The sequence below is a fragment of the Halorubrum salipaludis genome, from assembly GCF_002286985.1.
Lineage (GTDB): Archaea > Halobacteriota > Halobacteria > Halobacteriales > Haloferacaceae > Halorubrum > Halorubrum salipaludis.
This window is the reverse complement of sequence record NZ_NSKC01000012.1, coordinates 57,672-113,151: the sequence shown is the minus strand read 5'-3', so window position 1 is coordinate 113,151 and position 55,480 is coordinate 57,672. Positions and strand designations below refer to the sequence as shown.

General features: G+C 56.9%; 54 protein-coding genes and 2 pseudogenes (1 of these 56 running past the window's edge). 33 read left to right on the top strand and 23 right to left on the bottom strand.

The window, feature by feature from the left end:
• Window positions 1-294 precede the first annotated feature (294 nt).
• Window positions 295-510 (top strand): exodeoxyribonuclease VII small subunit, encoded by a 216-nt coding sequence (locus CK500_RS15830; RefSeq protein WP_094533750.1) that lies wholly within the window; start codon window positions 295-297, stop codon window positions 508-510.
• A gap of 154 nt (window positions 511-664) precedes the next feature.
• On the top strand, window positions 665-1,693 hold the full coding sequence (locus CK500_RS15825; RefSeq protein ID WP_095638150.1) for a Cdc6/Cdc18 family protein: 1,029 nt from the start codon (window positions 665-667) through the stop codon (window positions 1,691-1,693).
• A 266-nt stretch (window positions 1,694-1,959) separates the two neighbouring features.
• Here the strand turns inward: CK500_RS15825 and CK500_RS15820 are convergent, their stop codons facing one another.
• On the bottom strand, window positions 1,960-2,352 hold the full coding sequence (locus tag CK500_RS15820; protein ID WP_095638149.1) for a helix-turn-helix domain-containing protein: 393 nt from the start codon (window positions 2,350-2,352) through the stop codon (window positions 1,960-1,962).
• Between the two features lie 223 nt (window positions 2,353-2,575).
• Window positions 2,576-3,466, bottom strand: coding sequence for a hypothetical protein (locus tag CK500_RS17030; RefSeq protein ID WP_144049587.1), 891 nt, complete (start codon window positions 3,464-3,466; stop codon window positions 2,576-2,578).
• A 614-nt stretch (window positions 3,467-4,080) separates the two neighbouring features.
• On the opposite strand from CK500_RS17030, the gene CK500_RS15815 reads away from it, so the two are divergent.
• From CK500_RS15815 to CK500_RS15805, 3 genes are read left to right on the top strand one after another with little or no spacing between them, the layout of a single operon-like run.
• Window positions 4,081-5,019: a P-loop NTPase family protein gene (locus CK500_RS15815; RefSeq protein ID WP_095638148.1), complete on the top strand. Its 939-nt coding sequence runs from the start codon at window positions 4,081-4,083 to the stop codon at window positions 5,017-5,019.
• A gap of 2 nt (window positions 5,020-5,021) precedes the next feature.
• The gene (locus CK500_RS15810) at window positions 5,022-5,339 is read left to right on the top strand and encodes a hypothetical protein (RefSeq protein ID WP_095638147.1); all 318 of its coding nucleotides are present in this window, start codon (window positions 5,022-5,024) and stop codon (window positions 5,337-5,339) included.
• Entirely contained in the window at window positions 5,336-5,992 is a 657-nt protein-coding gene (locus CK500_RS15805) for a ribonuclease H-like domain-containing protein (protein WP_095638146.1), read from the top strand. The genes CK500_RS15810 and CK500_RS15805 overlap by 4 nt, the downstream gene beginning before the upstream one ends.
• Window positions 5,993-6,240: 248 nt before the next feature.
• On the opposite strand, the gene CK500_RS15800 is transcribed toward CK500_RS15805, so the two are convergent.
• The 3 genes from CK500_RS15800 to CK500_RS15785 all read right to left on the bottom strand — a co-directional run bounded on the left by CK500_RS15800 (window position 6,241) and on the right by CK500_RS15785 (window position 10,399).
• Window positions 6,241-7,542 carry a GTPase gene (locus CK500_RS15800; protein ID WP_095638145.1) on the bottom strand — a complete coding sequence of 434 codons (1,302 nt, stop codon included), beginning with the start codon at window positions 7,540-7,542 and terminating at the stop codon, window positions 6,241-6,243.
• Window positions 7,543-7,592: 50 nt separating this feature from the next.
• Window positions 7,593-8,858: a GTPase gene (locus tag CK500_RS15795; protein WP_095638144.1), complete on the bottom strand. Its 1,266-nt coding sequence runs from the start codon at window positions 8,856-8,858 to the stop codon at window positions 7,593-7,595.
• A 992-nt stretch (window positions 8,859-9,850) separates the two neighbouring features.
• A complete protein-coding gene (locus tag CK500_RS15785) occupies window positions 9,851-10,399 on the bottom strand; it encodes a winged helix-turn-helix domain-containing protein (RefSeq protein WP_095638157.1) in 549 nt (182 codons plus the stop codon).
• A gap of 379 nt (window positions 10,400-10,778) precedes the next feature.
• Between CK500_RS15785 and CK500_RS15780 the strand changes: the two genes are divergently transcribed.
• Together CK500_RS15780 and CK500_RS15775 are read left to right on the top strand one after the other, a co-directional pair.
• On the top strand, window positions 10,779-12,944 hold the full coding sequence (locus CK500_RS15780; protein WP_095638143.1) for a type B DNA-directed DNA polymerase: 2,166 nt from the start codon (window positions 10,779-10,781) through the stop codon (window positions 12,942-12,944).
• Between the two features lie 769 nt (window positions 12,945-13,713).
• Complete coding sequence (locus tag CK500_RS15775; RefSeq protein WP_095638142.1) at window positions 13,714-15,060, top strand: orc1/cdc6 family replication initiation protein; 1,347 nt, start codon at window positions 13,714-13,716, stop codon at window positions 15,058-15,060.
• A gap of 286 nt (window positions 15,061-15,346) precedes the next feature.
• Here CK500_RS15775 and CK500_RS15770 read toward each other — a convergent pair whose 3' ends face one another.
• Window positions 15,347-15,670, bottom strand: coding sequence for a hypothetical protein (locus CK500_RS15770; protein WP_095638141.1), 324 nt, complete (start codon window positions 15,668-15,670; stop codon window positions 15,347-15,349).
• A 135-nt stretch (window positions 15,671-15,805) separates the two neighbouring features.
• Here CK500_RS15770 and CK500_RS15765 point away from each other — a divergent pair, with 135 nt between their 5' ends.
• The 7 genes from CK500_RS15765 to CK500_RS15735 all read left to right on the top strand — a co-directional run bounded on the left by CK500_RS15765 (window position 15,806) and on the right by CK500_RS15735 (window position 21,581).
• Complete coding sequence (locus tag CK500_RS15765; RefSeq protein ID WP_095638140.1) at window positions 15,806-16,726, top strand: MarR family transcriptional regulator; 921 nt, start codon at window positions 15,806-15,808, stop codon at window positions 16,724-16,726.
• Window positions 16,727-16,847: 121 nt separating this feature from the next.
• Window positions 16,848-17,534: a nucleotidyltransferase domain-containing protein gene (locus CK500_RS15760; RefSeq protein WP_094530473.1), complete on the top strand. Its 687-nt coding sequence runs from the start codon at window positions 16,848-16,850 to the stop codon at window positions 17,532-17,534.
• Between the two features lie 70 nt (window positions 17,535-17,604).
• Window positions 17,605-18,231 (top strand): winged helix-turn-helix domain-containing protein, encoded by a 627-nt coding sequence (locus CK500_RS15755; RefSeq protein WP_094530475.1) that lies wholly within the window; start codon window positions 17,605-17,607, stop codon window positions 18,229-18,231.
• Window positions 18,232-18,298: 67 nt separating this feature from the next.
• Window positions 18,299-19,663: a restriction endonuclease gene (locus tag CK500_RS15750; protein WP_095638139.1), complete on the top strand. Its 1,365-nt coding sequence runs from the start codon at window positions 18,299-18,301 to the stop codon at window positions 19,661-19,663.
• A gap of 123 nt (window positions 19,664-19,786) precedes the next feature.
• The gene (locus CK500_RS15745) at window positions 19,787-20,071 is read left to right on the top strand and encodes an AbrB/MazE/SpoVT family DNA-binding domain-containing protein (protein WP_080510128.1); all 285 of its coding nucleotides are present in this window, start codon (window positions 19,787-19,789) and stop codon (window positions 20,069-20,071) included.
• A gap of 239 nt (window positions 20,072-20,310) precedes the next feature.
• A complete protein-coding gene (locus CK500_RS15740) occupies window positions 20,311-21,144 on the top strand; it encodes a ParA family protein (protein ID WP_094530479.1) in 834 nt (277 codons plus the stop codon).
• Entirely contained in the window at window positions 21,144-21,581 is a 438-nt protein-coding gene (locus CK500_RS15735) for a hypothetical protein (RefSeq protein ID WP_233139248.1), read from the top strand. The genes CK500_RS15740 and CK500_RS15735 overlap by 1 nt, the downstream gene beginning before the upstream one ends.
• Before the next feature lie 100 nt (window positions 21,582-21,681).
• Here CK500_RS15735 and CK500_RS15730 read toward each other — a convergent pair whose 3' ends face one another.
• The 3 genes from CK500_RS15730 to CK500_RS15720 form a co-directional block, all read right to left on the bottom strand.
• Complete coding sequence (locus tag CK500_RS15730; protein WP_233139247.1) at window positions 21,682-22,380, bottom strand: transcriptional regulator; 699 nt, start codon at window positions 22,378-22,380, stop codon at window positions 21,682-21,684.
• Between the two features lie 106 nt (window positions 22,381-22,486).
• Window positions 22,487-24,097, bottom strand: coding sequence for a hypothetical protein (locus tag CK500_RS15725; RefSeq protein ID WP_095638138.1), 1,611 nt, complete (start codon window positions 24,095-24,097; stop codon window positions 22,487-22,489).
• Complete coding sequence (locus tag CK500_RS15720; protein WP_095638137.1) at window positions 24,094-24,870, bottom strand: ABC transporter ATP-binding protein; 777 nt, start codon at window positions 24,868-24,870, stop codon at window positions 24,094-24,096. The genes CK500_RS15725 and CK500_RS15720 overlap by 4 nt, the downstream gene beginning before the upstream one ends.
• Before the next feature lie 368 nt (window positions 24,871-25,238).
• On the opposite strand from CK500_RS15720, the gene CK500_RS15715 reads away from it, so the two are divergent.
• The gene (locus CK500_RS15715) at window positions 25,239-26,654 is read left to right on the top strand and encodes an ATP-binding protein (protein WP_094530486.1); all 1,416 of its coding nucleotides are present in this window, start codon (window positions 25,239-25,241) and stop codon (window positions 26,652-26,654) included.
• 120 nt (window positions 26,655-26,774) lie between these two features.
• Here the strand turns inward: CK500_RS15715 and CK500_RS15710 are convergent, their stop codons facing one another.
• A complete protein-coding gene (locus tag CK500_RS15710; RefSeq protein WP_095638136.1) occupies window positions 26,775-27,914 on the bottom strand; it encodes a Fic family protein in 1,140 nt (379 codons plus the stop codon).
• A gap of 290 nt (window positions 27,915-28,204) precedes the next feature.
• On the opposite strand from CK500_RS15710, the gene CK500_RS15705 reads away from it, so the two are divergent.
• Both CK500_RS15705 and CK500_RS15700 read left to right on the top strand, forming a co-directional pair.
• Entirely contained in the window at window positions 28,205-28,576 is a 372-nt protein-coding gene (locus CK500_RS15705; RefSeq protein ID WP_094530790.1) for a MarR family transcriptional regulator, read from the top strand.
• A pseudogene (locus CK500_RS15700) lies at window positions 28,573-28,917 on the top strand (type II toxin-antitoxin system PemK/MazF family toxin); the annotation flags it as partial. The gene CK500_RS15705 and the pseudogene CK500_RS15700, both read left to right, overlap by 4 nt.
• Window positions 28,918-28,962: 45 nt before the next feature.
• On the opposite strand, the gene CK500_RS15695 reads toward CK500_RS15700, so the two are convergent.
• Window positions 28,963-29,394, bottom strand: coding sequence for an SRPBCC family protein (locus tag CK500_RS15695; RefSeq protein ID WP_094530794.1), 432 nt, complete (start codon window positions 29,392-29,394; stop codon window positions 28,963-28,965).
• 154 nt (window positions 29,395-29,548) lie between these two features.
• On the opposite strand from CK500_RS15695, the gene CK500_RS15690 reads away from it, so the two are divergent.
• Window positions 29,549-30,631 (top strand): DUF2249 domain-containing protein, encoded by a 1,083-nt coding sequence (locus CK500_RS15690; protein WP_095638134.1) that lies wholly within the window; start codon window positions 29,549-29,551, stop codon window positions 30,629-30,631.
• Window positions 30,632-30,724: 93 nt separating this feature from the next.
• Here CK500_RS15690 and CK500_RS15685 read toward each other — a convergent pair whose 3' ends face one another.
• From CK500_RS15685 to CK500_RS15670, 4 genes are all read right to left on the bottom strand, one after another.
• Window positions 30,725-31,348 carry a hypothetical protein gene (locus CK500_RS15685; protein WP_095638133.1) on the bottom strand — a complete coding sequence of 208 codons (624 nt, stop codon included), beginning with the start codon at window positions 31,346-31,348 and terminating at the stop codon, window positions 30,725-30,727.
• 84 nt (window positions 31,349-31,432) lie between these two features.
• A complete protein-coding gene (locus CK500_RS15680; RefSeq protein ID WP_095638132.1) occupies window positions 31,433-32,611 on the bottom strand; it encodes a hypothetical protein in 1,179 nt (392 codons plus the stop codon).
• A 49-nt stretch (window positions 32,612-32,660) separates the two neighbouring features.
• Complete coding sequence (locus CK500_RS15675) at window positions 32,661-34,019, bottom strand: heme-copper oxidase family protein (protein WP_095638131.1); 1,359 nt, start codon at window positions 34,017-34,019, stop codon at window positions 32,661-32,663.
• Window positions 34,020-34,264: 245 nt separating this feature from the next.
• Window positions 34,265-35,581 carry a heme o synthase gene (locus CK500_RS15670; protein ID WP_233139245.1) on the bottom strand — a complete coding sequence of 439 codons (1,317 nt, stop codon included), beginning with the start codon at window positions 35,579-35,581 and terminating at the stop codon, window positions 34,265-34,267.
• A gap of 130 nt (window positions 35,582-35,711) precedes the next feature.
• Here CK500_RS15670 and CK500_RS15665 point away from each other — a divergent pair, with 130 nt between their 5' ends.
• From CK500_RS15665 to CK500_RS15635, 7 genes are all read left to right on the top strand, one after another.
• Complete coding sequence (locus CK500_RS15665) at window positions 35,712-36,194, top strand: metal-dependent transcriptional regulator (protein WP_095638129.1); 483 nt, start codon at window positions 35,712-35,714, stop codon at window positions 36,192-36,194.
• A 71-nt stretch (window positions 36,195-36,265) separates the two neighbouring features.
• Window positions 36,266-36,499, top strand: a complete 234-nt coding sequence (locus CK500_RS15660; RefSeq protein WP_095638128.1) for a DUF2249 domain-containing protein — start codon at window positions 36,266-36,268, stop codon at window positions 36,497-36,499.
• A 125-nt stretch (window positions 36,500-36,624) separates the two neighbouring features.
• Window positions 36,625-37,104, top strand: coding sequence for a redoxin domain-containing protein (locus CK500_RS15655; RefSeq protein ID WP_095638127.1), 480 nt, complete (start codon window positions 36,625-36,627; stop codon window positions 37,102-37,104).
• A 655-nt stretch (window positions 37,105-37,759) separates the two neighbouring features.
• Window positions 37,760-38,830 (top strand): copper-containing nitrite reductase, encoded by a 1,071-nt coding sequence (nirK, locus tag CK500_RS15650; RefSeq protein WP_186313446.1) that lies wholly within the window; start codon window positions 37,760-37,762, stop codon window positions 38,828-38,830.
• 210 nt (window positions 38,831-39,040) lie between these two features.
• The gene (locus tag CK500_RS15645) at window positions 39,041-40,879 is read left to right on the top strand and encodes a multicopper oxidase family protein (RefSeq protein ID WP_095638126.1); all 1,839 of its coding nucleotides are present in this window, start codon (window positions 39,041-39,043) and stop codon (window positions 40,877-40,879) included.
• Window positions 40,880-41,064: 185 nt separating this feature from the next.
• Window positions 41,065-41,445 carry a cupin domain-containing protein gene (locus CK500_RS15640; protein WP_095638125.1) on the top strand — a complete coding sequence of 127 codons (381 nt, stop codon included), beginning with the start codon at window positions 41,065-41,067 and terminating at the stop codon, window positions 41,443-41,445.
• Window positions 41,442-41,747 (top strand): cupin domain-containing protein, encoded by a 306-nt coding sequence (locus tag CK500_RS15635; RefSeq protein ID WP_095638124.1) that lies wholly within the window; start codon window positions 41,442-41,444, stop codon window positions 41,745-41,747. Before CK500_RS15640 ends, CK500_RS15635 begins: the two co-directional genes overlap by 4 nt.
• 305 nt (window positions 41,748-42,052) lie before the next feature.
• Here the strand turns inward: CK500_RS15635 and CK500_RS17495 are convergent, their stop codons facing one another.
• Window positions 42,053-42,205, bottom strand: a complete 153-nt coding sequence (locus CK500_RS17495) for a DUF7837 family putative zinc-binding protein (RefSeq protein WP_186313447.1) — start codon at window positions 42,203-42,205, stop codon at window positions 42,053-42,055.
• 604 nt (window positions 42,206-42,809) lie between these two features.
• Here CK500_RS17495 and CK500_RS17025 point away from each other — a divergent pair.
• On the top strand, window positions 42,810-42,950 hold the full coding sequence (locus CK500_RS17025) for a DUF2080 family transposase-associated protein (protein ID WP_144049586.1): 141 nt from the start codon (window positions 42,810-42,812) through the stop codon (window positions 42,948-42,950).
• Between the two features lie 9 nt (window positions 42,951-42,959).
• The gene (locus CK500_RS15630; RefSeq protein WP_095638123.1) at window positions 42,960-44,189 is read left to right on the top strand and encodes an RNA-guided endonuclease InsQ/TnpB family protein; all 1,230 of its coding nucleotides are present in this window, start codon (window positions 42,960-42,962) and stop codon (window positions 44,187-44,189) included.
• A gap of 70 nt (window positions 44,190-44,259) precedes the next feature.
• Here CK500_RS15630 and CK500_RS15625 read toward each other — a convergent pair whose 3' ends face one another.
• A complete protein-coding gene (locus CK500_RS15625) occupies window positions 44,260-45,477 on the bottom strand; it encodes a hypothetical protein (RefSeq protein ID WP_144049585.1) in 1,218 nt (405 codons plus the stop codon).
• Between the two features lie 545 nt (window positions 45,478-46,022).
• Here CK500_RS15625 and CK500_RS15615 point away from each other — a divergent pair.
• Both CK500_RS15615 and CK500_RS15610 read left to right on the top strand, forming a co-directional pair.
• Window positions 46,023-46,694 (top strand): helix-turn-helix domain-containing protein, encoded by a 672-nt coding sequence (locus CK500_RS15615; RefSeq protein WP_095638120.1) that lies wholly within the window; start codon window positions 46,023-46,025, stop codon window positions 46,692-46,694.
• Window positions 46,695-46,789: 95 nt separating this feature from the next.
• Window positions 46,790-47,176 carry a CGCGG family putative rSAM-modified RiPP protein gene (locus CK500_RS15610; protein ID WP_233139242.1) on the top strand — a complete coding sequence of 129 codons (387 nt, stop codon included), beginning with the start codon at window positions 46,790-46,792 and terminating at the stop codon, window positions 47,174-47,176.
• Between the two features lie 45 nt (window positions 47,177-47,221).
• Here the strand turns inward: CK500_RS15610 and CK500_RS15605 are convergent, their stop codons facing one another.
• Window positions 47,222-47,587 carry a group I truncated hemoglobin gene (locus CK500_RS15605; RefSeq protein ID WP_186313448.1) on the bottom strand — a complete coding sequence of 122 codons (366 nt, stop codon included), beginning with the start codon at window positions 47,585-47,587 and terminating at the stop codon, window positions 47,222-47,224.
• Between the two features lie 165 nt (window positions 47,588-47,752).
• Here CK500_RS15605 and CK500_RS15600 point away from each other — a divergent pair, with 165 nt between their 5' ends.
• Window positions 47,753-48,937: a tellurite resistance/C4-dicarboxylate transporter family protein gene (locus CK500_RS15600; protein WP_095638118.1), complete on the top strand. Its 1,185-nt coding sequence runs from the start codon at window positions 47,753-47,755 to the stop codon at window positions 48,935-48,937.
• Here the strand turns inward: CK500_RS15600 and CK500_RS17020 are convergent.
• From CK500_RS17020 to CK500_RS15585, 3 genes are all read right to left on the bottom strand, one after another.
• Window positions 48,894-49,238 carry a plastocyanin/azurin family copper-binding protein gene (locus CK500_RS17020; RefSeq protein ID WP_233139251.1) on the bottom strand — a complete coding sequence of 115 codons (345 nt, stop codon included), beginning with the start codon at window positions 49,236-49,238 and terminating at the stop codon, window positions 48,894-48,896. The genes CK500_RS15600 and CK500_RS17020 overlap by 44 nt on opposite strands.
• Before the next feature lie 106 nt (window positions 49,239-49,344).
• The gene (locus CK500_RS15590) at window positions 49,345-49,626 is read right to left on the bottom strand and encodes a helix-turn-helix transcriptional regulator (RefSeq protein WP_095638116.1); all 282 of its coding nucleotides are present in this window, start codon (window positions 49,624-49,626) and stop codon (window positions 49,345-49,347) included.
• 155 nt (window positions 49,627-49,781) lie between these two features.
• Entirely contained in the window at window positions 49,782-50,015 is a 234-nt protein-coding gene (locus tag CK500_RS15585) for a hypothetical protein (protein ID WP_095638115.1), read from the bottom strand.
• Window positions 50,016-50,194: 179 nt separating this feature from the next.
• Between CK500_RS15585 and CK500_RS15580 the strand changes: the two genes are divergently transcribed.
• The gene (locus CK500_RS15580; RefSeq protein ID WP_095638154.1) at window positions 50,195-50,947 is read left to right on the top strand and encodes a glucose 1-dehydrogenase; all 753 of its coding nucleotides are present in this window, start codon (window positions 50,195-50,197) and stop codon (window positions 50,945-50,947) included.
• Window positions 50,948-51,404: 457 nt separating this feature from the next.
• Window positions 51,405-52,571: an MFS transporter gene (locus CK500_RS15570; protein ID WP_095638114.1), complete on the top strand. Its 1,167-nt coding sequence runs from the start codon at window positions 51,405-51,407 to the stop codon at window positions 52,569-52,571.
• A 39-nt stretch (window positions 52,572-52,610) separates the two neighbouring features.
• Here CK500_RS15570 and CK500_RS15565 read toward each other — a convergent pair.
• A pseudogene (locus CK500_RS15565) lies at window positions 52,611-53,349 on the bottom strand (uroporphyrinogen-III synthase).
• A 91-nt stretch (window positions 53,350-53,440) separates the two neighbouring features.
• On the opposite strand from CK500_RS15565, the gene CK500_RS15560 reads away from it, so the two are divergent.
• Window positions 53,441-54,415: a deoxyhypusine synthase gene (locus CK500_RS15560; protein ID WP_095638113.1), complete on the top strand. Its 975-nt coding sequence runs from the start codon at window positions 53,441-53,443 to the stop codon at window positions 54,413-54,415.
• 739 nt (window positions 54,416-55,154) lie between these two features.
• Here the strand turns inward: CK500_RS15560 and gdhB are convergent.
• A protein-coding gene (gene gdhB, locus CK500_RS15550) for a glutamate dehydrogenase GdhB (protein ID WP_095638111.1) crosses the window boundary here: on the bottom strand, window positions 55,155-55,480 show its 3' portion. It continues 976 nt past the right edge of the window; the window shows 326 of its 1,302 coding nt (coding positions 977-1,302); its start codon lies off the right edge, out of view; the stop codon is at window positions 55,155-55,157.

The window sequence follows — 55,480 nt, the reverse complement described above, 5'->3', positions numbered from 1 at the left end:
GATGTGGAAAGGGCTTCAAAAGCTCCGCATGTGGGCAGAAGGCTACGAACTCGGTGCTGAATGAGCGCCGGGCCGCTCATTCAGCCAAACTCACCGTGGATTCAGACCTTCCTCAAGTCTTCCAGCCTGTCTCCCAACTCGAATCCTGTGAGCTTACCTCAGAAGTGCTGTTTTCCTGACTAATCCGATTATCCTAGTCTTAATTTGGTTAATTTTTCTCGGTGAGCTTGAGTTATGGGTAAGAGACAGGCCTAAAGACGGGGGTATGCGCTCGTGTCTGTATAACTATCGACCATGAGTGAGGCTGAGGTCGACATCGCCGAGACAATCGATCGACTTGAAGAGATTGCCGAGACACTCGAAGATGGAGAGGTTGATCTCACCACCGCGAAAGAGCTCCGCGAGGAGGCAGACGAACATCTCGAGAAGCTTCATGACGCGCTGGACGTCGGCGACGGTGATATCATCGAGATCGACGGTGAGGACGCCGAACTAGAGCGCGCCGAGTGAGTTTTCGGACGTTTCCGGAAACAGAGCGTTTCCACAATCAAAATCGGGAGACGTCGACACTATAGAAGAAGGATCCAACCGCAATAAGTAGCTTTCCGGAATTGCCCCGGTGAGGTTTTTATAACCAGACCGGAAATTACTCTGGCAGAAACAAATGATCCGTGATGCTCGCGTCCTCCGCGCCGGGTTCGTCCCTCGAGAAGTCGAGCATCGCGACGCCGAAGTCAACCACCTCTCGAGCGTTCTTGAACCGATCACGAACGGCGAGCCGGCTGACACGGCCATCGTCACCGGCCCGAGCGGCGTTGGTAAAACCTGTGTCTCGAAGTTCGTTACCGAACGGCTCCGCGAGGAAGTGCTCGACGTCGAGGCCACCTACGTGAATTGCTGGCGAAACTACAGCCGCTTCCGAACGCTGTACCAGATCCTCGACGACATCGGCGCGACGATAGACATCCACCGCCAGTCGACACCTCACGACGAGCTCATTGATCGCCTCCAACAGTACGACGGTCCTCGAACCGTCGTCATCCTCGACGAGGTCGACCAACTCGAAGACCCGAGCCTCATCTACGACCTCCACAGTATGGAGCAGTTCGCAGTGATCTGTATCGCGAACAAAGAAGAAGAGCTCTTCAGCCGCGTCGACGATCGCCTTGTGAGCCGGCTTCGCTCCAGCGAACACGTCCGGATGGACAAGTACCACAACGAGCAACTCTACGACATTCTGAGCGCTCGAACGAAATGGGGGCTTGAAAACGGCGTCATTACCGACGAGCAGCTTTATCAGATCGCTGATGCCGCCGCTGGTGATGCCCGTCTGGCTATCGGGATGCTTCGCAGCGCAGCCAGCACAGCTGACCGCGAAAATCACGAAGAGATCACCAACGACATCCTCCGAGACGCTGCTGAAGATGCTCGGGCCCAAATCAAGCAGAAGAGTCTCGACTCGCTCACACCACACCAGCGGGTCGTCTACGATATTGTTCGCGACCACGGCCCGCTCGGACCCAGCGAGATCCACGACCGCTATACTGAGGCGGTCGACGATCCGCGGACGAAGCGCACGGTCCGGACCTACCTTTCGAAGATGGCACAGTACAACCTCCTCGAAGCAGAAGGCACGAGTCGAGATCGTGAGTACTCACTCGTCGATTCAGCAGCTGCGTCGCCGATGTCGTGACTCAGAGGCTTGGAGTAGGTATCTCGTGGCTTTGTACAAGTCCCCTTCTTCAGATATATTCCCTTCGTTATGGATGCCGCCATTGGATTCGCTGTTCAGACACGCTCGACGGAGTGATGATCTTCTGACGGTACGAAACGTCGACAGAAGTATGTGTACTGATTGTTGGCTATATCCCTGAATTGAACGCAGTCGGGTCAGAATCTGCTACTTACGGAGGATATCAACAGAGGCTCCGGATTCTATTTTGTTTTGATCGAGAGCTACTAGGGGTGTCGATATACACCAGCTTGAACTTTTGTCAATTTGTTCTTCTCAACCAGTTGAGAAAGTGCCCGACTGATGCTTGATTTTGGTCGCTCAGTCATACTGGCAATTTCAGAGGTTGTGAGTGTGTTCTCATCGCTACGTCGGAAGGCTTCAAGAATATCAATTTCTACCCTACTTGCTACGCTTCGAAGCAGATCGTGTTCAAACGCCATCCTAGCAAGTGCCTCAATATCGATATACGCTTTATTTACACCTCCACTACTGCTGTACGATTTGACACTCAGTACCCCCACAGATTGCAGTGCGTTTTTTTCCTGAGCAGTAAATGATCCTTCACCAATTTCCAGTTCGGTCTTGTCTGATATTGTGTACTCCTTGGGCTGGCTCATCGTATCAAATCATAATACCTGCTTGAGAAAAAGATTAACGGGTGTGTTAATCTAGTTTCCGTACTTGTATGAGTAATTCCCGGTCATGTTAGCAACGCTTTTCATTTGGACCGAGTTATGTACACGTGAGGATGCGGGGGAGGCGGTTAGCGTAACGCGCCGCCTCTCCCGGTTAGGATAGTGAGGTAGTGGCTCACGATCCGACGACATCCGGTCTTCATCTCTACAGTCCCTCCAGTAGATAGGATCGCACAGTGGCATCGTCGATCTGGCTTACGTGATCGCGGTACGGGTCCCGGTTTGTTGGCGACGGATTCATCGGAATTCCTTTTCCCAAAATCCAAGCGAGTACTCGGGAGCGGACGCCCTCTTCGCGAATCGGACGAATCGAGTCAAGCTGGTAGGGAACCTCTGCCTGAGGTGCAGGATCTACCCATGATGGGTCAAAATCGAGAACCTGGGGTGGGAGCTCAGATCGACCATTCTCCAACAGACGGGTAATATGACCAGCAATGTAGTCTGCCGTATTCGTTGCGGGATATGTCCGATCAGCCCCCTCCATGAACGTTAACAAAACAGGACAGATGGACTGCTGAAAACTGGTGTCGAATGCTGAAGGCATCTGTCGCTTTAGCTGGTGAAAATAATTGCTGTGGGCATCTTCACGACCATCATGAAGGAACGCCGTTTTGCCACATCCATGGGCAAGGTCTCCCACCTGGAGTGGGTTAGTGATTGATTTTTTTGCAGCTGTAACTGCGCATGTCGCGAGTCCAGTAGCCTTGTCGGAGCCCTCCCAGAGGATGGCACTCCAAGAGACCGGTAGCGATCGAAGATCCTCGATAAGTCCTTGGACCCGCCTAGCACGCTCCTCTGTAGAGACATCTCCGTAACGGAGTAGTGACGATGATTTGTGCTTGAACGGCTGGAGGTCATTTTCAATAAGTGCGCGGAGAAGAGAGATATCGTCCTCTCGAGCAGTACGAACGGCGACTACAATGGTATATCGCGTTCCTTCTACCGTCGTGGTCGATTCATCAAGACCGATCAAATTCGGAGCGCGCTGCTTCTCACCGTCGCGGACCAGACTGATGTCACGCAGCGGCACACTCATCTGTATATTTCTTGGGAGGCGGTGTCTTGTACGTTCGGATGTTCGGTCCCGGTATGCTCTGTTGAATCGGCAGACGGTGTCGGGGTTGGGCCACTCGTCTCGGAGATTCACAAGAACGTCCAGATGCTCCGAAAGAAACGCAACAGGGCCACAAAGTCGGACGGCTCAAGTGACAAGAGAGTGGAGAACGTCGGTCAGTCGCGTACCAGTCCGAAGGCTTCAACGTGGATTACAGGCTCTGTTGAGATCCTCAGCAAGTGATATATTATGACCCAGTCGCGGTCAGTACATGGTACATCGAGTAGCACTGAATTAGTGAGCGTGAGATAAAATATTCTGAATAATCATATTCTGAATAATCATATCTAGAGATATCATCGACGAGGTGCGCCACAATGAGGATAACTGGATTAACCAACAAGTTGCCGGGACATACCGAAATGTTGGTTAATTCGGCGGTCAAAGATAGCAGCCACCTCGGAAAGAGTCTTGGAAACAGTCTACCACTCCCCAAGATCCGGTGACAGAGTTCGAATTGACGTCTGGTACATTCTTTTCTGGAAGTCCGGAAGCGCCGCGCCGTCGCTTATTGAGAGCGTGACTAGTTATCGAGTATGGGAGATCACCCACCATCGAACCGAATGACGGCCGACAAGCCGACACGGGGCGCAGACCGCAATCGAACCTTGGCTGATCAAGTCGACCCAGCCACAGAAGAGATGCTCCTACCGTCACTCGACGACGGCATCACGCTGCTCGACGTTGACCGCGGCCGTGGCGTCCCAATCCTCCAGTCGCTCGTGCTTGACCATCTCCTGGTACACGATGGGCCCGCCTTCTGGGTTGATGCGAACGGCCACGCGACGACGACGACGCTGGCTCAGATCACACCGAGCCAGCGGTTGCTCGACCGGATCCACGTCGCACGCGGATTCACCGCGTATCAGCACTACGGCGCTGTCGACAATCTCCCGACGGCAGTAAACCATGCCATCCAGAAATCGACCGCCGTCACCAGCACATCCGGTCGACAGTCATCGACTCATAGCGAAAACTCGTCTCCACACACCCCATCGCTCATCGTTGCGCCGGCCGTCGACGCCCAGTACCGCAGCGACGAGACGCTCAGCGAGCAACACGCAGAAACACTGCAAGCGAGAACCCTCGCTCGGCTAGCGACGTACGCCGACAGCTACGACGTCCCGGTACTCGTTACTCGGAGTACGATCGATGAGTTCACAGCATCGGTCGCGACGGCCACCAAGCACCATCTTGAGTGTGAGCAAACCCGGATGGGGCCGCGACTCGTCGGTGACGAGTTCGAGACACTCGTCTATCCCGTCGACGACGGTTCGTACTACCAGACCACGTTCGCCTACTGGCGACAGCTACTCGCTGCGCGGGCGACACAGGTCGGGCTCGAACCGGCGACACCCTCGTCGTCGACGTCGACTCCGGCAGGTGTCGGAACAGGCGTGACTGCTGACGGCGAGACGACGTCGCTCACCACGAGGCCGCTCCTCGATGCGTGGACAGCATCTGGGGGGCGCTAACAATGGGACGCACGAACCCGACATATCGGGATGCACTGCGGGCCATCGAAGAGCGCTGGGCGGAGTTCCGTCGGGCACTCCGTCGTCGCGACCAACCACGCTTCGACCGGCTGTTCGAGTACGCCCGCGAGCACGCCGACGCGAGCGGACTGTTGAACCATCAGAATCCACTGGTGCCGGCGCTGTTCAGTATCGATCTCGAACAGGAGGCCACATTGGAAGACCATGAGGAACGCCTCGAAGCGCTCGAACACCGGCTCGACGAACAGCGCACCGATGCACAAGTATCCGATGAAGAAACCAGCGAGGAACCCCAATGAGTACACTCGCGACGATCGCATTCGACATCGAGACGACGGGGTTTTCGACGACTGACAAGTTGACCGTCGTCGGCTTTGACGCCGAGATCGGCTCGCGAGTGTTCCTCAATACAGCCGGGAGTGCGTGTGCCTCAGATATCGAAGAACGCGTGAACGACCATCTCACTACGCCAGTGACGCTCTCTGTTCATGACGATGAGGGCGCGCTGTTGGACGCCGTCAAGACGTTCGTCGATACCACGATCGCACAGCGAGATGTCAAACTCGTAGCGTATAATGGGGAAACCTGGAAAGGAGGATTCGATCTGCCATTCCTTCGAACGCGGTTAAGTCATCACGAACGCGAGTGGCCGTTCGCCGAGCTACCGTACATCGACGTGATGGAGGTCTTCTCCTCACGGTTCAATACGAGCGAGAACAGCCTCACTGGAGTGTATGGCGAGCTCGTGGCTTCCGGCCACGGCACAGTCGATCCATTTGGGGAGAGCAGCGAAGCCGTCGACGCGTGGGAGACTGGTGATTTCGGAGCGGTCGTACTCCACAACGTCGCCGATATTCGGCGTACACGAGCGCTAATGGACGTTGCGGAACGGTACTGCTCGAAATCAGACTTTTCGATGAAATCGCTTGAACCGGTGAGGGGCAATCAGTAATTCGATCAACTTGACATCCTCCTCGGTAGTACGTATCTTAGACAAGATGCCTCACACCCTACTGGAGAACAGAATGCCAGTCAAGTAATCCTAGATATTACACTGGCTTCTGCGGGCTCAATAGACCTGCTCAATCTAAGAGGACTGGATCTATGTCCCTCGGAAGATGAGCTTTTCATTCACCGACATCACCAAACACCAGTAATCCACCCCAGTTTCCAGAACAATATGTGGCGGTCAGGCCAACTCTAGAGTTTGTTACGGGCCCAATCTTTCCCTTCTGTAATGAATTCTGAGGGAGCGATATATTCATCTTCGAAGTAATATGCTTCTGCTGAACGCCCGATCGCATACGTACCAGCACCAGCGATGACCGCGTTTAGCGCCTGGCCTGCGCCGGGGATCACTCCTGCAGCTGCTCCAGCAACTTTCCGTAGTCCGAAGCCAGCCCCACCGACTGCGCCAAGTTCGGTAAAGTAGTCCTTTGCTGTCTCCTTGCTAAATTCACGACAAGAGAACGAGGCGATTAACATGACAAGATACACTTGAAGAGGAGTCAGAAGCGCGATATCGGAGAACCCAGAGAGATCCGCAGCAGCAATGCTTGCCCCGGTGACAGAAATCTTACGCGTCTGTTTTCGAGAAATTTCTCGCATAAGCCTGTTTCGGCGTTGAGCTTGCGCAAACTGTAAGACTGCTTCTTGAGGGATACTATCTCCAATCAGCTCAGAAATCGTTTCGACATTCCAGTAGGGTTCCTCTTTGAGATAGCTTGGGAACACGCCGATATCTTGTAGTGACTCCGATACACTGGAATCTTCCTGCTGGAACTTTTCTCTAGAGTGGAAAAGATACCCGCGAACAGGATAGTTCCGGTCATATGGTTCTTTCTGCTCTGCATCCCGTAATCGGGAGACGAAATCGAGATTGTCCGTGATTGTCCCCGCCAAGGCTGGATTATTCTCTGGTGGCCAGTCTCCTCCTGGGGAGAGATGACTGTCTACCTTGTTCAAGCAGTAGATAATAGGCGGGAAGCCAGGAATATTCTCTCGCAGATCATTGTCAATTGTGTCGAAGTCTTGTTCTCCTGCTCGTGCCTGGTCTGGTGTCATTACATGAAGGACAATATCAGGCTTGTATTGACGAATGTCTTCTTTTACTTTCTCAACTGTCCCTTCTGAGAGCTCTTCACCGGCGGGCGTACTTTCGAATAGCCCACGTGAATCGACCACCTCCCAGTTGGCGTACCGATCTGGAAAGGAAATTTGATACTTTTGCGAGTCAACCGTTTCAGGTTCAACAGCACCGACGTCAGCGAATTCCTTGTTTGCGAGCGCATTGATAAGCGACGATTTTCCAGCACCCGAACGACCGAGGATGAACAGCCTTGGTGGGCGTGAATCATCAATGAGGGTATCAAAATCCCCTACTAGTTGGTCGAACAGCTCGTCTTCGATCTGCTGTTTCTTCTCTTCCCCAATCGGTGCGAAATCAATCGCAAGTTGTAGACGTTTTCGGAGGTCTGCATACGTTTCAGTATCAACAGCCATGAAGGATATACCAATTGGCTATTTTATAAAACTGTCTGACGAGTGAACAACTAGGATTGGTGGAAATACTGTTTCGCTTCAGGTCTAAATTCTTCGGGGTCAACCCTCTCATCATCAAAAAAGAATACCTCTGCTGACCGGCCAACACAGTAGAAGTTATTTCTGATATACTTGAGATCCTGTTTGAATAGCCCCGTAATAACATCAGTTGTGACTCCTGATGTTGTTGACATCACATCTCCTAGAGATAGATCCACAGATTGATGATACTCTTCAACTGTCTTTCTATGGAGTTTTCTCCCAGCAAATGCCCCAATGAGTGCGATCAGGAAAGATTCAAGACCGGTTACTATCGGGACCCGCGGATCAACAATCAACCTGCGTGGAGACTCATTGATTGTTTCTGCCATTTGGATTGTTTGCTTCCGTGCCAAGCGTCTCATCATCCGCTTTTGGCGTTGTACTTGTGTAAAATCTAAGATTGTTTGATTTTGTTTTCGATAATATAACATATCTTTGAGAGCGGTCAGATTCCAGTAGGGCTTTTCTTTCACATAGAGTGGAATTGCTCCCAAATTTTTGTTAGAACCGAACAGCCGACCTCGAACAGAGTCTTCCGCATCAATATTCTCGTGCTGATAGACGGGAAGAATTTCGGTTACAAGATTCAGAACCTCAATGATCCGCTGTCGAACCGTCTCGTTTTCCTCAGGTGGCCAGTCTTCCCCCAGCGAGAGGAACGTATCGACCTTGTTGATACAGGTCACCCTTGGTGGGAGGCCACCGACGAGAGCATCGTCTAACTTCTCTATGGTGTCAAAATCATCCTCACCAGCTCGTACTTGTTCTGGCGTCATTACATGGAGAAGAATGTCCGGATTATATGTCTCAAGATCTGCTTTCAGTTTCTCAACTGTATTTACCGACATACCGCCATCTGCTGGTACACTCTCGAAGAGTCCACGTGAATCGACGAGATGCCATTTTTCATTTATACGTGGTAATTCGGCCTCGTAGACCTCTGAGGATGCCGTGGTCGGCTCAAATGTACCCACCTCAGTCACTTCCTCGTTACTTACCGCGTTAATTAGTGAGGATTTCCCAGCCCCTGATCGGCCAAACAGATACAACCTCGGTGGCCGAGGTTCTGTGTTCTGATCAAGCACGTCATTTACGAGCGCCTTTTGACAATATTCAACGACAGTTCCTCGGGTTTCCTCTGGGAGATCACCAAGTTCTATAACGCTAGCAATTAGATCAGAGAGACTCTGGTATCTACCGGAATTTACACTCTTGGAACCGTCGAACATATTCATACTACAGAAGTTGTCGATAGGAACTATTCTATTCTATCGATTTTTCCACACTTTGACTGTCGCGCTACGTATAACTGGCTCTTGTTCGGAGCTACTCATTCCTCTTTGCTATCAAAAAAGAGTTTGTCGCCGTTCAACGTCTCGGAAAGCCCGATCCTCCCTTATCGACGCTCGCGGTGTCGTGAGACAGTAGGACGCTACTGTCCACGTTGACGAATTACTCGCACAGTCACGCATACCGTTCGACTGCGTGCTTATCAGTGATGAGCCTCAGTCACGTAGCGAGGATTCCGAGCTCGGGTGTTCATTCGAGACTGACGACGGGAAGAGTGTGCTATCCACAGGACCTGTACTGAGCGATGCGTGAGTCTCCTGTACTGCGCAATCGGCCTCTCCCGAAAATTAACCTCGGTTCGCATTACATTCACGCCCTGTAGTCAGGATAACCTCTCCAAACTATCAGTCGCTGAGGGTTTCAACAGAGCCTCCTCACTCTAAACAGTGAAGAGGATGTTACGGTGGATTTTCTGCGTCATTGAGTCCCTCGAATGTTCCATTCGTATAGGCGTATCGCCACCGCTGGAGAATCGCTCGCGTCACAAGGCTTGTCTCGGACACAGATATACAGGACGGGTCAACGGGGCGGCTTGGCGCATCGGGAGGTGAATGGAAGTGTCGGCGCGGCGCGTCGGGTTTCGGATGGCAGTCGAACCGAAAATTTCGGTCTCGGGCATCTGTGTAGTGTACGGCGTAGTTCCCGGTGAGACTCCACCGGACGTCTATCCGGGCGGTTGACGCCGCTCCGACGCCATCAGATAGTTCGACCGAGAGTGTCTGTGGATTCAGTGGGTCGTCCAATGACGCGGTCTGGACCAGCGGCTCAAGGTCCACGAACAGGTCTCGTATCTCCCGTAATGCCCCGGCGTCGATGGGACCAAACACCTCAGACTGCTCGTCTGGCTGAATATGGTGAGCGGGGTCTCCGTCGTCGGTCATACGACGATGGATGTATCGTCATTGCCATCGTCGTCTGTATCCGTGCCAGTGAGGTGACCAGTTTGACTCACTTCACCAATCGCGAGTGTTGCCTGTGCGAGCGCGAGGTTACGTCGCGTCGTTTGCCATTCTGTGAGGAGCGCACCGTGGTCGCTGTCGGCGTCGCCGATATCCAGTTCTCGGGCGAATTCCTCAGGTGAATCAACACCGTATTCCTCGCGCCACGCCTGTATTTGCGCCTTCATATCAGCGATGCCGGACGCGATCTCTTCGGGCGTCCGTTCCGCGAGGAGCGACTGGGCGTGTTCAGTGACGATAGCCGTTTCCGACCGTCGGTAGTGCGTCGTCTGACCATCCTGAGACGTCGTTACCTCACCAGCGCTCTCGAGCGTTCGCAGGTGCTTTCGCGCCGTGGTCGATGAGACGCGGGCACGCTCGGCGATCTGTGCTGCAGACAGCGGATCGTACACACGAGAGATGACTTCGTACACTCGTTCAAATGGCGTCGTCTCCTCGATCCATTCTGCTTCGACGACGTCGTTCACGTCACGGTGTTCAGTGCCGCCATCCGGGCTCACTCGGTGGGGTGGGGACGGCTCTTCGGACATTATGTGCTAACCAACGAGAGAGCGGTATAATAATCTGTGGGGTAGTATACTGATCACCAAATCCAAGATATGGAGGACTGTCCGCAGCAGTCTTAACCAACAGCGATCTGTAGACGGTCGTTCTGTTGGTTAACACGCTACCGGATGTTCAGCTAACAAACCCGGAAACGATTCTGGAAGCTGGGTTAGCAGAGAAAATTCGCGAGAGTACGCTGTTTCTGTCAAGACGATCTCCATTTCCTGAAATCCGGAACAGACACGCCGGCGATTATGCGAGACTCCGGTGTAGAGACGGGAAGGTGGGTGACTTACGAAAATGCCGTTCACAATCGATTTCCTTGACGATGGTCGCGTTCTCGAGTGGGAGGCGATCAACGACGGCGCGACCGCGACCGAACGCGACGACTACACGCCCCGTTTCTTCGTCGCAGCACGTGACCCTGACACCGACATCGATCTTACACAACTTCATTCACTATACGAACGGCATCCTGACGTCGTCGCGACCGAATCCGTGTCGCGGCGCTCCGGCTTCAGGCGTGACGACGAGCGCGCTCTGGCTGTCGATGTCAACCATGTCGACCGCGTCACACCGCTTGCGCGACAGGCACACCAACTGTCAGCGTACCCCGTTGGAGATCTCGCCTGCTTCAACGTCGATTTCTCACGGGAGTTTCGCTACTGTCTGGAGACGAATCGCGATCCAACGCCGGCGGCGGAACTGTCGACGCTCCGGCTCGGTATTCCAGTGACCGAGACAGGCCAAGACACGTACAGCGAGCTCACAGTTGCCGGGGAGACTGTTACCGGATCATCGGGAGACATCCTCACCACCGTTCAAGCGGCGATCGAGACACACGACCCAGACATCCTCGTCTGCTCGACGAGCGAGATCGTCCCGACGCTGTACGAGATGGCGACGGCTGCCGGCGTCGACGACTTCTCGCTGAGTCGGTGGCCGGACGTCGACTACCAGCAGCTCGCAAGCCGGTCAACCTACTCAAGCTACGGTCGCGTCGGTCACTCGCCGGCGCGGTACAACGTTCCCGGCCGCGCGATCATCGACGAGTCGAACACGTTCTTCTACGGGGAGACGAACCTCGATGGCGTCCTCGATCTCGTGTCGCGATCGAAAAAGCCCGTCCAAGAGCTCGCATGGGCGTCGATCGGGAACGTCCTCACCGCGATCCAGATCTGTGAGGCCCACGACCGCGGTGTCCTCGTGCCGTGGAACTCTTGGCGGCATGAGTTCTTCAAGCCGATGGGGACGCTCCACGACGCCGACCGTGGCGGCTTCATCTTCGCACCCGAGGTCGGCCTCCACGAGAACGTCCACGAACTCGACTTCTCCTCGTTGTATCCGAACATCATCTGTACCCGGAACGTCTCGCCGGACGTCATTCGGTGTAGCTGCCACAGCGATCGCGACGATGTCCCCGGCCTTGGATACTCAATTTGTGACGACCAAGGCTACCTCGTCGACGTCCTCCAGCCGATCATCGACGCTCGCGACGAGATCAAGGCGGCCATCCATCGCGAGAAGGAACGGAACGACCCCGACAACGACCGGCTGGCGGAACTCAAGGGGCGGTCGGGAGCGCTGAAGTGGATTCTCGTCGCCTGCTTCGGGTATCAAGGGTTCAGCAACGCGAAGTTCGGCCGTATCGAGTGCCACGAGGCAATCAACGCGTTCGCTCGCGAGATTCTGCTGACGGCGAAACAGCAGCTGGAAGACGGCGGCTGGCGCGTCGTCCACGGTATCGTCGACTCTATCTGGGTGACTCCGGATCCCGACGTCGACGACGAGAACCGCGAAAACCTCGAAGCGCTCGCGACGGCGATCACGGAACGCGTCGAGATTCGGCTCGAATACGAAGCCCACTATGACTGGGTGGCGTTCGTTCCCCAGCGCGAGAGCAACGCCGGCGCACTCACGAAGTATTTCGGCAAGGTGGCTGGCAACGATGAGTTCAAGATCAGAGGGATCGAAGCCCGCCGGCGCTCAACCCCGCCGTTCATCGAGGACGTCCAGCGGGACTGTCTCGATCGACTCGATGCGACTCGTTCTCCAGACGCCGTCCTCGACTGTCTCCAAGACGCCATCAAGCGCCTCCACGCTGGAACGGTGCCGATTGACCAACTTGTCGAACGGAATCGTGTCTCTAAGCCACTCGAAGGACATACGCAGAACACCCAGAACGTGGCGGCACTAAGACGGGCTCGCGATCAGGACCTCGCTGTTCATCCAGGACAGGACATCGAGTACATAGTCGTCGACGACGAGAAAACATCGCGAGAACGGGTCGCGTTGGCTCACGAGGAGACCGAGTCGTACGATGCGTCGTACTACGAGACGCAACTCATCAGAGCTGTCGAGAGTGTGCTGTCACCGCTTGGCTGGGATCGGGCGGAGATTCGTCGAGAACTCACGGAGACGAGGCTCCCGAAGTTGACGGCGTATGCGAACACAGAGAATAATTAACCAACACAGGAGCCATTCGGAGTGGATTTGTTGGTTAACTACGGTCCCTATGAGGTCGAACCCCCACACCCCGTGTGCGATATGAAATCGCGAAGATGGTGGGAGGGGTGGTCGAGGAGAGAGACCACGAAACATCGAAAATTCGCGATATTACGGGGAAGAGGTCTCAAGGACAGCGATATCAAGATAGGCTATATTTTGGAAACCTTTACATAGCCACTCTGTCAACCATAGCCGCAATGGGGCTAAGATCGGTTGAAACGAAACAGTATGTTTCGTGATATAACCGAACTTGTCCGCGGCTTTACTCCTTCGTGAGCTGGACGTCTCTGTCGGTTTAACGTCTTCTCGTGGGTTCTCTCACCGAATCCCGACATCTTCGGATGGTTCGTCCGTGCCCACCTTCTCGTCAAATTCATATCGCACACGGGGTGTGGGGGTGGCTTATCGACGAGATCAGACTCCACTCGGGATATTCAAGAAGTATTTCGGCAAATCTGGTCGAGAATACGTCCAGCGTTTCATCTTGCACACGGGGAGTACCTCCGCCGAGATCTTCTGTCTCGCCTCGACATCGACAGTTGTTCGATGGCCTGATCGACATTTCATATCGCACACGGGGGGTCACTACGATTAATTGATTTCGCCCGTGGTTACGGTATTACTTCGTCTACCCCTCTCGAAACCGTCTGTATCGGTAGAATTCAGCAAATTTAATCTCGCACACGGTACCCATATTTATTTATAGTTTCGACCTAACTGCGCAAATATGGCTGACGGCGACGATCAACAGTCCCTCTCACAATCTATCAAAGGTCGTCTCCAGGAGGGCGTTCAGAACTCGGTTTTTCGAGATAAGGGTCTTCTTGACCCGGATGCCGTCATCGACGAGGACCGAATCGTCGGTCGTGATGACCAGCTGGACGACATCATCACCTATCTCCGACCGGCATTACAAGGGAACCGCCCGCCCAATATGCTTCTCTACGGGCCATCGGGGACGGGGAAGTCACTCATCATCAATGCGGTCTGTCAGCAGGTTCTTGAACTCGCGAACGCCCAAGACGACCGTTTTGGGGTCATCAAGATCAACTGTCAGACGATTAAATCACACGATAGGGCCGTTTATCGTCTTGTAGAAAACGCCGCTAATGAAGCCGATGTCGAAGTCGGTGTTCCACAAAGTGGCGTCTCGACAGACCAGAAACTCAACCGATTCTATGAGATCCTGAGTAACAATTTCGACTCGGTCATTATCATCTTGGATGAGGTAGACCTCCTCGTGGGACGACAGCGGGACCCGAACGACGAACCAGCATACTCAAAGCTGCTTTATCAGCTCTCACGGGCATCACAACTCGGCCAAATCGAGGGACACGTGTCCGTTGCTGCGCTCACAAACGATCCCCGGTTCATGGAGAACCTTGACGGCCGGGCTGAGAGCTCGTTCAATCCGCAAGACGTCGTCTTCTCAGACTATGATGCGGACCAACTACAATCCATTCTAAGACGGCGTCGTGATGCGTATCGGGACGATGTTCTTGAAGACGGAATTATTCCACTTAGCTCAGCGTTTGCGGCACAGGACCACGGCGACGCTCGGAAAGCGATCGATCTATTCCGGAAAGCAGGCGAGATTGCGGACCGGGAGGGTGGAGATACGGTCCATGAAGGACACGTTCGCGATGCCCAGAAAGAAGCGGAACGCGATCGGACGTTGACTCAGATGCAGGGACTGTCGACCCAAAAGAAGCTCTCGCTTTACGCTACTGCGATTGTCCCCGTCTACTCACAACGCAACCTGAACGCTGTTCCCAGCACAGTTGCATACCGTGTGTATCAGTATCTTACTGATTTACTTGACGCCGATACAAAATCACGCGATTCCTATCTCCGCTATATGAGTGAGGCGGAGACATACAACTTTGTCACATCAGAAAAGCGAGGACGCGGCTACGGGAGTGGTGTTCACAAAGAGTACACGTTCGTTGACGACCCTGGCGTGGTTGCTGAAACCCTTCGAGCTGATATACGGATCGAGGAAGCAGATAATGAAGGTGATCTTATCAAGTCAGTTGTCAACGCCCAGATAGATGATTTCTTTGAAGGAAAGTAACTCGGAGCGACACAGTCGCTGCTATTTGATTCATTTCGCACACGGGGTGTGATTCTACCGGAAGAATTGTTATATGTTCTAAATATGTCTGACAACCGTACTCTCAATTTCATTTCGCACACGGGGTGTCCCCACTCGACTCGTCAACTGATTCATCTCTCACACGGGGTCTGCTTCGGTAGAGGGTAGAATCATTTCGCACACGGGGGGTGCCAACTAGATCTCTCTGGGGATTTCATTTCGCACACGGGGTGTGTTGAGCTCAAGATCGGGCTAGCCGTCCGTTCTACTCGTCAGGATTGACTGGAGACTTATACTTGGATTTGACTTGGTCTCCATCCCGCCACTGCCAGTAGTAGTAGCGATTCTCGTTGATATTCTTGATCGTGATCGTCGCTTTGGTGGGAATTTCGTCCGGGAGATCGTCTGGTCGATCTTCCACCTCTTCTTGATCTGCCGACTCCTCGAGACGGGCCTCTCGTTCCTTGTGCTGGGCGAGCGCTTCAGCGTACGTCGCGATGTCTCGGAGCTGCTCCGGGTCCGACTCGTTGAGCGTGTTGACAATCTCCGTCGGAAGGTTTGCCGGTGGGGTCGGTGGTTCGTAGGACATCGGCTACTCTCGTGTTAACCAACACGACCCACGAATCAATAGTTTTGTTGGTTAAGACGATGGAGACGATCCGTGCTTGCTGGACGTAACACTACTCGAAACTTTTTATATATAAGTTTCGTACTATGTTACAATATGCTCCGGCGTATCGAACTCGAGGTTCTCGCCACGGTCGACCGCGGCGACACGATCTCCGAGCTCGCGACGAAGCTCGACCACAGCGAGAGCTACCTCTCTCGTGCCGTCGGCGACCTCGTCGAGAAGAGGCTCGTCTACACGGAACGCGACGGCCGGCGAAAACGAGTCGTCCCGTCAGCTGCTCGCGCCGTCGAACTCTACCAGGACCTCGTCCGCCAGTACTCCCATATCGACTTCCCCGAGCTGTTGACCGGGAAGGCACTTGAGGTGCTCTACTATCTTGACCAACCGCGAACCGTCGCCGAGATCGCCGACCGGAGCGACAACTACCGTAATACGGTCAATCGTGTCCTGAAGCGGTTTCGTGACCGCGGCCTCGTCGGGACGGAAGACGGCCGCTATGACTTCAACGCCGACTTCGACCGCCTCCACAAGTTCGCCAGTGAACTCACCCATCATCTCCATCGCCAACGCCTCAAAGCCGTCGCCTCGAAGGGCACGATTCTCTGGGAAGACTACGACGAATTTCTCGCTCAAACCGAGACGGAGATCGACGCAGACGGATTCCACGAAACCGGCCTCGCTCGATTCGCCGCGTTCGACCTCCAGTTCCTGCTCACCAGCCATCGCTACTACTTCTACTCCGAGGAACCCGACGCCCTCTCTCCAGCGGAGCTCTGCTGTCACACGCTACTGATCGACGACGGCAGCCGTTACCGTTCGTACTGTCTCCTCCTGCTCAGACACCTCGACGTCGACGAGGACGACCTCCGAACACAAGCTGCGAAGTATGACCTCGAAGACCAAATCAACACCTTGCTGCGCTACCTCGAGACGCACGGCGATGTTACAGACGATCGTCTCCACAAGTGGGACGAGTTCCAGAAGCTGGCGGCCGAATACGAAATTGACCTGTAACAAATTTTTGATTTTATATGGACTCAGAGGCATTTCTTGTCCTGGACGCCACACCACTCACAATTAGTGAGAACTCATTTAGCAATTAGGTTCAAATAGTAACGCCTAGAATTAGTTTACAATGAAAACAGATACGAACGGTACTCTTGCTGACGGTATCCAGATATCCATCGATCTACCACTCCAAGACGACCGTTTACTCAGTGGCGATGCGACAGCAGATATTCTTCTCTTTTTAACTCGACATCACGATGAGTCGTTTTCGATGACAGACCTTGCTGACGCAATTGGCTACACGCGACCGACGATCACCAAGACGGTTAATACACTCTCCAAGAACGATCTCGTTATCGAAGAACACGACGGACCCCGCCGACTTGTCCAGATCAACCGTGACCGGCTCACTATCCCAGACGATCCATTCCTCGGAATTCCCCAGTCGGAGTTTCACGCGCCGGTACAGGATGCGACCGACCAACTCCATACTAAACTTGATGACGTGCTCGCTGTCGTTCTGTATGGAAGCGTTGCTCGCGGTGAGGCTGACCGTCGCAGCGATATTGATATCTGGGTGTTGGTTCGTGAAGACCGGGCGAGCAACCAACGACAGGCGAACCACATCAGGCAGTCACTTGAGGAAGACACGTTTGGCGGGGATCGATATGCGTTCGATATTGATGTTGAGGCTCTCCAAGGAATCCCGACGTACGCTGAGGAGCTCCAAGAAATTCTTCACGATGGCATCGCAGTCTATCAAACAGATGAATTTGACACCGTCCGTAGTATGATTCTTCACGGAGATAGGTGATCCGGAGGCTCTCTGGGCGAACTCGTTCACTAGAGCTAATTTAAAGTTCAAAGATTTCGTACTAACGAGTATGACTCCCCACCCCGTCACGGAGACACCCCCACATGATCTCGAAACGGGGATCAATCACCTCGCAACCGTCGGGCGGTTATTGGATCATCCAGAACTGGCGCGTGTCTATGTGTACACCTGCTATTACGGGCCGGTCACCCGCCCAGAGATCAAGGCGGCACTGGATATCCCAAAGACCACGGTCTACGATCACGTAGAAACGCTTGAGGCCCTCGGAATTGTCTCTCTGGCGGGAGATCGACCGGTGGAAGTGACCGCAGATCCGGTTCGAATCACAACTGACGGGATTGTTGTGACGCCGACGATCCTCCATGCTGTTGCACTCCAAGAAGTCGACGAAGATGTCTCATACTTCGTTGAGCGACACGGTGTTGGCAAACTCGCTGCTGCTGTCCGACAGGCTGGACTCCATTATGCTGGTCAGATCACCCAGCGAATGGCTGCTGATCCACTTGGTATCCCATCTGGGGAAGCGATCAGTATTGTCCTCGCGCTGAAGCCCGTGCTCGCAGTTGGGCACGAATATGATCCCTACTTCGACGTGATTTTCCCGGAAATTTCGGATGACATCGGATTCGAGAGCGACCATGACGCGGCAGTACCTCGTCAGAATACCGAGTCGTGACTGAGTCCATCACAGCAGTCGACGCAAACGAATTGGGGCATCGAAAAATAGTACCCGTATCTCTCGAATGGCTGTTCTAGACGAGCTCTCGGGATTCGAGTTCGAGGATGTCATAGAGGATGTCTTCCGCAACCTCGGCTACGAGAACGTCCGGCAGGCTGAGAAGACAGCCGACGAGGGGCGGGATGTCATCATGGAGGAGGTCGTCGACGGCACGCGGCGCGCGATCGTCGTCGAGTGTAAACACACGGGGACGGTTGGGCGACCGGTCGTCCAGAAGCTCCACTCGGGGATCGCGACGTTCGACTTCGATGGCCCGAAGCGGGGCATGGTCGTTACGACGGGTCGGTTCACGAGTCCCGCCCAGGAGTACGCCGACCGTCTCCAGCAGAACGACGATCCACACCCAATCGAGCTGCTTGATGGCGAGGACCTCCGGGAGATCGCCGACGAGATCGGCCTCGACCTCTACAACGGTCGCATCGAGATTCTCTGCGACGAGACCCTCCGTCCCTACGACCCGGCAGCTGACGTCGACGCCCCCGTCCAGGAAGCGTTCCGGGATATCGAGAACATCGAGGCCGCCGACCTTCCGACACCGCATTCGGCGGTGACGTTCCGACCGGTGGTCGCGGTTACCGCCGACACGAACGCTGTCTTCGAGACGTCCGTCGGCGCCATCCACCGGATCAACGATCGGACGCAGTTCGTGGTTCACGCTGAACGCGGCCACCCTCTGGTCGTCGACGAAGATGTTGCGGCACTGGTCACCGAGAACTTCCATACGAGGATCGAACTCGACTCCGAACAGTTTGGGGAGATGTTCGATGACGTCGAGGAGCGCCGCTTCGGACAGACCCAGACCGAGTACAAGGAGTGGGCCGTCGAGCGGCTCCAGCAGCACCACACGACGACGGTGACCTACACCGGCGACAACAACGTCACGTACAACAAGACGTGTGAGCCGAATCTCTCGGATATCTCAGTGCGATCGATTGAGTCGGTGTATCTACCTGAGATTCAGCAGACGACAGAAATTCTGGAGTATTCGTATCCGTACGAATACTATGCTGCTGGCCCTTCACGGGTCACTACAGAGGACGGGATTCGCCGGTGCGTCCACTGCGAGACGAGCGGCGTCGACGAGACGTACACCTACTGCCCGAACTGTGGGGCTATCGCCTGTGACAACCATATTAAGACTGAACGACTTGAGTGCGAGCCGGTCTGTATAGGCTGTGCGGTGACGGAACGGTTCGCGCTGAAGACGAAGTACTTCTACGACGAGGAGAATCTCGAGGCGTTCCGCGAGGAGTACGCCGAGATGCCGCTTCACCAAAAGGTGATCGAGAACAAGTGGCTGGCCGGGGGGAGCGTGGTCGCGACGTTGCTGCTCATTGTCGGTCTCCTCGTGGTTACTGGCATCATTTAATTCTCTGTTCTGTTTTGAGCTGTGACAGTGCTGTATCTGTGGTGGCCACACGGTTTCTGTAATGAGGCTAGAATCAGCGTCTTAACCCAGATGATTATAGTATATCTCAACACATGTGTGAACATGACTAAGGTCGATTCCAAGGGACGAATCGTTCTCCCACAGGAGATACGCGAATGTCTTAATATTACTCCGGGTACAGAGGTTGAGGTCCGCGAAGAAGACGGAAGAGCGATTGTTAGGCCTAAGGACAATCCTGCCGAAATTCTCGACCGGATGGAACACCTCGTTGAGAGCGCATCCTCGAACCAAGAAGAAACGAACCCACCTACTGAAGGATCTAACCCAATCGCTCAAAAGCATAGAGATGCCGTTCAACAAGGAGCAGACAATCCCAGTAATGGTTGAGGTACTGGCCCGTATCTGTTCTGTGTCGGGGTAGATAGGAGCGCACCGCGATAGTTACAGGATGCCGATCGACAGGGAAATTCCGTGTTTCTTGCTAGACGTCCTTATTGTATTTTCTGTTCTGTCTTACTCGTTGGCCTTACTAATCAAACTAACTAGTTGTACTTTCTAGTACAACTAACCATACTAACTGATTTGTCTGACGCAAATTTATGACGAATGGGTCTAACAGGTAAAACATGCTCACGTACACGACATACAGCGAAGCCGGCGGCGTCGGGAAGACGACGCTCGCGTCGAATCTCGCCGACGCGCACGGCCAGCACGATCGCGATGTTCTCGTAATCGATCTTGACCCACAGAACGGCTCGTTAACGTACTTACTCGGCGTTGACGCTCCACGAGATGACAGTAACGCAGACAACATTGCGCGCCACCTCATCGACCGACCAAAGGGCGCATTCGAGGACCTCATCCTTGAAACGCCATTTGGATTCGACCTTGTTCCAAGCCACAATATGCTAGAAAATCTCGCCGATCTCCTTACTCGCGCTGCCTCAATGGCGGAAGACCTCGGTGAAGAGTTCGAGCGCCACGATCAGCTGCGACAGGTACTCCTCAACGCGGATATCCCCGAGAAGTACGATACGATCGTCGTCGATCCGCCGGCAACCGCTGGCCCCCATCTCTACAACGCCATTGGCGCAACCCGTTCGCTGGTGATCCCGCTGGAACCGACAGGGAAAGGGATGCAATCGATAGAGGGGCTACAAGATGTCGTTCAGGGCTTCGAAGAGACGGTGGGTGTCACCGTTGGTGTCCTCGCGGTTGTGCCGAACGGCGTTGGACGGACGACGGACCAACAACACTACCTGACGCGTATCCGCGAGTTGGGGTACGACGCGCCAGTCGCAATTGGTGAGCGATCGTCGCTGTTCGAAGGCTGCTGGGACAAGCAGACGACAGCATTCGCGTACGTCAATGAGTATCGATCTCGGAAACGCGATCATGAAATGGAGACGCTCGAGCAGTTACACGAACTCGCCAGCCATCTTGAGGAGGTGAGTGCCTAATGCCGAACGGCATGAAATCTGGCAGCGGCGATGATCCGTTCGCCGAGGACGACGATGCCGACGATGATCCTGTCGACGACGTCGCGGATACGGACACAGATGCTGGTGATCCGTTCGATGAGCAATCAACAACGCCAGAACCTGATCCGACGTCGACGACGCTACCAGGCATCCCTGACCATCCTGCTGACGAATCTTCCCGGCTACCGTGGATCCACCGTCGCGATGGAGTGAAAGACGATCGGGACCACAAGACGATCCACTATACGGAACACACGGTGAAGAGGGAACGTCGGGAGCTCCGGCCTGCGCTTGAGGAACAACTCGGAGACGATGTCGAACTCACTGACGCCCGAGAGGCGGCGTATCTCGTCGGAATGGACCATCTAGACGAGGTCGCCGACGTACTTCGAGAGTGGGGCTACGATATCGAATAGTCCTCTGTTGAGTTGCGAACGCTACGAAACGTTCACGAGCTCTTCCTAAGTGGAGGGCGATAAGTTAATTTCCTGCCTTCTGTCGGGTCATCCCGAGTCGTTAGTCCTGCTCGGTGTCGTCAGTACTCTCGATCCAGTCCTCGGGGGCCGGCTCTTCGGTGGCACTACTGTCCTGCCTTGCTTCGGAGTGTGCGTCGCTCGTGGAGTTTTCACCTGTTTGCTGGATATCAGCGGGGTACGTCGTCGGGCTCGACTCGTCGTCACCGAGATTGAGAATCGAATAGAGGGCTTCGACGAGATCATACGCAGTTCCAGCCGAAAGGTCTGTGAGGCTCGCGATCTGCCGGATTGTGACATTCCCCTCACTGTGTGCTTTCACGAGATCGTATGCGAGTGCGAACGTGACGATGCCGTGGTCTTCGAGAACCCGCTCGATCGCTGGATACTCGTTTTTCTGTGCGATCACTTCGATAAGTTCGGGCGTAATCGAGACTTCCGTCTCGCGGACCGTCAATGTCAGTTCGAACTCTTCAGCGGTGTATACGGCGGTCCCGCCATCGTCGTTAACCTTGCTGATCAGGCCCGCCTGTTCCAGTTTATGGAGATAGTCGTACACCGTTTTCTTCGAGACGGTCGTTGTTTCAATGAGTTCAGGCCCCGTGGCAGCCGTAGACCGCCGAATCGATGTATAGAGACTCGCGAGGGACGGGTTCTGGAGTAATTCTGTGAACGTAGAGATCCCGGTGATCGTCCTCGGTGTGTCCCCCGCGTTTCGCACATGTTCTGTATCGTAGCTCATCTTGTATAGAGTTACGAAACTAGAAACTATGAACGTTTGCCATGGCAATGAGGTCGACTTAACGGCGAACGTGTGCTCGCCGGACAGCCCATCTGAAACGGCGTGATCACGCCAGCGTATAGCGTCGGTGCCGCCGGAGCGCATAGCGGTAGGAACCATACGAAACGCCGCTCGTCAACAGCAGATACGTACCGAAGAGCACGCCGAATACAGGCGTCAACACGACGTTTCCGGTGACTGCGAACCACGTCACGAACAGCCCGAGAACCGTTCCGCCACCCACGACAAACAGGTACACCATCATGACGAGCGTCGACGGGACGACCGTTTCCGTCCCCCAGAACTCGCGCTCCTCGTAGATCGGGTACGCCGAGCCGATTCCGACCGCGAACATCGCCGCAGCGAGACACATCACAACTCCGACGGCGGCGGTCGCCACCGCCTGAAGCACCGTTATCCCGAAAAGGATCGAGACGAACGAGCTGAGAACGGCGACCGGCACTCCAATCGCAACGCCGGCGAGGAGCCGTCCACGGACGAGAGCCGCGGATGATGTCTCAGTGAGAAGGAGGAACGGTAGTTGCGGCCGCTCGTCACCGAGCGGGTTCAACCCGAAGGTAGCGCCTGAGAGGTATGTCGCGAGAACGACGCCGCCCCCAGTGATGAGGGGTCCGATGGCGTCGCCCGAAAACTCGAGAAACATCGTCCCGAACGGTGCGATAAAAAAGACGGCAATCAGGAGATGACTCAACTCCGCCGGATCACGGCGACCGCGCACGAGAATTCCCCACGCGATACGACCGGGTTTAGTCCATGCGAACGGTCGTGGGGCAGAGAATCCGCCGCTCGATTGCCGCACCTGCGTCGACGCGTTGTTGCCGACCTGATCGGTAAACCAGAGCGTAGAAACCTGCCTGGTCGAGACGGCGAGACCTACCGGCGTGAGAGCGATTAACGCCCCGAGCACCGCCACCGCCCCTAGGGAGGTCGGTCTGGAGACCGGTGTTCCGACGAACGCGAGCGCAACGTATTCCACGAGGGGATCGAACGCTACTGTCGACAACAGCCGCTGCACTGAGAGGTCGGATTCGACGATGAACTGCCCAGCGAACTGCGATGCAACAACGAGTCCGACCATCGCGAGGATACCGACCGCCTTCAGGAGACGGCGAAGGCTGGGGAGTTGCCGCAGGAGTCGCAACACAGCAATTCCTCCGGCGTACCCCCAGACGGCGGCACAGCAGACGAGTGGCAGCGCGACCGCCCCGGCCGAAGCGACGAGCAGCGGCGAGCCCATTCCGAGTGCGAACGTGACAACCACTGCTCCGACCGGGATCCCGAACCACAGGGAGAGCCGTCCCATCTCCGCTGTGATGAGCCCGATAACGACTGCTCGCGGGTGAACCGCCAGCAGGACGAAATCCGCACCGTCGATGTGTCCGAGTCGTTCGAGGGTCCGAAACACCGATATCGACAGGAGACCGAGAGGAACGAGCGTCGCAGCGGGCGCGAAGAACGGGACCGCCGTCACGGAGCGCGCGGTTTGCCCAAGCACATACGCCGTCGGCAGCGCGAACAGGAGCGCGCCGCCGAAGAACAGCGCCGTGATCAGGAGTCCGAGGACTCGACGGGGGTTTCCGAGGTACCCACGGAGGCTTCGGACGAACTCCGCCCGCCCGATTCGGAGCCCGTGGCGAACGTCCTGTCGGAGGCTCATTCTCTCCGAGAGGCCGCGCCCGTTTCGGGTTCGCTGGTGACGGCGAGGAACGCGTCTTCCAGGGATCCACTCTCGCCAGTCTCCGCACGGGCCTGTACTTCGGTAGGCGTCCCCTCGGTGACGAGTCTCCCGTCAAACAACACCCCGACCTCGTCAGCGACGGCTTCGACCACCGGAAGAATGTGTGTTGAGAGGAACACCGTGGTTCCTGCGTCGGCGAACGCGGTAATCGATTCTCGGATGGTGCGCGCCGCTCGGGGGTCAAGCCCCGATGTCGGTTCGTCTAAATACAGGACGTCCGGTTCGTGCAGGACACTCTGTATGAACGCGGTCTTCTGTTTCATTCCCTTCGAATACCCGTCGATCCGCCTGTCCGCGTCACCGGCTAACCCGAATTGGTCGAGGTACTCGCCGATGCGCTCGCGGGCAACGGACCGCGAAATGTCGCGAAGATCGGCGACGTATTCGAGCTGTTCGCGGGCGCTGAACTCGTCGTACAGCGGCGGCGTCTCAGGGAGATAGCCGACCCGACCGGCGATCGCACGCCGGTCGCTCGGGCTGACGCCACAGACGCGTACCAATCCGCTGTCCGGATCGCTGAGACCGGTAAGGAGACGCATCGTCGTCGTCTTCCCCGCACCGTTCGGGCCGAGAAAGCCGTAGACGCTCCCGTGCTGGATGTCGAGCGTGAGACTGTCGAGAGCGACTTCTGAGCCGTAGCTCTTCCGGAGATCGGTCGCCAGAATGGCGGATTCGTCGTGGGTGGAGGGCATACGTAACGGATGTCATTTTCCGAACCAGTCGTCTATGCGTTTCGGAATCATCTTCCGGTCACACGTATCGGGGGTGATGCCGCATGGGTAGATAGCGACGCGAATAGGCGGCGTGATCGCTCCGCCGAACTCTGTTAAGTTGCGAACGACACGAAGCGTTCACGACTTCTTCAATATCGGTTTTCCCCCGAGCAACAAGTTGTAACAGTTATCTCTCTGCCTAGGCCGTTCGGCGTGAACAGCCCCTACAGCCAGTGAGATCGGATGATTCCCCCACCGTATTAGAGTTCGAAATATTATAGTTCAAACTATTATAGTCTAATTTCTAACTTCAGAGCATATATGTATCTCCCACAACGATAGGAAGTATGAACCAGTTTGTCAATCGCATCGATGAACTCGATCGGTTACAGACTCTCTATGAGAGTGGCGCTGCAGAACTCGCAATTGTCTATGGCCGTCGTCAGATCGGCAAGAGCGAACTCATCCGTCAATCGATTGCTGACCGCGACGATGCCGTGTACTATCAGGCAGTCCAAGGAACTGCGACGACACAGCTCAGGCGGTTCGTCGAGGCCGCAGCGACAACCTATCCGGACATTACGGCTGTCAAAGAGGAGTGGGAACCACTCTTAGCGTACCTCGTCGATAGAGACGCCATTATCGTCATCGACGAATTTCCGTACCTTATCGAATCGAACGAGGGGCTCCCGTCGATCATTCAGCACCTGTGGGACACCGCTGTCGACGAGAGCCAGGCAACACTCGTACTCACAGGCTCTGCGATCGGCATGATTCATACCCACGTCCTCGATGGCGGTGCGCCACTCTACGGTCGGGTATCCCAGACACCGAATGGCCGCCTCGAACTCACCCAGCTCCCGTTTCGCTCTATCCAAGAGTTTGTGCCGACGTACACTCCCGAAGAACGGGTGTTCGTCTATGGCGTCTTCGGCGGTACACCCCGATATCTCAGCCCGCTCGATCCAGCACAGAGCTTCGGGGAGAACATCACGCGGCTGCTGTGCGATCCCGATGGCCCACTCCACGACGAGCCCGAAACAGTCCTCCAGATGGAACTGACCGAGGTAAACACGTATTTTTCGCTTCTGGAGTCGATGGCCAGCGGGAACCACAGTCGAAACGAAATCGCCCAAGGAGCCGGCATCGAGAGCACCAACACGTCGTACTACTTCGACCGGCTGGAAACGCTCCAGATCATCGAAAAACACCATCCGGCGCTTGCTGACCCGGCGCGCAGCAAGCGGACTCGGTACCAAATTCGAGATCCCGTATTCCGGTTTTACTTCCGGTATCTCTACGGCCGCGGAGGTCAGTACGAACTCTACGGCGAGAACGCCTACGCGGATCTCATCGAGCCGGAACTGCCCGACTTTGTCAGCGAAACGTTCGAATCGCTCTGTCACCAGGCGGTGCCGGCGCTCTATACAGACTACCAGCTCACACAGGTGCCAAGCCAGTGGTGGTACAAGAGCCGGGAGATAGACGTTGTCGCCCCAACCGACGAGTCAACGCTGATCGCTGGCGAAGCGAAATTCACCAACACCCCCCTCGGCTATGACGTGCTCGCGGATCTCGAAGACGATGTCTCCCATATCGACTGGACACCCACCGGTGGTGGCGAGCCGACGTATGAATTCGCCTTGTTCAGCCGCTCTGGGTTCAACCGATCCGTCGAGGAAGCTGCAGACGAACGAGACGATCTCCGTCTCTTCGATCTGTCCGACATTGTTGCTGTTCTCGAGAGTAGAGTCGATCCTTGATATTCTCTTATAGATCCATTACTTGATAATATCTTGTACTCACAAACTTGGGTGACACTAACAACTGATATTAGCTCCGTTGAAATCCTAGGGAACAATTTTGATGGAAAGCTCATCGAGCTACGGTGTTTCGACGATCGCGAGAATCTCTGGCGCTCGGTACACCCTCCCACGTTCTTTCCCAGTAATTTCATCGATGATCCCGTCGCCGGAGAGCATGTCAATCGCGTTGTAGACGGCCTTCTTCGACCGACCAGTCGCTTCCTGCGCGCGGCTCGCCTGTAGATACGGTTCCTCAAAGAGGTGGGTGACGATGTCGCGAACAGCTGGGTAGTCCTCGTACTGCTCAAGATATCTGCCTCGAAGGTCTAAGAGCTCTTGGCCACACTCGTAGGCGTCGTGGGCTTGGTCGCGGATCGCCGTCAACGCGAATCGTACCCACTCGTCCCACGCCCCGTCTCTGCTGACGCGCAACAGTTTGTCGAAGTACTCGCTCCGGTTTCGGTTGAAATACGCAGACAAGTACAGGTACGGCTCATCAAGCAAGCCAGCGTCGTACAACTGAAGCATGATGAGGAGCCGTCCGAATCGGCCGTTCCCGTCGCGGAACGGGTGGATCGTCTCGAACTGGTAATGAGAGAGGACGATATCGATGAGCGGCGGGTAGTTATCCATCCGGTTGTACGCGATGAGCTGATCGAGTAGCATCGACACGTGGGCCGGGTGGGCCGGGATGAACTGTGCGTCCTCGGGGTTCTGGTTCGGACCGATGATGACAGGGGTATCTCGGATGGTGCCAGGACGCTTGTCTTCACCACGAACATCGAGTAGGAGCGATTCGTGGAGTTCACAGAGGAGGGTGCGGTCGATACTCTCGCCCTGTTCGAGCCGATTGAACCCCATCTGGATAGCTTCGACGTAGTTGTACGCCTCTCGGATGTCTCGTTCGGATGCTGCTTCCCGTTCAGGGTCGTCGTCTGGCTCGTGGAGGATGATGTCCGAGACGGTGACTGCGGTGCCTTCGATCTGCGAGCTCATCGCCGCTTCTCGGGCCACGAACGGGGCGAGCAGGAGGTTCTCGTTTTCGATGTGGTCGTGAAGGGTCGAAAGCTGGCCGAGCGCGTAGAGAGCGTCGCCGTAGGCATCGAGAATCTCCGAAGTGAGTTCAAGCTCTGGAGGGAGGCTTGCCGGATTGTAGCAGGGGAGTCCGTTGTGTGGCTCGATCCGACCAGGTCCATCTTCGAACTCAGCGGGGTTCATTACAATACAGATGATTCTCAACCCGGATAAGTGTACTAAACCCCGATCGAATACACTTACAGTAGATTCAAACCGGAGTAAGTGTACTGAATCCTGATCAAATACATCTACATCAGTCCGAGAGAGCTCTTAGTGCAACCACCAGGAGCGTGGTAGTTGAGACTGGCCGTCTCAATGTATACGATTCTCGAACTGCTTCGACGAGGCTACGGGCGGAGTATCCCCTTCAGCCATTTCGTCGCTTTCACACCTAACACTCATTACGATTGACACCGTATTTCTGCTCAACGATGTCCATCGACCGAGATACCTTCGAGAAGACGAGCGAGGACGAACTCGAGGAACTTTCCGTCCCGGATCAGGTGCTGGGATTTCTCGCCGCCAACGATGATCGCGCGTTCAAGGCCCGCGAAATCGCCTCTCAGATCGGTCTCGATGAGGGCGCGGTCAGCACCGCGCTCTCGAGACTGAAGGACCGCGATCTCGTCGAACACAAAGCGACGTACTGGGCGATAACCGACGACACAGAGCGACTCGACGGATACAGCGGGTACGAACGAGCGACCGCCCTGTTCAACCAGCGACTCGGTACAGAGGACAAGGAGTCCTGGCGCGAACACGCACCCGAGGAACCACATCCGAGCGTCGAGGACGAACAGTGACCGACGAAGAGAGACCGATTTTCGAGCGTGGCGACGTCGTCTACGGGGATGATCCGTTCAAAGGCGAGGAAGATGCTCGGCCCTGGCTCATTCTCTCGAATCATGAAGGACGTCCGTTCCACGGCGATCAGTATATCGCGCTCACGTTGACGTCGAAATCTTGGATGGACGGCCTAATCGACATCCCCGGTGAGAGTTGGCTTCGTGGTGGGATCCCGGATGAGAGTCGGATTGTTCTGTGGGGAGTCCAATCGATCGTCCGCGAGGATATCGATTTCTGGCAGGGCCGCCTTGACAGCGATCTATGGGAATCGCTGATAGTAGCGATTATCGTTGATCTCCTTGATCGTGATCTTCGACGGGACATCATCTGGGAAGTCGTCTAGTCACTCCTCACCTTCGTTTAAGCTTGTCCCCTCTTCAAGCCAATCGACCTGAGCCGTGAGTTCCTTTCGCCGTTGGCGTTTGATGATCGTTGAGTCAAGTACATCTCCGATGATCGCAACGTCAAGCGCGAACTCCGTCGTTGCGACCACTTCGCTCCCGTTAGGATCTGATGTGACGGTGTACGCTGTCCGCATCTCCTCGAAGATGCCCTTGCGCTGTTCGTAGGCGAGGTCGGCGTCAGGACGGTCAACGAGTTCAAGCGTGAGTTCGATAGTCGCGATCCCCATTTCGTTCGCGACGCGAACCGTTTCGCCGTCTACGTGAACCTCATCGAACCCCGACGCTCGCATGAACTGATCGAGTTCGTTCATCGATTCGCGGACAACAGTCGGAGGCGCGTCGATCGTTCGCGAAAGCGTTACCGAATTCATGGGTCGGACTTGTCTTTCGAAAGCGGCCGAAACTCTTGTACTGGATTGGTGAGCATCCGATAATTCAGATCTCAATTCCGTCTCGTTTCACGGATGTCCCGAACAAGTTCGGCTGAGGGACCATCTTCCTTCGCGACCGTACTCGATCCGAGAGATGGTTACCGAAATCGACCTGCGGGATTCCTCGCCTCGCGAGTTCCAAGACCGGATCGACGACGCGTTCGACGAGATTGAGACGGGTACCGAAGTCCTCGTTATCTCTGATCGAGACATCGACGCTCATCTGCTTCGGTACCAGATCGAACGGAACCGTGCCCTCGACTGGGCCCACGAGGATCCTGACGCCGAACCGCGCGAGGTCGGGGTGTCCAAACAGGAACCACTCGGTGACGGGGAGTTAGGGACGTTCGACGTGCGTGATCTGATACCGCAGCGGCGACACGAGGTGTTACTCGATACGTTCAATCGCCTCGGATCTGGTGAGGGGTTCGTGCTGGTCAATGACCACGACCCGAAGCCGCTCTACTACGAACTTCGATCGATGCACGGCGATGTCATCGACTGGGAGTATACAAGTCGTGAGTCGGGTGAGTGGCGCGTCAAAATCGTGAAGACCGACGCTTCGATAGCCGACAACGAGGGCGTAATCACGCGATACGATGTCCGGGAGATCCCGAAGCCGGATCGCCACGAGACGATCCACCACCGGTACGGCATGATACCCGATGGCGAGACGATGGAACTCATCGCTCCGCACGAGCCGCGACCGCTCCGTCGCGAGTTTCGGGAGCAATATGATGACACGTTCGACTGGGAGGTAGTCGAAAAAGAGCCCGGTCGCTGTCGGGTACGGATCACAAAGTCTGAACGAAGTGAATCCACAGCTGACGGTGAGGATCCCACATCCGCGATGTCTGACAATGACGAGGTGTCCACGGAAGCGTCCGTCGAGATCCCAGAGAGTACGGCTGAGCTCGACGTCCGCGACCTTCCACCCGCGCAACGACACGAGAAGATCTTTGAGACGTACGCAGATCTCGACGACGGAGAAGGATTTACCCTCGTGAACGACCACGACCCGAAGCCGCTGTACCACCAGTTCGACGCCGAGGCTGGCCCGGAGTTCTACTGGGAGTATCGCAAGCGTGACCCCGGCGAGTTTAGAGTATTGATTGGGAAGGCCGAAACGCATGACGACGACCCGACTGCCGCGGAGGATCCAAACGCACCGTTCTGACGAGGCTGTTTCGAAAACGGACTGATCCGGAGCGAGACCCGAATCGCGGTACCGATCACGCAGTGGCCGTTGCCCTGGGGGGACCAGATCCTTTCAGAACGGAGCGTCCGGCGATCCGCGGCTCGGTCCCTCGTTTTTCATCGAACGTTCCATCGGGTTCGACCCGATTTCGGTGTCGCCCTCCGGATCGGCGGTCACGTCTCCCGTCTCGAGATACGTCTGCTCGAGGTCGGCGAGCTGCTCGTTGATCGCCTCGCTCTGGTGGTGCATGGGTGCCGCGCGGACGCGGATGAGGTCGTACTCATGTCGTTCAGAGAGCCCATTCCACGCGCGGAACGACCCGATCGTCAGCGTGTGGGTCTGTGGACAGAATGGAGTCGTCGGCGTGAACTCGGCACGGAGTACGCGGTCGATGTCGTCCGCCTCGACGGCGTCATCAGCGTCGTCGCGTTCGACGGCGTAGCGGTAGCCGGCGCTCGTGTGCCGCGTGTCGAGATTCAGCCGGGCGAGATTGTAGTTGAACGTCATATCGTACACCTTTCGGTCCTCGAAGCAGTCGCGCGTGAGACGGTGAAACGCGACGTGGTCCGCCCCGGTGAGCAGATCATGAGGTTCGAGGAACTCGCCCGGCCTCGGGACGTGATCCGAAACGAACTCGTCGTACCCGTCGAACAGGTCGCTGTCGTCGGACCCGAACAGCGACGGAAAGCTGGGCATACCCAGTTGTTCGAGATCGTGAGGGGTACTCCTACTCCCGTACATGTTCGGATGGCGGTCTCCTCGTCCGAAAACGGTCGGGTATCAACCGTTCACAAACCGGCATCCGAGGAGGTAGCCACATCCGATCGCACCGATTACCGACCCGAGAATTCCGATCACGCGTACCGGTTCGTACTGAAGGGCAACTCCCACCGATTGTACGGCGACACCGGCTCCAAGCAATGCGATCGTCACACGTGCCGCGCGTGGGTTCGCCCCCGTGAACTGACCGCCGGTAATTGGGAAGAATAGGTACGCGTATCCGACGATTGTGAGCGGAAAGAATCCGGCGAGGATGAGCGTTCGATGGACGGCGAGCGATATCGGATCCCCGAACCCGAACGCCACCGGAACGACCGACACGACGGCGGTCCCTCCTGCGATCGCACCGAGTGCGATCCCGGATACACCGACCCGTCTGCGATTCGTTTTCAGAATAACGAATAGCACGAGGGCTGCATACCCGAGCATCGCGAGTGTCGCGAAAACGCCGCCGACCCGGAACCACGGATCGATCCAGAGGAACGTCCCCAGAAAGGCCGGCGCCAGGGCTCCGGCCACGAGCACGATCCAGACGACGGGGCGAGGTAACGAGACGTGGAAAAACGCCGTCAGCAACCGCATGCCGAGCGCGTAGATTAGCAGCGTTGCGAACCCGGTGAGGTAGTAGTGGGTGACCTGTGCTACTGTGACCGTCCCGATTCCCAAAGGGGCGACGGTCATGAGGAGAGCAACCGTTCCGACGAGGAGATAGCAGACAGCAACCGGAATCATCGCTGTGGCCAGTCGAGTCGAGCGTTGGGATCGTCCACTTCCTCCAAGTGTTCCAGCTACTGTGCCGACCGCAGCTGGACCGACAGTCGCCAGCAACGACCCGACGAAAATGAGGACACCGGTCGTCCAGAGCGTCACACCAAGGGGTCTCAGGAGAATCCTCGCCGTAACGAACTGATCCGCCACGAGAAGGCTGACACCGACATAGGCGAGCCCGAAGTGAATCCCCGCGAGTCGCTGATCGACGAGGGTCTTGCCGACGTACGAGGGAAGCAGAAGGTACGCCATTCCGAACACCATCGGACAGACGAAGCCGAACACGCCGATCAGGACGGCAACCTTGTTTGCCCCACCGAGCAATGCGAGAAGCGAGCCCACGAACGACCCGACGCTCGCCACCGTGAAGCGTTGTGTCCACGTCCACAGTCCAGTTGGTCCCGTGTTCATGAGTGTTGACCTACGCTCAGGACGATCCCCGGGCGTTCTGCTGGCAAATCTAGTCGTCGGCCGCCTCATCGAGATCGTGCGCTCTGCGCGGCGAGAATGACCCCAACACGATCCGATCAATCGAATGCGGGCTGTGACGGACCAACATGAGGACCAAGTTGGACACGAACGCCACGACGCCGACGCCCACTAGCAGTCCGCCGAGGTGCCCCGGCGTTCCGGCGACTTCCAGTAGGTTCGCGCCCACGATCAGTGCGCTTCCGCCCCCGAGGAGTACCCCGTCGATCGCGGCGATCCGATCGTCGTAGAGGTCGTCGATCATCGGGACGTCCTCTAACCCTAACAGATCGCTGTACCGGTTGACCCAGATGACAAAGGGAATGATGTGATACAGCGTCCCCACGACGACGAACCCGATTGCACCCAACAACAGCAGATGACCAGCGTTCGCCGCGCCGAGCAGGTGATCGCGCGTCAACGGGTCAGATATCCACGCGGGTACTGTGACGGCGATCCACAGCGCGAGCGCTCCCACTGCCACCATGTACCGCGTGTGCATCGGGGTCCGTTCGACCTGCATCTCGTACAGTTTGCGTGCCAAGATGAGAGAGAACGCCGACGCGGCGAACAGGATCAGCAGACCGCCGACCCGCGCGGCGGGGGCGTGACCCACGAGTCGACCGACCGCGAGCACGACCACGCCGATGGGATGCGCGATCTCTTCGATGGACCGGAGACGGTGGTCGATTCCGTGGAGTTCCGTCTGCGTGAACATCGTTCCGAGCTGGTACAGCGCGCCGTACACCGTCGTGAGAACGGCACCGAAGACCGCGAGGGTCGCGTGGGCGCCCACCACCCTGGACCGGCTGACGCCGATTCGCGAGAACGTCGGAACCGTGAAATCGATCGCGAGGAGGACGCCCAGAACGGTCAACAGGAGGAAGAAGCCGAGCGCGCCGAGGAAGTGCCGTTCGGTGACATCGTACTCCTCGACCGTGGCGAGCGTTCGGATGATGTTGTACGCGAACGCCCAGAAGCCGACGAGCATGAGCGTGGCGAACGGGATCAGCCACGCTGTCTCGACCAGGAGGAATGCGACGACGAACCCAGAGAGACCGGCGACGACCAGCCCCAACTGTACGTTTGCGAGTCGCTGCGAGTGGAGGGTCGCGCCCGACCAGACGGGCACGAACTGCGTCATCGCCCCCATGATCGTGATACAGATCCAGCCGGCTAACAGGAGATGGACGTGAGCGAGCCGGCCCAGTCCTGGGACAGCGTTCAGATGTAAGCCAATCCCCAATCCAATTCCCGCGACGAGAAATACGAGACCGACAACAAAATGCCGTAATGGGACCGTCATTGGGGGCTGTTGGTCCGCTTCGATATTCCCCGGGATGGCACCCATAAATCAGGGTACGTTCTCCATATACCTGACAGGACCACCGAACATGTTCTCCTGTCGCCGACCGTGGAACACGTTTTAATGGTGGAGAGCACCTCTGGATCTGGCTACGCGCTCCGGTTTCGAGCCGGAACGACAGGCGACGGTTTAGCCGTTGGTGATAACAAAAATGAATATCAACACGCACCTGTTCGTTCCAATTTCACGATAGTGCCGGCCCAGCGGTAGCTGAAGCCGCAGTACTCGAGTTATACTGCGAGTGTTTCGACGAGAATTGCCACGAGGACGGCCCCAAGAAATGCATTCGAGGCGTGGAAACTTCTGTAGGCGGCCGCCTGTTCGTCTTCGGAATTTCGCTCATTGACATCATACTGCTTGACCACGCTTCGAACAAACACTGCTCCGAGCACCGTGGTGGTGAGGGCATAGAGTACACCAAAACCTGTGATGACCCCCAATAACACCGCGACGATCAGAGTGAGTCCGAGCCAGGCGAAGATCCGCTGACGTGCGGTCCGCACACCGGCGACGACCGGTAACATGGGATACTCGGCCCGTGCGTAGTCCTCACGGTGGGCGATGGCAAGATTGTAGAAATGTGCCGGGGTCCAACAGCAGACCACGAGCGCGAGGAGAACCGCCGAGAGACCGACGGTCCCGGTCACGGCACCGTACCCGATCAGCGCGGGCAGCGCTCCGGAACCGCCCCCGATCACGGTGTTCCATCGGGTCGTCGGCTTCAACACGACTGTGTAGACGTACGCGTAATAGATGATTGCCGCCACCGTGAGCACGGCCGCGAGCGCGTTGACGAACGTCACCATCACCGCCATCGAGGCGACAACAAGCGCGACGGCGAAGCCGGTGGCGCGTCGAACTCCGACCCGATCGGTCGCGATCGGTCGATCAGCGGTCCGTCGCATCTTGCGGTCGCGGTCGCGCTCGTACACGTGGTTGAACGTCCCCGCCGCACCGATCCCGAGGACACCGCCGCCGAGGGTCGCCACGACCGTCACGCCGTCCAGTTCAGCGCCGGTCGCGACGGCCAGTCCCATTCCCGCCAGCGCGAGCAGGCACAACAACCACATCAATCGGGGCTTCGTCAACTCGAGATACGTCCGCATCCGATCGCGGACCCGAGTTGACCCAGGTTCGGACACCGGGGACGGAACGTCACCGTCAGACGCGATCGGCGTTACGCCGTGATTCGGCCCGTTCAGTGTTCCGCTATCAACCGGTCCCCCCGCGGTCGTCTCTACTCTGATTACGAGCGTCGCGAGGAGGAAGGAGAACACCGCGATCCCGCCCAACAGGTGGACGCCGTCGAACGGCACGACGTTGGTTCGGCCCGCCAGCCCAACACCGGCCTGTGCCACGTACGTGATCACCGCCACGATCGTTCCGACGCGAACACCACGCGAGGCCGCCGAGTACTGGGCGAGAAGCGCCGTGGTGGCGAGCAGGCCCCCGACGGCCACCGCGGAGGCCTGGTGGACCGCGGCGACCAGCGAGCCGCCGTCCGCGGCGGCGGTCGCTCCGAGCGCGACGAGCAGGTACGTCCCCACGACTGACCAGGTCAGCAGCGTCGTGAGGCGTGGTCGATCCATACCTCCGGTCCAGCTTCGGACCCTGCGTCGTTTCCGCCGAACATATTCGGAGGTACCCTCATGTCCGGTGCACGTCGGACGTACGATAATGGCTATCGACCACGCACAGGCGGACGTCTGCGGCTGCGTGCGGCCCACCGCCTGCGTCGATCGCAACGGCGGGCTGTACCTCGTCGCGATCAGGCGGATCGGAACAGGTCGCGACGCTCGAGTTCGGACCGGTGAGGTGAGCGATCGCCTCGACGTCTCGCCGTCGAGCGTGACGGAGATGTTCGATCGATTTGCCGCTTCCGGACTCCTCCGATACGAGAAGCAAGCCGGGGTCGAACTCACCGATCGGGGGAGGGAGGTCACGCTGGAACTCGAAGCGTGCCAGTGTGCCGTCCGGACGTTCTTCCGCCGTCGAACGGGGTTCGATATGTCCCTCGAAGCGGGCTACCGTATCGGATACGTCCTTCTGGACGAGGCGATCGAACGCCTGCGAGCGCTCGTCGATGGTACGGCAAACGCGTGTTCCGCGACCCCGCCGAACGGAGCCGACCGATGCCCGTTCGCGGGAACCGAGCATTAACCGCCGCGGACGGTCGCGTCCCCGAATACGTTCGGGGGAACACGCACCTCCCCGTCGATACTTGAACGGATATGGCCACTGAGCGAAACGAGATCGATCGTCGCCTGGATGTCCGAGAGATCGACGGCGAACCGTTCGGCGACATCATGGCCGAGCTCGAAGCGCTCTCCGACGACGAGACGCTACTGTTGATCAACAGCTTCGAGCCGGAGCCGTTGTATCAGGTCCTCGAAGAACGCGGGTTCCAGTATGAAACGATGTCTGACGGGTCCGACGTGTGGTATATCGAGATTCGACACGAGTGACCTGATTCCGAGGGATCTGTCGATTCCCAGTATGACCGCTTCAGGACCGGTACCCACGTGAATTCGATTCCCCTCGAACATGTTCGTGTAAAGCTTATCCTTTGGACAACAAGAAATATATCCTGATGGTTGAGCATTCAGATACTGCACCGCTGTTCACCGCGACGCACGGAACGAGCGATCACGAGACGTTCGAATTGGAAGACCACCTGGGTGACGGACCGATCGTGCTCGCGTTTTTCCCAGGCGCGTTCACGCCACCGTGTACGAACGAGATGGTCGCGCTTCAAGACAATCTCGAGTCATTCCAAGAGGTCGGAGCGACGGTCTTCGGCGTGAGCGCCGATTCACCGTTCTCTCAGGGTGCTTTCCGTGATGAACACGGAATCGAGTTCGATCTCGTTAGCGACATGAGCGGTGATGTGATCCAGCAGTACGGCCTTGAGATCGATATCGAAGAGCTCGGACTGTACGGAATCGCGAACCGAGCGGTGTTCGTAGTTGATGAGACGGGAACGGTGACGTATCGCTGGGTCGCAGACGATCCAACAAATGAGCCGGATTACGAGGAGCTGCTCGAGGCCGTGAAGACGGCAACCGAGTAGAGCGATTCCACTACGACAGACAGATCCTTGCTCATGATCGCGTAATTCTCCTTCCAAGGCTACTCTACATTCGACTATGACCTCTGAACGGCATAACACGGAACGACGGCGAAATCGTCGCGACAACGTATCTGATACTGGGATCGACGTCCGCTGCGTCCGGAGACGGTTACAACATCATACGGCACGGATCGAACGCCGTCAGGTCGGAGAGGCGCTCTCCAAACTCGAGACGCAGGGTGGCCTCACCGACGAACAACGGCAAACCGTCCGGCTGCTCGGGGGTACTCTCGCTTGGCGGCTAATTTCGAACTTCGAGTCACCACTGAACGGACGTACTCAAAACAAGCAAGCAACCGCCCGCGCTGTCGCACGATTGTTTAATCTCGTTCCAGAGAGTCATTTTGATGATAAGTGCGAGCAGCCGTGATACACTCATCTTCGTGTGGCCCGGGTGTGTTCATGGACCGCGGCTCGAAATTCACTTCCGTCCGATTCCGTACTCGACATACTTATTAAGTATTTAAAACCCCGTATATGGTGGTAGATGGCCGTTTCAACCCCGATATTGGGGAACAGTATATATTATATATGTCACTACGATGCCTCTGTTGAGATGGGAAGCATCATGTCACAAGACCTCAGCAGGCGGAAGATGGTTGCAGCGCTCGGGATCGGAGCGGTCGGCGCGGTGGCCGGCTGTATCGGCGCGCCGGTGAACGCGGAAACGCCCCCACCGGAGGACCCGAACGAAGAAGTCGTCCCCGAACTGGACCCTGTACGTGACGTCCACGTCGACCGGATCGCGGCCGATCCGACCGACGTCCCGGCGCCTGTGAACTGGGACGAGCCGCGCGAACACGACGTCACTCTTCGAACAAAGGAGCTTGTCGCGGAGGTTGAGCCCGGAGTCACGTTCAAGTACATGACCTTCGAGGGACAGGTTCCCGGGCCGATGATCCGCGTCCGGCGGGGCGACACCGTCAACCTCCGGTTCGAGGTCCCGGCCGACGACAACAGCGACATCCACAACGTCGACTTCCACGCCGTGTACGGCCCTGGTGGCGGGGCCGTCGACACGACGCTGGTGCCCGGTGACGACGCGGCGGAACTGAGCTTCCGCGCCGAGTTCCCCGGCCTGTTCACCTACCACTGCGCGGTGCCGGCGATGGACCACCACGTCAGCTCCGGGATGTTCGGCGCGATCCTCGTCGAGCCAGAGGCGGGACTGCCCGCGGTGGACCGCGAGCTCTACCTCGGTCAGCACGAGCTGTACACCAAAGGCGACCTCGGCGAGAAGGGCCACCACGCCTTCGATCACGGTGCGATGCTCGCCGAAGATCCGACGTACGTCGTGTTCAACGGCGAACACCACGGCTTCACCGAGGATCGGCTCGGACCGATCGGCGCCGAGGTGGGCGAGACCGTTCGCGTGTTCTTTGTGAACGGCGGCCCGAACCAGTCCAGCTCGTGGCACCCGATCGGCAACGTCTGGTCGCGGCTGTACCGCGACGGCGACCTCGTCTCCCCGCCAGCGCGATACGTCGAGACCACGCCGGTCGCGCCCGGCACGGCGACCGTCGGCGAGATGGAACTCGCGGTCCCGGGCCCGATCAAGATCGTCGACCACGCGCTCTCACGGGCCGGACGCCGCGGCGCACTCGCGGTCGTCGACGTCGAGGGGGAGCCGAATCCGGACGTGTACGATCCCGGATCCGACGAGTAGGTTCGGATAATTCGTTGGGTTTTGTTTCCAAGAAGCTTGTCCGATGTCTTGATTCAGGACGGTCGAATGAAGAGGATATTCGTGGGCTCAGTTGTCAACAGAGGAGTTTCGGCTCTGACATCCCGTCTTTGTCGGCGAACATGTTCGGACTAATTCCCATTAAACAGGGTTTGTCCGGTCCCCTATTTACATGAACTGGCTAGCGCGTACATGGTTGGTGACGAGACTGGACGATCCCAGAGTGATGTTGCACGGCGGCGATTTCTCGCGGCCGTGGGTATCACCGGTACCGCGGCGTTCGCGGGCTGTTCCGCGAAAAGTATCGGCGCTCCGGTAGCTGCGGGCGACTCAGAAGACGCCGAAGGAGTGTCCGACGGGACCCATTCCTCACCGGATCTCGAACGGTGGGTCGACGAAATACCTCGTCCGGGTGTTATCGAACCGAGCGGAACGAAAGATGGCCAGCCTCATTACGAGGTGGAGATGGCCGAGATCGAACAGAAGCTCCACCGCGACCTTCCGCCGACGACCCTGTGGGGCTACGGCGGGCAGTTTCCCGGCCCGACGATCGAAGCCGAACAGGGCGAACCGATTTACGTTCGGTGGCAGAATCACCTCCCGGACGAACACCTGCTCCCGGAGGATCCGACGATCCACGGCGATATCATCCCGTACGACGAGCCGGGTGCCCGCGTCGTCCCGCACCTCCACGGTGGCAATGTCGAACACGAGAGCGACGGGAAACCGCAGGCGTGGTTCACCCGCAACTTCGAGCGGACGGGCCCCGACTTCGAGAAGAAGGACTACTACTACGCGAACGACCAGCCGCCCGCAACACTGTGGTACCACGATCATTCGCTCGGCATCACGCGACTGAATGTCTACGCCGGCCTCGCGGGGTTCTATCTGATCCGGAACGACCACGAACGAGAGCTCGATCTTCCGACGGGCGACAACGAAATCCCACTCGTGTTGCAGGACCGGAGTTTCAACGAGGACGGCTCGTTATACTACCCGACGGACGTCCCAGCGACAGAAGAGGATGAAAACGATTTACATCTCGACCCAAGCATCGTTCCGCAGTTCTACGGTGACACGTCGACGGTCAACGGGAAGGCGTGGCCCCGACTGTCCGTCGATCCCGAACAGTATCGGTTCCGCCTGCTCAACGGGGCCAACAGCCGATACTACAACCTCAAGCTGCTCGAATACGACGATGAATCGGGCGACACGGGTGAGGCGGGGCCGCCGTTCGTCCAGATCGGGAACGACGGCGGGCTCCTCTCGAAACCGGTCGAGACCGCTGACCGTCTCGAACTCGGATCGAGTCAGCGCGCGGATGTCGTCGTCGACTTCAGCGAGTACGCGGGCGAGACCCTGCTCCTGCATAATAACGCCCCGGCGAAGTATCGCGGGACGAGCGGAATCGGGCCGGAGGACTCCGAACCCCTCCCGGAGGTCATGCTTATCGACGTGGCAGCCGCGGAGAGCGAGCAGGAGCCAACGCAACTCCCAGACGAACTGACGCAGGTCCCCGAGATTCCGATCGAATCCGTCGACACCGAACGCTTCCTCACGCTCGCCCGACAAACGGACGAGTACGATCGGCCCCTCTACGCACTCGGGACTCGCAACGAAAAGATCGGGTACGAACTCACGGACCCGGTCACCGAGACCCCGACGCTTGGGGACACCGAGATCTGGAGTCTCGCCAACTTCACGGGGATGTCCCACCCGATACACCTCCACCTCGTTCACTTCCAGGTGTTGGGACGGCAGTCGGCTGCTGATTACGATCCCGCCGAAGACGACATCGATCTGGACGCGCTCGATGCCCCCGAGTCGTACGAACTCGGGTGGAACGACGTGGTCACCGTCGACCCAGGTAATGTGGTACACGTGATCGCACACTTCGGGGAGTTCAAGGGGCTGTTCTCCGATCAGACAGGTGATTATATGTGGCATTGTCATATGATCGAACACGAGGACCACGACATGATGCGACCGTTCAAGGTCCGATCGCCCGATGACGAGGGTGGAAGCGAGTAGTCGTCGACGGGGCCGATCTGACGGGAACATGTTCGTCCCAACCCTGTTGTCGATCCGTGCCACACGTTGAGACGCATGAATTTAGGCAAACCTAAAAACTATCGAGCGGACAAGTCATCCATAGCCAGCGCCCAAGCGGCGGTCCAGACAAACGACCGCGGCGCCTGCCGAACGGGTGATTCGGTATGACGGCCGTTGACTTCGACGCGGAACGGACGTACGACGACGAGAAGTTCTCGACAGTCGAAGTATTTCGGAGCGAACAGATGAAAGTCGTCTGCGGCTATTTCGAACCGGGACAGTTTATCCCGGTTCACGCTCCATCAAGTGACGTGGTGATCGATGTCCGTTCCGGCACCGGGCTCATCCGCGACGGGGATGCGGAACACCGCGTCGAACCAGGAGATGTCGTGACCGTCGGAGCGGACACCGACCGCGGTGTCAAGGCCGACGACGACTCGCGGCTCGAAGCGCTGCTCGTCACCGCTCCACCGCCGACCGACGCCGAACACGAACCGGTCCGCCGAGGACTCCGAACCGACGAATTCGATCCGACCGATACATGACGACGATACACACCCTCAACGAACTGGACGGACAGCCCCACGCCAACGTCTTCCCCGACGCTGAACCGAAGACGATCAGACTCACTCTCGACGCGGGCGGCGAAGTCGCTCCTCACTCGCATCCCGACCGCAAAATCGTGTTCCATCTCATCGAGGGGGCGATCGAGTTGGAACTCGACGGCGAGACACATGAGCTGTCGGCAGGCGACGTGGCTTGCTTCGACGGGGACCAAGAGATCGCTCCCCATGCCGTCGAGGATAGCACTGCACTAATCGTCTTGGCGTCTCGGTCAGACGAGTAGCCAGAGGAGAGTGGTACTGCCTCTGTACACGGAAGACTACCTCTGGTGAAACCTCGGTCTTCAGACGCACTATGGTAAGGAACTACCGGTCGCTGAAGACTGCAACCTTGGTCTCAGAGGGAAAATGCGTCGCGTCTGCCTCTAGATCGCCAAGGCAGAACGCTTGCTCCAGTATCTCAACTACATCTGATCCGTGATGCTATGGAACTTTGCCCGAGCAGAGACACCTAACTTCCGCTGAAATCTCCACTTTTCGAACTTATACTAGAGGCGCGACGAAGAACACTTTATTCCGCTGTCTGCGACTACTCCGGTGCTACAACATCTTCACACACTGGACACTCGGCCCACACGCCCTTGGTGCCGTCGTCCTTCTCATATTCAACAAGAATCCACGCCTCCGAGATGTCCTCACCACATTCCGGGCAATGACCGAGAGATGATTCGTCAGCGGTCATGGAAAGGGATGGAAGAGGCGTGTGACAGTGTTCCTTCCAAACAATTGTCAATCGGCCTTGAACGTAAGCCTTTGGCGGCTACTCGGGTCGAACGCACCGAATTTCTAGGGAATACAGATCACCAGTAGGATTAACTCACAACCACCAGAACTCTGGATCCCATGAGTGTCCGCACAGTACTTACACGGCTACTACTCGGTGACAAGACTGAGGTAGTCGTGGAGAGCCGCCAGTGCGGTGAGAATCTTTCATCGGGGGCAGATGAGTGTCCCACATGTGGGTCGGATGAAATAGAGCGCCTCCAGATTTGAGTAGACTACCGCGGTTGGGATACATCGGTTAATGTCGTCAATCAGGAGAATTTGCGTGGCTGCGAGACTCTTCTCGAAACCGTTTCCACCAGTGACGTGAATGGACAAACGTGACGTACCTCCGTTTGATCCTAGTTTACCTGAATTGAGCCGCTAAGGCCCCTTCCTCAACGAGCGACCGGAGGGAGCGAGTAGGGAGGGGATACAGCGCCGCACGATTCTCAGACACGTTCGACGCTCGGACCACAGGGCCACCGCCACATTTATGTTGAAATTAAGTGTAAACACAGGCGATGGATAAACACGAAATCGAAGGCCACGAAGTCATCGACGGGACGGCCAAAGCCACCGGCAACGGCGCTCACGTCCTTGTCCCGAAACGATGGCGTGGCGCGGACGTGAAAGTCGTCAGAACTACCGACCCCGACGAGTAGCACCACCCGATGAACTACAACTACAGGTATCGACTTCGACCGTCCGACGCCCTCGAAGAACAGTTAGCGTGGACTGTCGATACCTGTAGACAGGTCTACAACCACTTCCTCCACCGCCTGAATCGGAACGACGACACCTCGTCGTACTCTGAACAGAAACTCCTGCCGAGTCTCAAGAAGTGGTGGAGCGACCTAAAAACCGTTCACTCGAAGGTGCTACAGAAGGTCGTTCAGCGGTTGTACGACAACCTCTCGACACTCCAGGGCCGGAAAGAGAACGGCTACCGCGTTGGGACGCTCAAGTGGAAAGCACCGGGTGAGTACCGCAGTTTCACCTACAGTCAATCCGGCTTCAAGCTCAAGAACACGAGCGGTCGGACCCGACTGTGGCTCTCGAAGCTCGGAGAAATCCCCATCACCTTCCACCGCGACCTCCCCGACGACGCCGAAATCAAGACCGTCACCGTCAAACGCGAACCGACCGGTAAGTGGTACGCCATCCTCGGTGTCGAAACCCCAAACAACCCACCGGAGAAGCCGGAGAATCCCGAGAAGTGCGTTGGCATCGACGTGGGGATTCTCAAGTACGCCCACGACACGGACGGAACCGCCGTCGAATCTCTCGACCTGTCCGCCGAGCGGGAGCGGTTGGAACGCGCCCAACGCAACCTCTCGCGGAAACAGCACCGGTCTGCGAATTGGGAGAAACAGCGCCGAGTTGTGGCCGAACGCTACGCCGAGTTGAAGAACAAGCGCCGCGACTTTCTTCACAAACTCTCGAACTACTATGCCCGCGAATACGACCTCGTGGCCGTAGAGGATTTGGACGCAAAGGGGTTGGTCGAGCTACCGGGCAACTCTCGGAACCGCGCAGGTGCAGCGTGGGGGACGTTCCTGCGGATGCTGGAGTACAAGTGTAAACGCGAAGGGACACACTTCGTCGCTGTGAACCCGAGAGGGACGACGAAAGAGTGCGCGTCCTGCGGCGTTTCAACCGAGAAGCCGTTGTGGATCCGGGAACACTCGTGCCCGGCGTGTGGGTTTGAAGCGGATAGGGACGCGAACGCGGCGTGGAACATTCTTTCTCGCGGTATCAGGAAGCGGTTAGGAGCGGGACGCTCCGAATCAACGCCTGTGGAGACTGCGCTCCCTGTGGATACCTCGGTATCTGCAAAGTGCGTCGTTGAAACAGGAAGCCCCACCCTCAAGGAGCGAACGGCGTCAGCCGTGAGCGAGTAGGGTGGGGTAGTTCACTAGAAGTACCCCGTTTAGATAAGACGATTTGATACGGCCGAGTTGACCGAGAAGATCATGTCGATCGTGCCCTGAACACACTCGCGATGAGGTACGCGTACCCGAACGCACCAAAGAGCGTGAGCCAACGGCCGAGAGTGATCGCTTGTGTCGAAAGAGACGCCGTCGAGGAATTGAAGACGGCGATCACAGCGGCACCGAGGATCTCAATCCCGAGTCCGCAAGCGAGCGCAGCGATCGCTACGCTCGCGGAACGGTTCGACGACCCGGGAAACGCGCCCAGCCGCGGCGGATAGAACTGAAACGATGTTCCGACGATCATCAGGCCGAGAAAGCCGAGCAGGTTGACTCGGAGGTGGGTCTCGATCAACGCCGGAGACGTTCCGCCGACTGCGAAGAGACCGCCGAAAAGGACGCCGATGACGCCGAACGTCGCGCTTGGGAGAAGGGCGTACAATCCGATTCGGCGTTTGTCGGACTGGAACCACATTCCGAAGACGACGAGCGCGAAGCCGACCATCGCGATCACCATCAGAGCGGCACCGAGTGGGAGCAATCGTTCGTCGACGAACCCGCCGGCGATGATCCCGGGGGCAGTCGCGGCAACGGGTAGGACAAGGGCGGCCGACGATCGGGTCGGATGTGCGCCGAGGAACCGCGGAAGCAGTCGAAAGCCGAGCGTGACCACGAGCAACGTCGCAGCCCCGGCGGCCAAGAGATGCGTTGCGGCAGCCTGGACGCCGATCAGCGGCGGGAGTTCGCTGGCCTGTCCGGCGACGTTCTCGTAGCTACCGGCGAGGAGATACAGGAGAACGATCGGGACGAAGCGATTCGCGAATCGGTCGAGCGGCCGTCGGTCGGCGTTGTGATCCCCGGTTCCAGTCGTCCCGCGTCGGAGTGGTCCGGCGATCGTCAGTACGATTGATCCGACGAACACGGCGACGCCGACCGCCCAGAGCACACCGCCGAGAACGCCGAGGTCGACACGGAAGCGACGAACGAGAAGCGGGTCGAGCGCGAAACACGCAGTCCCCATAACGATGAAGGGAAACTGGACCATCGGGGCGTGTTCGAAGACGAGATCAGCGTCGAAGTACGCCGGCACGAGGGCGTAGGATTTGCCGAAGATGACGTGGAACACGAACCCGAACACGCCCAACGCCACCGTCGTGCGTCGCGGGAGGCCAGCAACAGTGGCAACCTGCCAACAACAGAGTGCGATCACCCCGATGAGAACGTATCGACGCGACCAGCGTGAGATTTCAGCGGCCATGGTTCACTTCTGCTATTCTCGAGGTACTTGATCTGTTCTGTCAATTGCCCGTTACTCGTCGGCAACCGATTTTGTCCGAACGTAGTATGGCCCATCCCAATTTCGGACCCACTCCGGAGCAGCAGGGTGCGATTGTAACTGATTCGCCTCGTACGATTCGTCCGGGAACACAGTTCCCTCCTCGTCAGTTCCGTCCTCCCAGGGTATTTCGAACGTTACTGGTTCCCGATTTTCGGCGGGAGTCAGTTGTTTGTCTGCCCCATCGTCTAGGTGGTACGGTCCGTCGACCCATTCTTGTGGATTGAATGTGACTGCTATATCTGATTTTGTATTTGTCATGGTAATCGATATTCCGGTGTGTTCTCATATTCTCGCAGAAAGACCGAAAAGGGATAGGATGACTCTCACTCCGTGAGATATGAAGCGGTACTCGTCTCCAAATCCACATGAGAGTCTCCGATCCCTTCCTATTTGACGAATCCGTATTGACAGAGATTGGGGCACGAAGACGAATCCATTTTGCCCCGTGACAGCGAACAGACGATATGGCACAGGCTCGACTCAATGTTGACTTCCCAGACGGACCGTGGGTCGGTGAGGTCTCTCGGGACTTCCCGGAAGCACGGATTCAGGTACTCAGTGCGACCCCCGGAGACGGTGCGGGGTTCGCGCTCGTGAAGATCACCGCTGACGATATTGATGAAATTCTGGACGCGATAACGGTCCACGACACGATCGAGGAAGTCTCGGTAATGGCGTTGAGTGACGGGGTTGCCACCGTCCAAGTCGAGGCACATGCACCGCTGTTGATGGCGGCTGCACGGCAGGCCGGCATCCCGATCGAGATGCCCGTTGAGATCGAGAACGGAGTGGCCCGAATCGACGTCACCGGCGCCCACGAGCGCATCGCCGACTTCGGGAAGATGCTTCGAGGCGTCGGTGCGGAGTTCGATGTCGAGTACGTTCAACAGCGGCTGAACCCGGCTGAATCGCTCACCGAGCGGCAGCGAGAGCTGTTGTTCGAGGCGGTCGAACGCGGTTACTACGACGTGCCACGCACCTGTACGTTGACAGAGGTCGCCGAACACGTCGGGATCGCGAAATCCACGTGCAGCGAGACACTCCAACGCGTGGAACGAACGATCGTCCGGGAGTTCGTCGACGATCTCCCTCGAAATCCGCTCGAATTCGATCCCGGCACAGACACCGATACGTAGAGCGTCGGTCTCAACGATTCGTGACGAATGGGAGGTCGTCGGGATTGCACCCGTGACCCCCGACCTGGCTCTCCGCAAAGCGGAACGTAGCGAACATGTTCGCACAGACATGGAGGCGTGTCCGTCTCATACATATTCTCATGTCCACACGGAACCAGCAATCAGACCGCGAACGTACCACGGCTGCCTCCGAAACCAACGAGTTGGCACCCTCATTTCTCGATGAGGAGCATGATGCGTCGTGGTCCGCAAACCTCGAACAGGAACGGTACGCTGACGATCGAGAGACGCTAATCGAGCACGCCCTTGCGGCGATCAATCAGACGGAACCTGACTACCACGTCAACCTCGTCACGCATCCGAACCACGGCACTCCCGAGGAGTACCTTGAGGCGCCGATCCACGACCACTACCCGGACGCAGAGACCAGCGTCGTCGATCAGTGCGGTTGTGGCGGCTACGTGTATCGCGTCCAGCAGTGAGTTGTGAAAAAAGCTCCTCAGAAAGACCTCTCGACTTACATGCGTTTACTGGGCCACGACATCCGGCTTGAGCGCACCGACTTCATCGAGGATCGCGTCGACGTCGTCCTCGGTGACACCGTTCTCTCTGAGCGCTTCGGCGAGGTATGTCGCAACGCGACCGAAGGCTTCCCCGGTGATTCCCATTCCCTCGTGAGCAGCCTGCATATCGGCGCCGTCGTATGATACCGGGCCGCCTGCTACGGCACTTATGAATTGTACTTGGTGAGCGTACAGCGCATCACGGTCGATATCTTCGAAATACGGCTGAAGAAGTGAATCTGAGAAGACACGATCATAAAAATCGGCCACGACAGATTCGACAGCTTCATTTCCGCCGATCCTTGCGTAGATTGTTTGCGTTTTCGCCACTACTGTCACTTAATATCTCAAGAATAAGACTGCTCCGAAAGAACATGTTCGGTGAATGTCTTCCGGGATGTGGTTAGGTGTGATCTCGTAACGGTACCCATTTACCATCCGCCCGGCCAAAATCCGACAATACGGTGGGATCGACCCCCACTTTGAGCGACTGAAATGACCAATTCATCCGGAATCGACGACCGGTCTACCTCTGTTAACAGGGAGACACTCGCTGCCTCTCTCGGTAGCGCTCTCAAGATACTCGACCCGGCATACTTCGGATTCGTCATGTCGACTGGGATCGTCTCAATTTCCTTCTTCGAGCTGGGTATCACAATTATCGCGCGGCCGCTAGCGGTGTTCAACGTCGCCTGTTACGCGTTGTTGCTTGCGCTGTTCGCAGTTCGAGCTGCGGCCTTTCCCAAACGCACGCTCGCCGATCTACGGAACCGAGACCGACACTGGGGCACGCTGACCTTCATTGTTGCCACGAATACCATCGGGGTTCAGTTTCTGCTGTTCTTCGATATTGTCGCGGTGGCGGCCGCGATGTGGGGCGTGACCGTCGTCGCCACGCCACTGCTGCTGTACTACCTGTTTGTAACCGAGATCATCGGCACGGGAAAGGCGGGTGTGAGCGAGCGGATCGACGGCGCCTTCTTGCTCGTGATCGTCTGCATGCAGTCGCTCGCAGTCCTCGGCGGGTTGCTTGCTGAACCGCTGGCAGGGTACGGAAACGTAGTCGTCCTGTTGAGCATGAGCTACTTCGGCTCTGGGTATGTCCTCTACTTCGTCGTCGTTACTGTCGTCAGCTATCGACTCCTCGATGGCCCCATCCGCCCGGACGATTGGACCGGCCCGTATTGGATCACGATGGGCGCGGCGGCGATCACGACGCTCGCGGGGACGACGCTCGGCCCGGGGCTGGTGGCGTTTCAAGGCTGGGAACCGTATGCACCAGTGATAGTCGGCGTAACGTTCCTCGCGTGGGCGATCGCCTCTTGGTGGATCCCCCTGCTGCTCGCGATTGACGTCTGGAAGTTCCTCACCGATGGGGTCGACGGCCGACCGCCAATTTGGGTGATTGTGGCCCCGTGGTTGCGGCTCGGATTCGGTAGGGGGGTTCACACGTACTCGCCGACTGCGTGGGGGCGGGTGTTCCCGATGGGGATGTACACGGCGTGTACGCTGAATCTCGCCGGGATTGGAACCTTCGGACTGCTTTCCGTCGTGCCTGTGTACTGGAGTTGGTTTGCGCTGGTGGTGTGGGCGCTGACGCTTGTCGGAATGGCACGGGCACTCGGACGGGTGTTTTTCAGCATCGATCCGACGGAGGAACCGGCTCGGGAGTCCGTGTGACGGACGCTATCTCGGGTAGAAGAGAGCGGTCACCCGATGGTCTCGTAGCGTTTTCGCCGGCTGGAAATAGTAAGGCTAAGACCTCGTCATCAGGGCGGAGAGAAGATAACTCTACGTGAATGGCACCCTTCATGCCGACCACCTCATGCGGTGTACAGACGTACGTATAGGTGCCAGACCATTCGTCTTTAGTTAAGCTTGAGAGTGATACAATTCTCAAAAGTATGCTTGTCAGTATTAGAGGCGGGAGAAGATACAGATGAGACACCAGTACTGGCGAGATCGAGCGATAAGTAACCATCACAAACGCCCTTCTATTGCCGTAGCTGGTGTGGCTAGGCCGTATTTGGGCGAAAACCACGGCTACCGAGTATTACTGATAGTATTAACTAAAGACGGATGGGGTGTCAGTTTGCGTGATCGATGTACTGGTTTTCCCACTCTACTCGGGCCTCGATCTCTCGAGTTCCTCGACGAGTGGTGGTATACTCGTTAGTTCGTCGATCACGCTGACTTTTTTCGACCAGCCCCTTCTCGACAAGTGTGTCGAGATTTGGATACAGCCGCCCGTGATGGATCTCTTTTTCGTAGTAGTCTTCGAGTTCGTCTTTGATTGCGAGCCCGTGTGGGTCCTCAAGCCCGGCAATAACATACAGGAGATCGCGCTGAAAGCCAGTGAGATCGTACATCGTTCGCGTCTCGAGTTATATTCATGAAATACTATCGATTTCTGGTATATCGGAAGTAACGAACCATCTGGGGAAGATCTGTTGTGTTTGGTACAGGCGTGAACTAGCGATAAGAGAGAGAGAAGAGTCTGATAGACAACAGACGTACCAACTCGTCACGAGCGTGGTGGAATCCGAATTTCGTCACCAACCTCATACAGATACCCCTTCAGGAGTAGCTGTTTGATTATATCGCGTCCGTCGGCAGGCTTGATTCCGTGATCTTCGAGGTATGTGATAGCTATCTCACGCGTAAGCGGGTTGGTATCGCCCAGTTCTTCGAGATATGCCTCAAGATGATTGAGGACATTTTCTTCAGCTGGTGCGATGGGCCGCCGCGAATTCGCCATTGCCAGTACCTATGAAACGCAGATAGTAGGACATTGGGATCATCGCCAGACCCCCACCTCCACACCGGTTTTCCAGTGTTCTCACTAGATTTCACGACTCTGTAATTTCGGTACACGGTGGCGGATTTCACGGGTATCGGACGCTCCGGCGAAGGTTATAAACGGTGTCTTTCAGCAGCATTTCGCGGAACTTTAGTGACGGTGTCGCGTTGGTAGCGGGTGCGGGGTCGGGGATCGGCAGAGCGACTGCGGAGCGATTCGCCGACGAGGGAGCCGATGTCGTTGTCGTGGATATCGACGACGAGGCTGGCGGAGAGACAGTCAGCCGCATCGAAAACGACGGCGGGAACGCAACGTTCGTCCGCACTGATGTCAGCGACTCCACTGAGGTCAAGGCGATGATTGAGCGTGCGCTTGAAGAGTATGGCCGCCTCGATTTCGCAGTGAACAACGTCGCCACCGGAGCCGATCCCGCGCCAGTAACCGACATCTCCGAGCAGGATTGGGACCGCGTCACCAGCATCTCCCAGAAAGGCGTGTGGCTCGGGCTGAAACATGAGATACCGGCTCTTCTGGACTCCGGTGGCGGGGCTATCGTCAACACTGCCTCACACGCCGGGATACGGGGCAGTCCCGGTCGGACGCCCTACAGCGCGAGCAAACACGGCGTTGTCGGGCTCACGCGGTCGGTCACGCTCGAATTCGCCGCAGACGGTATCAGAGTTAATGCAGTCTGTCCGACAATCGTTAACACACGTGCCCTCCAGTCGATGTCTCCCGAGGAGCAGGATGAAGTCACCGCCGGCGTGCCGATGGGTCGACCGGCCGATCCCGCCGAAGTGGCGAGCGTGATCGTGTGGCTCTGCTCGGACGACGCTTCGTTCGTCACTGGGCACGCGCTTCCCGTCGATGGTGGCCAGACGCAGCGGTGAGTGACGGATCCAGCCGGTCACGAGAGTCGGTACTGTCCGTCGTGCAACTGTTTGAACTCGTCGAGGAGATCCGGCGGAGGGCTAACTGAGGGGTAGTTTTCGTCGGTTGTTGTTCTAAACCAGCAGGGTGGTCGTCGAACCACACCTACGAGCATGCCTCCGGGGAAACATCTACGAAATCACGCTGCAGCGCCGCAACGTACGTCTCCTCAAGGAGCTCAGTCATGGTGATAATTTCTTCCCGGACGTCCGATGCCCAGTGTAGTCACACTCCGTGGTGAATTGCTTGGATGTCAAACCACGTGGCTTTCACCTACACCGTTTGTAATAATCTGCGTCTTTGGGCTTGTGAACATAATTGGCTCACCGTGAACGTCCTCCGGTTCTGATTCAGGGCGACCACTCCCCCATAGCGGATGACTTACGGGGAGCGCTCACCGAGAGAGTAATAGAGCGAATGGAATGGATACGGAAACTCCGGAACTCGCCAGCAACAGCCGTGATTTTCGCGAGTACGCTCGTCGCTGTCATGGGTGTCTCACTCATCAGCCCTGTACTCCCAGCGGTCCAGGAGGCATGGAACATTTCGGAGGCACAGGCCAGCCTCTTGCTGTCGGCGTTCACGCTCCCCGGGATCTTTCTCACTCTCCCGATTGGACTGCTAACTGACCGCATCGGTCGAAAACCGATTCTAATCCCGGCGCTTGTTGTCTTCGGACTCAGTGGGGGCGGTATCATCTTCATTTCCGACTTCACCCTGATCTTGGTCCTGCGAGCCATCCAAGGGGCGGCGAGTAGTGCGATTGCGATGCTCACGGTCACGCTCCTCGGCGACCTCTATTCCGGTGAACAACGACGAGTGCTAATTGGGACCAACGCGGCGATTCTCGCGGTGGGTGCTGCTGGCTATCCGTTACTCGGCGGTGCGCTGGCGACAGTCGCTTGGTCGGCTCCCTTCGCGTGTTTTCTCCTCGCGCTGCTCGTCGCTGTACCCGGCATAACCTTGCTCGAGGAGCCACAGCGCGACGAGAACAATACGAATTCGAGTATCCGTGCATTCCTCACCGGACCCACATCGATGACCCCCTTCGTCGTGCTCTATCTCGCAATCTTCGGTATTTTCGTCATCCTCTACGGCGCGCAACTCACCGCCGTTCCATTCCTGCTCGCCAACGAATATCACCTCTCATCAGCGAGTATCGGCCTTCTCGTGGGATTACCCGCGGTTACGATGGGAGCGACAGCAATGCAAGGTGATCGCGTGCTTCGGTCGCTCACGAGCTTCCAATCGATCGCGCTCGGATTCGTGAGTTACGGGATCGGACTCGTCGGCGTCGCCGTCGCAGACTCTATATACGTAGTTGCTGGTGCACTCCTTCTATTCGGACTTGGTCAAGGACTTGCAGAGCCGATTACGGATACGGCACTCAACGAACGAGCACCGGACGAATTCCGCGGGAGCATTATGAGTATTCGGACAAGTGTTCTCAGACTCGGCACGACGGTCGGTCCGCCGCTTAGTGTCGGGGCTGCAGCACTGTTCGGCTATCGTCAAACCCTGTTAGTGTCTGGTGCCGCTGCCTTCTTGATCGGAGTAACGTGGTTTACGGTGAGACGTCAGTGAACACTCAAAGTCAGCTAACAGATTGGAGACGGAATGTGTTCATTGGTGGGTATCCAGAATTCGACGTACGGTGACCTCGGCAAGCTGTGTGAACCCCACTGTATCCGGCATAACATCAACAGCGATCCCATGCTTGTCGACAGCACGTTTTGTTGGTGCTCCTATCGCTCCAACAATCGTCTCCTCTAGCTCGCGTTGGAGTGCAGCGACAGCGTCACGTTCAGTCGCAATTTGAACGAAGTGCTCTATCGTCTTTGGCGAGGTGAACAGTATACCGTCCAGCTTACCGTCTACCGCAAGTGAAACCGACTGTCCCGCAGTCTCCGGTCGTTTCAGGCGATATAAGGCTGTTTCGCTGACAATTCCACCAGCTGCTTCCAGTCCTTCAACAAGTACTTCGCTGCCGTGTGCACTCCGAGCAAGTTCAACGGTTTGGCCCTCGACTTCAGTAGATAACTCGTCGACGAGTCCTGTGGATGTGAACGTCGATGGAACGATATCGACTGAATAGCCCCGATTGCATAATGCGGTTGCAGTCTGATCTCCGACAGCACAAACAGTGGTGCCTCGTTGTTTCCATCCCGCTGTCGCAGCTAGATCGACACCGGTCTCGCTTGTGAAGATACAGTAGTCCGCATGTTGGGGGAACCTGACCGGTCGGTGTGATTGCCAGCATTGGGTCTGGAATCGGGGATACATCGAGTGACTGGAGATACTCGACCGCCTCAACGATACGGCTGTCGTCGGGTCGGAGAACAGCCACCGTCGGCTGGGACATATTGAACAGTTAGCTGATGCTGGACTTGTGTGTATCGAGAATCGGCGACCCGTCTCGAACGATTCAAACCGGCATCCTGCTAATTGCCGGTATGGACGAGGAGTCTCACGACCACGTTGTTCCGGGAAGTGCTGAAGAGTTGACCACGCCAGACGTGCAGGGCTACGACTTCCGTGGCGAATTCGATTTTCAGGAGATGCTGGAAGCGTATGCAACGACGGGCTTTCAGGCGACGCAACTCGCAGAGGCCATCGACATCGCCGAGCAAATGCAAGACGCCGATGCCACGATCTATCTCACATGCACGTCGAATATCATTTCGTCGGGATTGCGTGAAGTCGTCGCCTACCTCGTTCGTGAAGGGTACGTCGACGTGCTTATCACGACCGCGGGATCGCTGGCGGAGGATGTTATCAAAACGGCGAAGCCGTTCAAAATGGGAGAGTGGGATGCGGATGAAGCAGTTCTCCGGGAACAGGGAATCAACCGTCTTGGGAATCTGTTCGTCCCTTCCAACCGTTACGTTTGGTTGGAGGAGTACCTATACGACTTCTTCGAGGAGTTCTTCGCTGAGGAAAAGGTTCGGACGCCGACATCGTTTGCCCGAGAGTTAGGGGAGACACTCGACGATCAGGATTCGGTTCTGAAACAAGCAGCGGACAATGATGTTCCCGTCTACTGTCCGGCACTGACGGATTCCGAGGTTGGGAATTTTCTCTACTATTACCGACAGGGGTACGATTCGGAGGTCGGAATCGAGATTCTCGACGATTACGACTCGCTCATTGAGGACGGAATGCTCGCCGATACGACGGGTCTGATCGCAGTTGGAGGTGGCGTGCCGAAACACCACGCAATTATGACGAACTTGTTCCGCGGTGGGGCCGATTACGTCGTCTATATCTCGACCGGTATGGAAGGGGATGGGTCACTCTCTGGCGCACCCCCGAACGAGGCAGTATCGTGGGGGAAGATCAAAGATGATGACCGGACAAATTATACGCAGGTCGAAGCAGAGGCGACGCTCGTCTTCCCACTGCTCGTGGCGGGTGCTTTCAGCGAGTAGAGATGATACACCCGAACATGAACCACGCAGCCGGCTTGTTGCGTGATCAGTCACGAGACGGATGGGACTTACCAGTATCCTGTACAGTGAACCGACCGGCCATCGGTAGCAAGCCCCTGTGTCTGGATCCACTTGAGCAGTTCTTGAGAACAATATAATAAGGTGGTGGTGCGCCTGTAGGCCGAGCGTCTAACGTGTTTGATACTTGTGCGGCGCTGAATCCTTCCCTACTCGCTCGCTCCACTTGCTCGTTGAGGAAGGGGCCTTAGCGCCTCAATTCAAGTAACCAATTTCTTCCGTATTTCAAACTATTTATTGTTTTTATAGAAGATTACTTACTATCTCAGTGAAATATGCTTGGACGGCTCCGAATGTGACTCGCATGGTAGCGGCCCCAAATCCAAGAGCGATGAAACTCACCACGACAACGAGATCAGCCTTCGAATCGTTGGGACTAAGCAAGAGCGTGAGCGCCACAAGCGTCCCCGACATCGTACTGATGAAGAGCCCTGTTAGAAATGACAAACTCGTGAAAAATGGATCAGTGAAACCCATAACGGAGTACGTTGGTTCATAGATTCCGACGTAAGATAAACTGAAGCCGATGACGACGTATCCGATAAAGCAGATAGTGATGAGGATAGTCCCGGGGCTAACGAGTTGATACAGTCCAAACAGTCCCCGTTCAAACGGGGTAGTTGGCTGTCGGATCCGTCTGAGTGGGCGATAGTCCATCTCCCTACGGCCAGAGCCCCCGTACCTCGTGGGATTCAGCGATCCGTGAGAGCGCAACAATATAGGCTGCATCACGCCACGTGACATCGCGGTGCTCGTATTCGTCTGTGACTGCCTGCCAAGCGGCTTGCATCTCCGTTTCGAGTTCGTCGTTCACCCGTTCGAGCGACCACGATCGGCGATTGATATCCTGGAGCCACTCGAAGTAGCTCACCGTGACTCCGCCAGCATTAGCGAGAATATCGGGGATAACTGCAATGTCTCGCTCTGCGAGAATCGCACTCGCCGTCGAAGTGGTGGGACCGTTTGCGCCTTCAACGACGAGGTCAG

Excerpts from the sequence above, each read along its gene's own strand:
- CK500_RS15715 (WP_094530486.1), top strand. The coding sequence starts at position 25,239 with ATGAACCAGTTTGTCAATCGCATCGATGAACTCGATCGGTTACAGACT.
- CK500_RS15585 (WP_095638115.1), bottom strand. The coding sequence starts at position 50,015 with ATGGCGAATTCGCGGCGGCCCATCGCACCAGCTGAAGAAAATGTCCTC.
- CK500_RS15800 (WP_095638145.1), bottom strand. The coding sequence starts at position 7,542 with ATGGCTGTTGATACTGAAACGTATGCAGACCTCCGAAAACGTCTACAA.
- CK500_RS15675 (WP_095638131.1), bottom strand. The coding sequence starts at position 34,019 with ATGGGTGCCATCCCGGGGAATATCGAAGCGGACCAACAGCCCCCAATG.
- nirK (WP_186313446.1), top strand. The coding sequence starts at position 37,760 with ATGGTTGCAGCGCTCGGGATCGGAGCGGTCGGCGCGGTGGCCGGCTGT.
- CK500_RS15695 (WP_094530794.1), bottom strand. The coding sequence starts at position 29,394 with ATGAATTCGGTAACGCTTTCGCGAACGATCGACGCGCCTCCGACTGTT.
- CK500_RS15655 (WP_095638127.1), top strand. The coding sequence starts at position 36,625 with ATGGTTGAGCATTCAGATACTGCACCGCTGTTCACCGCGACGCACGGA.
- CK500_RS15680 (WP_095638132.1), bottom strand. The coding sequence starts at position 32,611 with ATGAACACGGGACCAACTGGACTGTGGACGTGGACACAACGCTTCACG.
- CK500_RS15805 (WP_095638146.1), top strand. The coding sequence starts at position 5,336 with ATGAGTACACTCGCGACGATCGCATTCGACATCGAGACGACGGGGTTT.
- CK500_RS15755 (WP_094530475.1), top strand. The coding sequence starts at position 17,605 with ATGACTCCCCACCCCGTCACGGAGACACCCCCACATGATCTCGAAACG.
- CK500_RS15740 (WP_094530479.1), top strand. The coding sequence starts at position 20,311 with ATGCTCACGTACACGACATACAGCGAAGCCGGCGGCGTCGGGAAGACG.
- CK500_RS17495 (WP_186313447.1), bottom strand. The coding sequence starts at position 42,205 with ATGACCGCTGACGAATCATCTCTCGGTCATTGCCCGGAATGTGGTGAG.
- CK500_RS15825 (WP_095638150.1), top strand. The coding sequence starts at position 665 with ATGATCCGTGATGCTCGCGTCCTCCGCGCCGGGTTCGTCCCTCGAGAA.
- CK500_RS15830 (WP_094533750.1), top strand. The coding sequence starts at position 295 with ATGAGTGAGGCTGAGGTCGACATCGCCGAGACAATCGATCGACTTGAA.
- CK500_RS15570 (WP_095638114.1), top strand. The coding sequence starts at position 51,405 with ATGGAATGGATACGGAAACTCCGGAACTCGCCAGCAACAGCCGTGATT.
- CK500_RS15660 (WP_095638128.1), top strand. The coding sequence starts at position 36,266 with ATGGCCACTGAGCGAAACGAGATCGATCGTCGCCTGGATGTCCGAGAG.
- CK500_RS15765 (WP_095638140.1), top strand. The coding sequence starts at position 15,806 with ATGCTCCGGCGTATCGAACTCGAGGTTCTCGCCACGGTCGACCGCGGC.
- CK500_RS15590 (WP_095638116.1), bottom strand. The coding sequence starts at position 49,626 with ATGTACGATCTCACTGGCTTTCAGCGCGATCTCCTGTATGTTATTGCC.
- CK500_RS15760 (WP_094530473.1), top strand. The coding sequence starts at position 16,848 with ATGAAAACAGATACGAACGGTACTCTTGCTGACGGTATCCAGATATCC.
- CK500_RS17020 (WP_233139251.1), bottom strand. The coding sequence starts at position 49,238 with ATGGTTACTTATCGCTCGATCTCGCCAGTACTGGTGTCTCATCTGTAT.
- CK500_RS15685 (WP_095638133.1), bottom strand. The coding sequence starts at position 31,348 with ATGCCCAGCTTTCCGTCGCTGTTCGGGTCCGACGACAGCGACCTGTTC.
- CK500_RS15635 (WP_095638124.1), top strand. The coding sequence starts at position 41,442 with ATGACGACGATACACACCCTCAACGAACTGGACGGACAGCCCCACGCC.
- CK500_RS15710 (WP_095638136.1), bottom strand. The coding sequence starts at position 27,914 with ATGAACCCCGCTGAGTTCGAAGATGGACCTGGTCGGATCGAGCCACAC.
- CK500_RS15815 (WP_095638148.1), top strand. The coding sequence starts at position 4,081 with ATGGGAGATCACCCACCATCGAACCGAATGACGGCCGACAAGCCGACA.
- CK500_RS15600 (WP_095638118.1), top strand. The coding sequence starts at position 47,753 with ATGACCAATTCATCCGGAATCGACGACCGGTCTACCTCTGTTAACAGG.
- CK500_RS15725 (WP_095638138.1), bottom strand. The coding sequence starts at position 24,097 with ATGAGCCTCCGACAGGACGTTCGCCACGGGCTCCGAATCGGGCGGGCG.
- CK500_RS15810 (WP_095638147.1), top strand. The coding sequence starts at position 5,022 with ATGGGACGCACGAACCCGACATATCGGGATGCACTGCGGGCCATCGAA.
- CK500_RS15615 (WP_095638120.1), top strand. The coding sequence starts at position 46,023 with ATGGCACAGGCTCGACTCAATGTTGACTTCCCAGACGGACCGTGGGTC.
- CK500_RS15780 (WP_095638143.1), top strand. The coding sequence starts at position 10,779 with ATGCCGTTCACAATCGATTTCCTTGACGATGGTCGCGTTCTCGAGTGG.
- CK500_RS15630 (WP_095638123.1), top strand. The coding sequence starts at position 42,960 with ATGAACTACAACTACAGGTATCGACTTCGACCGTCCGACGCCCTCGAA.
- CK500_RS15735 (WP_233139248.1), top strand. The coding sequence starts at position 21,144 with ATGCCGAACGGCATGAAATCTGGCAGCGGCGATGATCCGTTCGCCGAG.
- CK500_RS15560 (WP_095638113.1), top strand. The coding sequence starts at position 53,441 with ATGGACGAGGAGTCTCACGACCACGTTGTTCCGGGAAGTGCTGAAGAG.
- CK500_RS15705 (WP_094530790.1), top strand. The coding sequence starts at position 28,205 with ATGTCCATCGACCGAGATACCTTCGAGAAGACGAGCGAGGACGAACTC.
- CK500_RS15640 (WP_095638125.1), top strand. The coding sequence starts at position 41,065 with ATGACGGCCGTTGACTTCGACGCGGAACGGACGTACGACGACGAGAAG.
- CK500_RS15745 (WP_080510128.1), top strand. The coding sequence starts at position 19,787 with ATGACTAAGGTCGATTCCAAGGGACGAATCGTTCTCCCACAGGAGATA.
- CK500_RS15690 (WP_095638134.1), top strand. The coding sequence starts at position 29,549 with ATGGTTACCGAAATCGACCTGCGGGATTCCTCGCCTCGCGAGTTCCAA.
- CK500_RS15750 (WP_095638139.1), top strand. The coding sequence starts at position 18,299 with ATGGCTGTTCTAGACGAGCTCTCGGGATTCGAGTTCGAGGATGTCATA.
- CK500_RS15795 (WP_095638144.1), bottom strand. The coding sequence starts at position 8,858 with ATGAATATGTTCGACGGTTCCAAGAGTGTAAATTCCGGTAGATACCAG.
- CK500_RS15720 (WP_095638137.1), bottom strand. The coding sequence starts at position 24,870 with ATGCCCTCCACCCACGACGAATCCGCCATTCTGGCGACCGATCTCCGG.
- CK500_RS15775 (WP_095638142.1), top strand. The coding sequence starts at position 13,714 with ATGGCTGACGGCGACGATCAACAGTCCCTCTCACAATCTATCAAAGGT.
- CK500_RS17025 (WP_144049586.1), top strand. The coding sequence starts at position 42,810 with ATGGATAAACACGAAATCGAAGGCCACGAAGTCATCGACGGGACGGCC.
- CK500_RS15610 (WP_233139242.1), top strand. The coding sequence starts at position 46,790 with ATGTTCGCACAGACATGGAGGCGTGTCCGTCTCATACATATTCTCATG.
- CK500_RS17030 (WP_144049587.1), bottom strand. The coding sequence starts at position 3,466 with ATGAGTGTGCCGCTGCGTGACATCAGTCTGGTCCGCGACGGTGAGAAG.
- CK500_RS15820 (WP_095638149.1), bottom strand. The coding sequence starts at position 2,352 with ATGAGCCAGCCCAAGGAGTACACAATATCAGACAAGACCGAACTGGAA.
- CK500_RS15625 (WP_144049585.1), bottom strand. The coding sequence starts at position 45,477 with ATGGCCGCTGAAATCTCACGCTGGTCGCGTCGATACGTTCTCATCGGG.
- CK500_RS15770 (WP_095638141.1), bottom strand. The coding sequence starts at position 15,670 with ATGTCCTACGAACCACCGACCCCACCGGCAAACCTTCCGACGGAGATT.
- CK500_RS15665 (WP_095638129.1), top strand. The coding sequence starts at position 35,712 with ATGGCTATCGACCACGCACAGGCGGACGTCTGCGGCTGCGTGCGGCCC.
- CK500_RS15730 (WP_233139247.1), bottom strand. The coding sequence starts at position 22,380 with ATGAGCTACGATACAGAACATGTGCGAAACGCGGGGGACACACCGAGG.
- CK500_RS15645 (WP_095638126.1), top strand. The coding sequence starts at position 39,041 with ATGGTTGGTGACGAGACTGGACGATCCCAGAGTGATGTTGCACGGCGG.